Source organism: Ruminiclostridium herbifermentans (assembly GCF_005473905.2).
Taxonomy (GTDB): domain Bacteria; phylum Bacillota; class Clostridia; order Acetivibrionales; family DSM-1351; genus Ruminiclostridium; species Ruminiclostridium herbifermentans.
This window is the reverse complement of record NZ_CP061336.1, coordinates 1,486,887-1,540,000: the sequence shown is the minus strand read 5'-3', so window position 1 is coordinate 1,540,000 and position 53,114 is coordinate 1,486,887. Positions and strand designations below refer to the sequence as shown.

Genomic DNA, 53,114 nt, shown 5'->3' with positions numbered 1-53,114 from the left:
GCTCATATTCGTTTCCTTCAATAATTCAGACATGATTCAGACATGTTTTATACTTCTTAACAGCATAATTACTCTTCATTTTGAAACCATATAACAAATAAATTAAAAAAATAGTACAATAAATTAACAGCCTAACCTCAAAAATGTCCCTCTAAATAAAGGCTAAAATAATGGGCTAATCGTTTATAAATTTATACCTCTCTAAAATGCTTGAATTTATGGGCCTTCTGGCTTTGATTCATAAACTTCACCTTACATTAGGAAAATTGTCATTAGATCGGCTAAGCCATTAATTTAATTGTACTTTTATAATAAAAAACAATTCTTAAATTTAGTAAGACTCCGCTTAAAAAAGCAACAGCAAATAATTATGTAACAATCCATAGCTTTATTATCTTGTTTTATATTCTATTTAGCTTTTAAAGTTGATTACTTTGTCATCTGCTTACTTAAGTCTTATTAAAAATAAGAATGTTTTATTAACTAATCAAGAATTTTAACCATTAGAAATAAAAGCTTCTTCATTAAGGTATAATTCTTTTAGTTTTTTTACATACGACATGTCGCCATGGAAAAGGTTATGGTAATATATATCAATAAGCTTTTCTTTGTTTGCAGTATCAGTATAAATTTTTTCAAGATAATATGCCCAAATGGTAGGTCTATTTAAGTATTTTCGCCTGGTTTTTCGTAGGGCCTCAACACATAGTTCTTCAGCTAATTTATAATTTCCTTCAGCAAGTAATTTATCAACAGCAATCATTCTTATTTCAACAACATGTAAGTTTTCCATCAAATATTTGTCTGCAGCTTCCTTTCCTTCCATTCGTTCAACAATACCATGGATTATAACAAATTTATCTGGATAGTCTTTCCCATCGAACATTTTGCCTAGAATAGAAAAAACATCAAATATTCTGTTTGCCTGTTTTTGCGTATTTATCAGGCATACTGCATGTCTTAATAGTTTGTATCCGTAATCAGGCCAATCATGAAACGCTCTTATTTGAACACTTTTAATAATACTGTCAAAATAATAGGTTTGATTGTATTCGTCAGCATTTCTGCATAAACTTCCTATTCCCTTAATACACTCCTGAATTACCTCAGTAATTGTTCCCGATGTTCCATCAGCATGAAAAAACAATTTAACTGCCTCTATCATAACTGTTATGTAAACATCAAATATTCGTCTTGGATTAATGTTTATTTTTCCAACTTGTATAATTGACATCATCTCGGTACATACAACAATGCATCCTCTATCATTTACAAATCCCTTATAAGAATTTTGTGATATGGAAGCATTAATTTTATTTTTAATATCTAATATATGCTGGTCTTCCATTTTGTCTTTCCCTCCTCGCTGATTATTGCTTTTTGAATTTTACCTATTAAACTAGTACAGATTATTTTATTTGTATTTTTGTCTATGCCTACTTAAATGCTTAGTACATTACTGACACATACTTTTACATGAAAATAATGCATTTTAATAGTTTTAGATATTATGTAATATTGCTTTTACAAGTTATATTCACTATGTTTTACACTCTGAAAATCATATTACAAAGCTATTTTTCTAAGTTTTCCAGTAGTTTATTTGTGTTTTTTGTATAATATTTTACTTTTTGTAAAACTTACATTTATTATACTTTTACTATTTGTGAAAGTCAACATATTTTTTGGCATTTTGTGAAATAATATTTCTGCAAAATTTCATTATGATATAATTAATTTACAAAATGTGAAAGGATTCATATGGATAATAACATCTTAGGACAGCGAATTAAAAAACTTAGAGAAGATAGAAATTTAAATCAATTAGAATTTTCAAAAATTTTAAATATAAGCAACACTACTTTATCGCAATACGAAGCTGGCAACCGAACTCCTAGTGATGAAATTAAGGAAAAGGTAGCTGACTATTTTAATGTGTCTGTAGATTATCTTCTCGGGAGAACTGAAAAATGTAATTTAGAGGATGAAGGTTCCAATGATGAAAAATTCTATAAGTTCGATGTCTCTAATCTTCCAGAGGAAGCTATTAAGCAAATTGAGGACTACATAGAATTTGTAAAACAGAAATATAAATCTTACTAATTTTAATAATTTGTTTAATAAATAATTTGTTTAATAATTTGAGTTTTTAATTTGCAAGATTCATATTCATTATTATAAATGTTATGCAACCTACTATAACAACAAATGCTAAAAAATCACTACCTATTATTTATTAGTTAATAATTTAGTTAATAAGCTTTTTTAATTATCATTTTTTTAATAATCAATGGTTAAAGATAGTATATTTTTCTCATTTGTAAATCTTAGGTTTATTATACTTTTACTTTTCGTAAAAGTCAATATTTATTTTGCCATTTTGTGAAATATGTTTTAGATATTTGTTATGGTATATTTAAGCCGCAAAATGAGAAAGGAACCTTATGGATAAAAACATTTTAGGTAAAAGAATTAAAAAACTAAGAGAAAAAAACAATTTAAATCAACTTGAATTTTCCAAAATTTTAAATATAAGCAATACTACCTTATCCCAATATGAAGCTGGTAATCGTACGCCTAATGATGAGATCAAAGAAAAAGTTGCTGACTATTTCAATGTATCAGTAGATTATCTACTTGGTAGGACTGAAAATAGTAATTCTGAAGCTGGATACTCTAGAATATCTAATAGCCTTTATGTTTCCAATTTACCTAAAGAGGCCATTAAGCAGATTGAGGACTATATTGAATTTGTAAAACAGAAATATAGCTCAGACTAAGCCAGTAGACAAAAGTTCTCTAAAAGAAGGTGTGAATAATCATTCAAAAGAAATAGTCATTGTCATTCCTACAAATATAAGCTTATTTCAATTTATTCGCTTATTTTAAATCAAATCTGTTTTCTTACAGTTTTATACTCATCATTTAGTCTAAAGTATGGACAATCATCAAATGAATTTTGTATAAACTTGACCATCTCATCTTCATCTAAATTAACTTCACATACATAACAGTCGTATTCTTCGTCATAAAAATAATAAATACAACAATCACAATTTAATTTTATTTCCATTTCTTGCTCCTTGTATAACAAATCATTTACTCAACTTTAATTGACAATTTACAGATGTTAAAAACTATCAATACATAAGTTTGATTATTACATTTTTTTAAAAAGTTGAATATTTTGCTGCACATAGTATAGCCCAACCATAAATTTAATATATTAATTATTAATCCTCACATATTTTAATAAAGAATTTTCTGTTTCTTGGTCCGTCAAATTCACAAAAATAAATCCCCTGCCAAGTACCAAGCAGCAATCTTCCACCCTTTATAATGACAGTTGCTGAACTTCCAACACAAGATGCTTTCAGATGAGCGGAAGAATTCCCTTCACAATGCAAAAATTCTTTTCTATCTGGGAAAGCCGCCTTTAAACCAAGGAGTATATCGTGGACTACATCAGGGTCTGCATTCTCATTTATTGTTATCCCTGCCGTAGTGTGGGGACAATAGACTACACATATTCCGTCAGTTACACCACTTTTAGTTACTGCCTCGGCTGCTTGTCTTGTTACATTGTACATACCTTCAGTATTTGTTGATAAACTATATTCAAAAAGCTTCATTTCTACTTATCTTCTCTCTTTTAAAAAATTATATTACTCGCATTACCCAAAAAATAGTAATTTTCCTGCTTAATATAATACATCATTTCTGATAGCAATTCAATAAACATATTTCATATGTAAATCCCAAGTAAAGAATAGAATAAGCTACCTCATATATTTAGAACTAAAATTCTACTAGGAGGTCACATCACATTTTTACTCTCTACTCAGGACTTTGTAAAAACTTATTAGTTTCCCAATATAGCCTTTAAATCCTCATCTGGCGTTGATATTGGTTTGATTCCAAACTTATCAATTAATACTTGCAATATATTTGGTGTAATAAATGCCGGTAGTGTTGGTCCAAGTCTAATATCCTTAATTCCAAGTGATAACAATGTAATAAGAATACATACAGCCTTTTGTTCATACCAGGAAAGAATTAATGAAAGCGGCAAATCATTTACTCCACATTTAAATGCATCTGCAAGCGCCAGTGCAATTCTTATTGCTCCAAAAGAATCATTACACTGACCTACATCAAGAACTCTAGGAAATTCTCCTATTTGACCCAAATTCATTTTGTTAAATCTGTACTTACCACAAGCAAGTGTAAGTATTATTGTATCCTTTGGTGTTTTCTCTGCAAATTCAGTAAAATAATTTCTTCCCGGTCTTGCACCATCACATCCTCCAATCAGGAAGAAATGCTTTATCGCTCCATTTTTTACTGCATCAATTATCTTATCGGCATTGCTTAATACTGCATTATGCCCAAAGCCCACTGTTATTTTCTGTTCAGGTTCATCTTCTGTAAAACCACCTAGCTGAAAAGCCTTGTTTATTATAAGACTAAAGTCTTTTTTACCGTTAACCTCTCTGATATGAGTTATTTCAGGCCATCCAACAATACTTGTTGTAAATATTCTATCCCTATAGGAGTCTCGTGGTTTTTGCAAACAATTTGTTGTCATAAGTATACAACCCGGTATTCCGTCAAACTCTTTTTGTTGATCTTGCCATGCTCCGCCAAAGTTACCTACTAAGTGAGGATACTTTTTTAATTCTGGATAGCCATGAGCAGGAAGCATTTCACCATGGGTATATATATTGATTCCTTTGCCCTCCGTTTGCTCAAGCAGTTCCTTTAAGTCCTTCAGGTCATGCCCAGAAACAATAATAAATGGACCCTTTTTCTTTGTAATACTGACTTGTGTTGGAACAGGATTGCCATAGGAGCCCGTGTTTGCTTTATCAAGTAACTCCATGCATTTTAAATTGACTTGTCCAAATTCCATAATTAAATTGAACAAATCATCAACTGTCAGGCCTTCATTAATAACTGCTGCAAAACCCTTATAGAAAAACTTACTAACTGTCTCATCCTTATAGCCTAAAACATGCGCATGATGGCCATAAGCTCCCATTCCCTTCATTCCATAAATGAGCATCTCTCTTAAGGAACGAATATCTGCATCTAAAGTCTGGTCATACATTATACCAGCTTTTTTTGCATCCTTAAGCATTTCTTCTTTTGTAGCTGGAAGAGTATAACTTACTACTTCTGGAAAATGATTTTTACACTCTAGCAGCTGCTTTTTCAAGCACTCTTTTATTTCTTGTGCTTTTCTCAAATATTCTACAAATCTCTCAGGATCAAAGTTAACATTTGTTAGAGTTGAAAAAGCAGCATCCATAATAAATTTATCTGTTTCATCATCTATTTTGATACCCTTTTCCAATAATTTTTGTCCACAATAGCCTATACCCTTTAGTTGATAAATAAGTAAGTCCTGTAATGCTGCTACTTCACTGTCTTTTCCACAGTTACCTACTTTCGTACAGCCCTTGCCTCCTATTGTTTGTTCACACTGAAAGCAAAACATTTCGTTATGCATTATTTGTTCTCCCTTCTAGAAATTTTCTATTTTTGCTGTAGCTATAAAATTTGTCTCTACAAAGCATAATTTTGTAATAGTATTCCATCACTTTACTTGTTATATACTAAACATAGGCAATTACCGTTCAAAATTCGAAGAGAATATTTTTTATTAAAAAACTATATTTATTTTTTCAGGAAAATTAATCTTTTATCCAATTTGAGCACAATTAGGCTTGAATTTCTTCACTGACATTAGAAAGCTTTAGGATTATCAATAAATTTTTGCACATCAAAAAAAGCTAACCATATTTTGATTAGCTTATTAATAGTTATTACTCAACTTTCGAATAGAAAGTCAAGCTATTGTCAAGTTTATCTATTTCTTGTTGTTCAAAGATAATTAGAATATATCCAATATATCATAATTCAGCTTCCCATTTTTTAGGTAAATACTTCATAGTACCTTTAATCATATCACCTACTAAACATTTTATTTCCTTTTTACTTAGCCTTCCATTAATTAACGTATCATATTTGAAAGCTTCATATACAAGATCTATGTTGCATTCTAATGCTGCTTTTAAGACACGTTCATGATTGTCAGTTTGCGGTTTAATATATGCGAGAATCCCCTCAGGAATCCTTCCTGCTGCAATTGGACGAATTCTGTCACCTTCAAAAATAGCATTTGTTTCTACAATTGCAGATTTAGGTAAATTTCTAATTTGCATAAAAGAATTAGGCATATTAACATTGCTTATGCACCGATTAAGTCCGCATAAAGCCTTAATAAGCAAAATCCCCTCTTCTCCAGATGGTACTAAATTAAAAGACTCTTCTCCAGATACCAAACGTCTACTTCTTTCTAGTCGTCTTTGTAAATCTGCTTTACGCCATGAAACCGGAGTCAGTGAAAATCCCCAATGTTCAACTGTTTCGGGATTTAAGAGATATGTGTCTCCTGGCATAAACTCAGCTAAATGTCTATCTCCAGCAGCAGCAATCAATCCGAATCTATTAAACAAATCAAATTTAACCCTATGAGAGCATGAAAAACGATCAGCTTTACTATAATTTTCGTCTATAAAGCCTTCATCGAAATGCTCAGAGACATATTCTTTAAAAATTGGAAAAAGGTTTTTGCCTTTATAAGAAGCATAATCAAACCAGGTGAAATGGTTAATTCCCAATACATTAACTAATATTTCATTTCTGCTCCAAACCTCAATACCTGTTTTCTTTTCAAAAATACCCTTAAGTAATTGTTGTGCACCAAACACTTCATGACAGCATCCAAAGGCTTTTATTTTTGGGAACACATAGTATAGCGTTTTCACACAAAGTGACAATGGATTTGTGTAATTTATAACCCAAGCATTAGGACAAAAGGTTTTTATTGCATTTGCTAATCCTACAAACAAAGGCAGTGTACGAAGTGCACGCATTATGCCTCCAGGTCCCACAGTATCACCAACTGATTGATAAATCCCATACCTTTCCGGCATATGCACATCTACTTCCATTTCATCAAAAGTTCCAGGTAGCATTGAAATAATAACAAAGTCTGCATTAATAAGTGCATCTTGCAAAGTATAAGCCACTTCATAATTCCATTTACTAATAGCTTCCTTTATTCTAGAAACATTATTTCCAATAATCTCATTACTTTTAACTGCTTCTAAATCTATATCATAAAGCTTAATTGTTCCAGAAATATTTGGCTCTAAAGCAAGGTCAGTCATAAATGTCCATGCCCAGCCCCTTGAGCCTCCCCCTATGTATGCAATATTAATATCTGTAGCCGAATCACCTTGATAATTCATATTTGAAAACCCCTTTTTTTCAGCTTAGTCTTATACTTCTTTGTATAAAAACTTTTAATGCTATTGTTATATTTGATAATTGATTAACTAAAATTATATTGTGTACATTTTCAAATTAGTGTGATTGGATCACAGCACGACCTTGTGCCTGTATGCTATATGGAAATTATACCATTAGTTTATGAATTGTGTAAATTATGTACAAAAATTGTCTTTGAATATAAAAACATCACCTTTAGAGATATCCAAATGGTGATGTAGTTGTACTAATTTATTTTTATGCAGCTGCAGTATTTGTGAAATTTATATACTAAATTAAATACTCTGTATTATCAGCTTTCTTCATTTCAAATTCATCAAAAATCCTATCTCGAATTTTTAAGAAATCAGGGCTAGTTCTATCTCTCTTCCGTGCTATAGGAACATTAATAATGCTCTTAATTTTACCTGGGTTAGGAGTCATAACAACAACTCTATCAGCAAGAAAAACAGCTTCTTCAATATCATGTGTTACAAAAATAATAGTCTTTTTCTGATTTTCCCATATACTAGATATCTCATCTTGCATTTTCAATCTTGTTAGAGCATCTAATGCCCCAAATGGCTCATCCATAAATATTATTTCAGGATCTACTGCAAGAGCGCGCGCAATGGCAACACGCTGCTGCATGCCTCCAGAAAGCTGATTGGGATGACTTTTACTAAATTCACTTAAGCCGACAATATTAATGAATTTATCTGCAATTTCAGCCCGTTCCTTTTTAGAGAGTTTTTTGCCCTCTAGCCCCAACTCAACATTTTTCTTTACTGTTCGCCATGGAAGCAGTCCATAATTCTGAAATATCGTTACATTTTTATTTGATGGCTCTGTTACTTCATTTCCATCTATTGTAATCCTTCCACTGCTTACTCTTTCAAAGCCTGCAATGGAATTGAGCAGCGTAGTCTTTCCACAACCACTAGGACCTAGCAAGCAAATAAATTCTCCTCTTTCAATGTTTAACGAAACATGCTCCATAGCTTGAAATACTTTATTATTTTGTACATATTGTTTTGATACATCTTCAACTTTTATATACAAATCAAGTCCTCCCATCATTAGCCACAAATCCAAATTTGTTTAATATACTCTTTTCTATTAAACCAATTAGACTATCTAATATTAACCCAATTAATCCAATAACAATTATACTTGACAGCAACATATCTGCTCTCAAATTATTTCTAGAGTCAATTATCAAATAACCTAGGCCAGTCTGTGCTCCCACCATTTCTCCTGCCACCAAAAATACCCAAGCAGTTCCCAGTGCTAGATGAAGACTTGTAGCAATATATGGGAATGCTGATGGAAGAACAATTTTGGTGAGAAAGCTTACGCCTTTTATGCCAAAATTCCTTGCAACCTTTATGTATGTCTGGTCTACTTTACTTACTGCTGTTACTGTAGTCAGCAGAATAGGAAAAAATGCTGCAATAAAAATTATAACAATGGCTGGTAAATCACCAATTCCAAACCATAATACAATAAATGGAAGCCATGCAATTGGTGAAATTGGCCTTAGCAGTTGGACAATTGGATTTATATAGTTCCATACACCTCTAAACCAGCCTAATATCAGTCCTAATGTTACCCCAGTAATAACTGCTATACAATAACCGATGGCAAACCTCAACATACTATCTAAAATACTTGTTAACAAAACTCCACTATAAACCATTTCTTTGAAACCCTCTACTACATTGAGAGGGGAAGGAAGCAGTGCTTTATTCCAATTTCCAAAAATTACAGCAAGCAGCCATATTAAAATTAAAGCTGTAAAAGATACGACAATATGAATTACTTTTTTCATTCATTAGCCCCCATTTTCTATTTCAAAATTAATAATTTGATGCTAAATTCTATTGATAAAATCAACATCTGCAATGCTTTTTCTATTAACCAAAGAGTGAATCATCTATAAAATCATCATAAGTAGGAGGTGTCTTTGAAATATCAAACTCAATAAGCCTTTTTGTGAGATCAGTATATGCCCCTTTAGTAATTCTCAAATCATCAAATGAAATCCATTTCATTGACAAATTATATACATTGTCATCGAGCTTTAAATACTGTTTTGCAATCTCCTCAGTTTCTTTCTTATGCTCTTCAATATATTTTCCAGCTTCGTTATATTGTTTAGTAAGCTTTTGCGCAATATCATGCTTGTCATTTATAAAGCTTTCAGTAAGAACTAAAGAGCAGCAGATAGAGTCCTCCCAAAGTTCTTTTGAATCGGCTAAAACCTTACCTGTATTAATTGCAACAGACTTTGCCCCAAATGGTTCTGCCACACAATATCCAGCAATCTGACCTTGAGCAAGAGCAGCTGGCATTTCTGGCGGAGAAAGTTCCACAACTTTTAAATCTTTATATGTAAGACCTGCATCTTTGAGCAATTGACCGAGCAGTATATTGTGAGAAGACTGTCTATGAGGTATTGCAAAGTTCTTTCCTTTTAAGTCCGCAACAGAATTTATATCATTTGCTACTACAATAACATTTCCATCCTTATGACCAAGAGCAACTGCTTTTATTCCTATTCCCTGTTCTTTAGCTTTCATTGCAAGTTCAATCAAAACAGATGCTCCATCTACACGGCCTGTGTTTAGTGCATCCATAAGTTCAGGCCATGAACCGTATTTAACAAGTTCTATTTTAAAATTATCGCCTGTTCGATTTTGTAGCTGATTTTCTACAAAAATAGGCAGCGCATGTGTAATTGGTAAATATGCTATTTTCACCGTTTCTTTAGATGATTTATTATTTGTGTTTTCACTGTTTGTTGTATTTTGTACATCTGCTTTACTTCCACAAGCAGCAGTTAAACCTATAATAAGTCCAATTGATAAAACTAACGCAATAATTTTATATATACCTTTCATATATAACCTCCCACGCCCGCTTGGAGCCAAAAATTTTAGGTAATTTCATGATTAGATATTAGAAGAGAACCACAAATTATATTTTTTTAGCGTTTCCACAAAACAAAACCATGAATATCAGTCCCATCCAAGGGCTTTTCTCTGTTCCTTTAGGTCATTTACAATCTGATTTGCTAATTCTATATGATTTACATTTACAATCATTCTTGAACCTAAAATATCTTTTGTTCCATTCTTCATAAACTCCGTTACATTATCAGAGCCTTGTGTTGGAACATAAACACAGTGATATGAATCTATACCTAATAATCTAAAACTTAAAGCGGCACAGATACCCTTTTCATTTGACCATTCTGGACTTGCAAAGGCATAAGGCATATCCTTAATTGCTACTCCTGAAGCTTCTGCTACTGCTTTAAAGAAAGCAGACGCTCTCGCATTATCCAAGCATTCACCCATGTGCCAAACAGGCGGTAAATCTTTTAAGAAAACTTTTAATTTATGACCAGCTAGCTCTAATGCATTTGTTGAACAATATCCCAGCTTCATTAATGGAAAAGACGCACAGCCATTAGTTAATATTAAAATATTGTTTTTAATCAATATATCAGCCAGTTCAACAACTGCTTTTTCATAAATAATTCTAGGATTATTACAGCCCACAAGATTAATAATTCCTAAAATTTCTCCGCTTTTAATTGCATCCACAATAGGGTTTAAGCCACCATAATACTTATTAATATACTCTAAGGAAAACCCCACCTCTGCTTCAGCTTCATATTTCGGAATATGAACAGGTATTTCTCTTCTATCTGCAAAGCTTTCAATTGCCCTTAGTAGAATTTTTCTTGCCAGAGCATTAGTCTGATCCATATTAGAATGATCATGGTCATATCCAAAGTGCTCCGCACCAGGTAATCTCGCCGAATCGTTAGTGGTTACCACTGTAGTTTTAAAGCATTTTGCGACATCCATAATTGAAGGAAATACATCCTGAACATCTGCCACCCAAAGGTCTAAAGCGCCTGTTCCCAGCACCAATTCTGCTCCAATTGCATTAGATAATGGAATAACCCCTCCATACCTATACATGGCAGAAAGTCCCGAACAGCAGATGCCATAAAATTTAATTCCTAGAGCCCCTTTTTCTTTCGCTAGGCTTATAAATTCATCAGTTTTTCCAAACTTAACAATCTGGCTCACTAAAACCGGAGAATGTCCATGCACTGCAATATTGACATATCCTTTTTCTAAAGCACCTAAGTTAACCTTTGAGGTACTGCGAGTAGGAAGTCCAAAAAGACTATCCATTGCAATTGAAGAACCTAAAACACTTGACCAAGCAAAGGCTACACCACTTCTTAGCATCTGCTTTAACAAGTTTTTCCAATATCCATCATTACCAGTGCTTGTTCTATGTAAGCTTTCAAAAACCTCATGATATGGACTGATTGGTATAATATCCAAATCACTCCACGTTTTTATCCTTTCTTTTGAAGCAAAGGCATGAAGTGTCTTATGTGGTGCAGGTACTGTTCTTGATAAGTCCTCTAAAAGTATATCTGCTACCAATGCCGCTAATTCTGTAATTGTTTTATCCTCAGTCTCAATGCCAAAGGCCTTTGCTGAAGCTAGTATTTTAGCCTCTCCCTCTATAGGTATATCTATTTTCCCTTCAGCAGCATATTTTAATGCTAACATGCACTCTCTTCCCCTTGCTCCATGTGCTGCAACACCAGCAGCAATACTTCTGAGCAAATTTCTGGCTACAATTACATCTGCATCAGCTCCACAAACTCCCCTTGGAGTTTTCTTTGTAATTTTACATGGCCCCATGGTGCAATTTTTACAACAAACACCTGCTAACCCAAAGCTGCACTGAGGCTTTTGTTCATCAAACCGATCAAAAACTGTTTCAATACCCTTTTCATTCATATGTAAAAGCATATCCTTTACAGCTGGGTCAGGTGTCTGCTCAATAACATCTTTTTTTGATGCAAAGCTTTTTCTATATTCTGCAATAGCAGTTGCATAATCATTACAACCAGAACTATTGTGATGGTGATGACTTTCATTATCACCAAATTTTAAATGATGGTATCTCTTTAATTCAAATTGAATCAATATACTCAAATAATCGCCCTCTTTTAGCCTATATTTCCTATATATTTAATATGATTTTATTCATTATAAGAGGTTCACTAATAAATGTCAATATATAATCCGATTTTTTCATAGTGACTTACTATGAATAAGTTTATAAGCTTCAGACATAAATAATTCATATTTACAAACAAACAGGAATCATATAATTAATGAATTGGCTCTTAAATAAAACATCCAAATATTGTTCTTCCCCAGCTATTGTGATTAAAAAGAATAACAGCACTAGATCAACTCTTTGAATAAGATGATTTTGTGCTGCTTAAGAAATACTGAGAGATTCTCTAAAAATATATGAAATACATGCAAAAAGGCTTAACTTCGAATTATATCGAAATCAAGCCCTTTCATAATATTTATGTACACTACTATGTAGCTTTATATCTTTGCATAAGCTTCTTCAACACTAGTAACAAGTTCAAATAATTCAACTTCTTTTTTCCCTACCCTATTTACCTGCGACATAGCTATCGCTGATTCTAACATAACTGAAAACCTTTTTTTAAATGGGGTGTCAGCATAAAACTTCATAATTTGCTCTACATACGGAATTGCATCTTGTGACATTGCCTTTTGTTCACGTGCATCAATAATAAGCACATATTCACTTATATTTAATTTGGAACATGTTGTTATTAACTCATCCTGATAATTTTTAACATCATCTAAACTTAGCATACCAGATATAGTTGCTTTTATTACTTTTTTTGCAGATTCAACCTCAATTTTATACATTCAACAGCCTCCTAGCATTAAAAATTTTAAATATATCTTACAGTTTTATATACTCTATCAAAATTATAGATTGTTTGTCTAACATTGTCAACTATGTGATTAGTTAGTAAGTTAATATAATTCATTTTAATTATCGTGATTTCAATTAACTCTATTTCTACCGCACTTTCAATTTCTTATTTTACTTTATTTATAAATGGCGTATGGCTGTATAATACTGAATATATCAGTAAAAAACTTTATATTTAAATCAACTAATCACCAAATATCTACTTTATTAGGTCGACTATACAAATTACTAGAAAGCTTGTATCAATGGTCCTAGCTCTAATTATGACGATAATACTATTGACTGGCTGAATAAATAGAAGTAAACTAATTACAATTAATGGTATATTTTTATGTATTACTTATTTTTGTATACTATTAATAAAACATAATAAAGGAGGAAAATGTTATGAGTACTGCTGTAAATACTGTAATGTTGAAAGACGTTGTATTTTGTCCGGTTAGTTTTCAAGACTTATCCTTCGAAGTATTAGATCCAAAAGATTACGAAGCTGTTAGAGGTGCAGCTGAATGTCTTGCAGAATCTTTTGCAGGAGTGGAGATAGATGGCGTACATATAAGTGAGCCAATGACTACCGCCTGCAAACTATCAGCAAATGACATGTTTGAGTATGTATATGCTTATTTATCTGAAGTATCTAACCAGAATCTTTGCTACGTAGCAAGGAATATACATACGGGAAAGGTTATGGGAGCTCTTGCATGTGAAAACTTTAATCCAGATGACGAATTGCCAGTATTTGAAGGCAATTTAGCTCCTATGAATATTATTTTAAATTATCTGGCTGAACTAGATGCTAGGTTTGTGGAAACAATTGAAAATAAGACTTTTAATAAAATTCAAAACGAAGAATATGTACATGCATTTATGGGAGCAGCGAGGCTCAAAGATAAAAAAAGGTTTGTAGTTATTAAATTATTTGAACGTTTGATTTTAGATGCTTACTCCAAAGGCTACAAAGGAATTATCGGAGAAGCTACTAACCCTAGATGTATAAAAATGGTGTCTGAATATTGCGGTTTTCATCAGGTTTATGATATTTACGGAGAGCCAATACTTGGTGACTACTCACAGCATCCTGTTTTCAAATCAATTCCAAGAGAAATAGCTACTGAATGTCGTATAATGTACAGGCCACTTAATTTTGAATTAGTTACATAGACAAGTTGTGATAATTAGGCTTACACTATAACACTTTTATATATTTCTTATAAACATTTATATTTTATACGTATAATAAAGAATTTCTATATTTTGTTATTTATCATATAAGTAAAACTGCCCGGTCAAAATGGCCGGGCTTGTTTTTATCTTATAATTTATCTAATCTCATTAAGTTTAGCTTATTTATAAATAGTAAAGACATTGTTTATTGTCCGGTTAGCTTTAAAGACTTAACCTTTGAAGCATTAAATCCTAACTATGAAGAGACAGTTAGAGGTGCAGCAGAATGCCTTGCCCAATCTTTTGCAGGAGTTGAGGTGGATGGCGTTCATATAAGTGAGCCAATGGTCAATGCCCTAAACCTATCTGTAGTTGACATGTATGAATTTGTATATGGTTATTTGAATGTGATAGCTAAACAAAATCTTTGTTATGTTGCAAAAGATTTACTTTCAGGAAAAGTTGTAGGCGCAATTGCTTGTGAGAACTTTAATCCTGATGAAGAATTACCTGTGCTTGAAGGTAATATTGCTCCTATAAATATTGCTTTCGATTTTCTATCTGAATTAGATGCTAGGCTTGTACGTACAATTGAACATAAGACAGGCACTAAAATCCGTGGTGACGAATATGTACATGGTTTTATGTCAGGAGCAACACTTAAAGATAGAAAGAGATTTGTAATAATAAAGCTTGTTGAATGTTTGATTATAGATGCGTACAATAAAGGCTACAAAGGAATTTTCGTAGAAGCAACCAATCCTAAAAGTGTAAAAATGAGTTCCGAATATTGTGGTTTTCATCAGGTTTATGATATTTACGGCGAACCTATATTGGGTAAATATGCGGAGCATCCTGTTTTTAATTCAATTCCGAAAGAAATAGCTACTGAATGTTGCATTTTGTATAGACCGCTGAATTTTGAATTGGATATATAGGCAATAGTTAATTACAATCACCTAAATATCCAGTAATATAAACAATAGTTTTATTTTTGAAACGATATAAATGTCATCACTATACGAATTCCATCACAAAGACTTGAACAATAATTGCTATAGTCAAATGCTGTCATTATTATATTTGGGCTATGAAAATAAAACTTTTATAATAACAACTCTAAATATACTTTCATTTTATGATATATAGCGTCCCCGTAAGTCAAATATTTAGCGTAATTGACCAAATTTAATAAAAATACCCGGTCATTATGGCCGGGTTAGTTTGTTTCGGCATAGAATTTATCTAATCTCTCAAGTTTAGTTTATTTCTCTTTTACTATAGATTTGGTAAACTGGCTATAATCAGCTTAAAATCATAATTGATTTAAGTCAAGCTAAATTTGATGTTTAACCAACTGCTTTATTTACCAGCATAGAATTTTAAATATTTTTCAACATTAGCTTCCCAATAGGCCCCATCATGTTCGCCTGCGCTTAAGTGATACTGTGAATCTACACCCTTTGACTTTAATATCTCATTCAGTTGTTCACAGCCCTCATAAAATTGATAGCTGTCATTATCGCCACAATCTAAAAACACTTTTAAGCTTGTAAGATCTTTACTCTCAGCTACACGAATGGGATCTCTTTCATTTCTAAGTTTTTCAGTAGGATACAAAAAGGCCATTGCACTACCTGGGTATTGGTCTATAAATATTGCTGGACTATGTCCTCCAACCTTACTAAACATATCTGTATAAGTAAATGCCATATGTAAAGCTACCCAGCCGCCCATAGATAATCCTCCTATATATCGACCTTCTTTTGATGCAATTGTACTATAATTTGCATCAATATAAGGAATTAATTCCTTGTAAAGATAGTCTTCGTACATACCTTTATCAAAATGTGAAGGCGCGATACCGTTCTCAATAGAAAACACTTCAGAATTGATTCCATAGCTGTTATCGATTTGTGGAGAAACAATAATTAATGGCTCGATCTCCTTATTTTCAATAAGTTTATCCGCCTTCCTTTCAACCTGAAGGTCAGGAAACCAAGAATCTTCATTTCCCGTGTATCCATGAATTAAATACAGAACAGGATATTTTTTATTTTGGCTATATTCCTTAGGCAAATATACATTTACACGCATTTCTTTTTGTAATGCAACACTTGAAATAGTGATTTTTTTAAATCTCTTCGAAGTATTTTGCTTATCTGCCATTGATTCTACTGAGGTTAATTCTGTTGTTGAAACTGCTACCGTTTCATTTGATGGTACTAAAGAAGTATGAGTGCTTTGTGAACTACATCCAACTACTGTCATAATAACCATTACAGCTATTATAAGGATACTTCTTTTTTTAAGTTTCATATATCACATCTCCCCCAAAATATTTAAGTTTTCTCCTCAACAACTTAACTATCTGATGTTTTATACTTGCTTGTATAAGAAAATAGTTCAATGCGTCATTCATCACTTTTGTACATTATTTTTTTCGTGATGACACAAGTAACATCATTGGTCTGCGGAGTTCATCCAGCATTTCAGGAACAGTATTTAGTAAATCTTCTGCTGGTTTGGGCTCAACAATACCTGTTATTTCAAACCCTGATTTTATGAGACCGTTTAGGTATGTCGTCAATGTTTTATGATACTTTAAAATTTCCTCCCCTAGAAATACAGCATTACGAGCACTTTCGATATAATATCGGTCAACTGGCCAGTGCAGCTTGTTCCCCTGTTTATCATAGTGCCAATCCTGTGGTCCTTGTGCAGTAAAAATCGGGTGTTCCACAGAAAATACAAAATCTCCGCCATTTATTAGGCATTTACTTATTTTGCTTAAAATATCCTCAAATGATTGAATATAATGAAAAGCCAAAGAACTTATTACTACATCAAAAGAATCAGTGGGAAAATCTATTTCCTCAATTGGCATACAAATATACTGAATCTTTTCAGAACTTGTTTTTTTCCTTGCTTCACTTAACATTTTTTGTGATATATCTACTCCGATGGCTGACTTTGCACCATTCTCTGCTGCATACCTACAATGCCACCCAAAACCACAGCCCAAATCTAAAACTCTCTTATTCAGAAAATTTGGCATCATCTTTTTAAGTTCATGCCACTCTCCCGCAGCTTCTAGCCCATTTTTTGAGCGCTCCATATTGCTGTACTTTTCAAAAAAAATACTATCATCATATTTATTTTGTTTCACTTTGAGCCTCCGTAAATAACCAATTCAATTTAAATTTTTCAAAAAGTAAAAAGCCAAAAAATATATCTATATCATTTTCTTACTACACTTTTTTGAATATTTATCATAGGCATTATCTTAATATTTGAATATTGGTATTTCTAAAGTTTATACAGGTAATGAATAAAAATTCACTCAATTGAAGCATATATCACTTAATTACCCTCTCCAAAGACAATTTATACCTTACTCGCAAATAGCCATGTCCATATAACATCAATTCCAAATAATTACACCTCATATGATAACATATTATCATATGAGGTGTCTATTAAACATATTTGTTAAGCTAGTTACATAAATGCATTGATTCTATCTATGACATCATTTCGAAACCGTTCGATATAGCTTTGGATATATTGACTTATATCAAGTGAATCATCTTTAATTAATGGAGTTAAGTCCATTGCATAGCTTAGTGCATTTGAGCAATCAGTTTTATGTGATTCTGAATATGTTGCATTTGCAAGTCTTCTTCCCTCTGTTGCCAAATCGTATCTCTTACCACCGCATATTTGAGAATCATGAACACCAAGTACTGCAGCTGCTATATTTGCGTGAGCTGACACATCAAATAATACCTTATCTTCACTATTGAGCCAATCAAGGCCTCTCCAAACCTCACAGCCATAAACCTTTTGAGGTCTAAATTCTTCTGGAAGCAGCCTGATTGCATTTATAACTCTAATAGCAACTGCTACATGTGTGTCATGCTTATCAGCAAGGTTATGAGTATAAACAACCTTTGGTTTAGCTTCTTTTATTAGTTCTTTAATTTCTTCTACTACCTCTTTATTGTTTCTATCCTTAGCCTCACTGCTGGTATATCCTAGAAGTGCCAAAGCCCCATATTCTCCAACATAGGCTGCTTTCTTCTGCTCAAGTTTTCTAGTCTTTTTCATTTCTTCATCTGTATATTTCTCATAGCGTCCATTCCTTGGGCTTCCAGCACCATCGGTAACAACTACCCCGCAAAACCACTCATCATCTCTTCCAAAGCATTGTGCAATACCATGATAAGCCATTATTTCAATATCATCCTGATGTGCAGAAATAGCCATACAAGTTGTCCTTTTCAATGCAACAGCAACAGGTTTTCCATCAGGTATAAATAATTCGGCATCAGCTTTTTTAAATTTCATATGTAGATTCCTCTGCTTTTTGTAAATATATTTTAGGCGAACTCTTTTCAGAATTGCTTTTGTAAATAATTTTTGGATTTCCTAGCCAAGCAGTCTATCCCTGATATATTATATCAATATCTCCATCAACAAAACCTATTCCAATTACCTTAACCCTCTTTAACACATCAGCATAATTGCCATGCTCTAAATACCATTTAACAAGCTTTGTTATAAACTCAAGTCCTTCTTTCCATTCACTACCAGCCTGTTTTCGTGAAACCAGAAATACATCCTCTCCTGTTGTAAACACTTCATCACATGCCCAATCATCATCCTCTTCAGGAAGGGTTTTTGAACCAATCAATTGAACATGATAATCATCTTCACTTTCATATAAGTTAAAATTGAATGCCTTAATCTCTTCTCGTAGTTCCGATGCAAAATACCGACTTAGCCATCTCGAAAACTCTGTTTCTAAATGTGTATTCATCCTTTTCCTCTCTTTCAACCTTGCCTATTATATTAATTTACATTTTAGCTAATATGATTTTAACTCCACCTGCATTATACTGGAATTTCTCATTAACTAGTTTAACATACTCAGCTTTTGTCATGCCACTAATTCCTTAAAACAGTATGGTATTTTGTTTTCGAATCAATATAACAATTGTTATTATTTATATTTTCTCGAAACTATTATTCAAAGCAAATGTATAATTATGTGTTTCAAGCAGTAATCTACTACTTATCATTTAGTAACAATAAATTTTTCATATTAAAGGGTTTTATTTCTCTTCCAGTCATTTTATACTTATATGCAAGATACCATTCAAATTTCTGTTCATGTGTAGAAATAAAAATCTGCCTATCATCAAATTCATGGCGTAAGATATCGACCAATCCGACCATATTTACGTCATCAATTGTCTGAATTGGGTCATCAATCAACAGGATAGGTAAATCCTGTTTTGAATAGACTTGATTCATACAGAGCAAAAATGATAAAGAAACAGCTGCAAGCTGTCCAGAACTCATATTATATAAGATATCCTGTTTATCATCTACAGAGTTAATAAATTGTATGTTCTCCATATCATCATCAGTTTTAATATATATACTCTTTCCATTAAATTTTTGTTGTAATATTTTTGCAGTATATACATATAACAGAGGTTCTATATCTTGAATTATTTTTCGCTTATATTCCTTAATCCCCTTTTTAATTGCATCTTGATAATTACTTAATTCTGTATAAATTCTATTCAATTCTTCTAGTCTATTCAATGTTTTCTCAAGTTCATTTTTCTTCTCATTTAATAATTTGATACTGGAATTAAAGAATGATGATTTTACATAATTAATTTTTGTACGAAGCATTTCACTTGTAAGCTTTATAAAACTTTCTTCATTTTTGTCATAATATTTTTCATATTCATGAATAAAATCTTTTACATTTAATTGTATTTCGATTTCCTGAGGAACAGTTCTTAACTTTTTAGTAATAATTTGAATTAAATCATTATATCCTTTATCAATTTCTATTATATCTTCCGTATATTTTTCTGGTAAATTAATAGATAATTTTAGTAATAAATCTTTTATATTATACATATGAGATTTATTCTTCTTCACTTCTTGTAACTTGTTAAATATGCCTTCTGAGATAGTATCTTTTAGTTTATTTTCAATATCCTTTAGTAACGCATCAAAATACTCTTTATATAAACTATCAATAATGACATTAATTTCTTTGGAAGAGTTATCACATAATGCTTGTAATATATCTGTTTCTGCTTTAATTTTTTGATCCAGCACATATTTTTCAGAATATGATGCACCACATAGTGGACAAGTTTTATCATCAATAATAGATTGTTGAACTGCGTCATTAACAAGGTTCATTAATGTTGTTCTTGTTTTTGTAATACTTGTGACGACTTTTGATACGATACTTTGCGTTTTTTCTAATTGAGACACTTGCTCTAACTTTACTTTTATTTTATTAATGGCGCCTTCATCTAACAATTTTTTCGAAGAGATGAAGTTCCAGTTAATTTTCTGTAATTCTCTTTTATTTATATTTTCTTTTAATATATTATATTTTTGCTGTTCAAAATATGTTGTCTCAAGTTTTTCTTCATCTTTCACTAATGGGTAATACCTATATGTATACTCAAGCGGATTGTCTGTATAAATAATATTTTCATTTCCTCTAAAAGGTTCTATTATATCTTTAAACGGTTTATTATATAAAAAATTAAGACATGCTTCTTGATTTTCCGAAAAATAAATCAACTTTTCTATTTCTGCTATTGCTTCATCATATTTTTCTCCATCTAATGTCATGCTCTCCATATCCCAATATACTGTTTTTTCTGGAAAAAGACGCTGGTAGCTAATTTTAGGTTCATTATTTGTAGTAGCTTCTTTTATATGTTTATTTAATGATTCAATTTCACTATTTAGTTTAGTTTTTTGATTTTCAAGTTTTGTTATATATCCCAAATTTTTTGTCCTATTCTCATTTTTGAGAGATTTCATTAATTTGTCAACTCTATCTTCTTCATCTTTTTGTTCAGATGGAATATCAAATAAAAATTTCAATGCTGCTACTTTGTCTGTATTTGCCTTTTTTAAAAATCCTAAATGTTCATCTTGTGAAAGGAAACAACATTTGTCAAAAAAATCTCCCATATCATTTAGATGATATTCTTGAAGCGTTCTGTTCACTTCTTCAGTTTCTTTAATTTCCTGTCCATCAACAATTAACTTCATTTCAAATTTTTTAAAAATATTATACGGGTTATTTTCTTTAGATACTTTATTTAATTTTTCTTTTTCTGGATTGTAAATCCGCTGAATTTCTATCTCACCTTTATTTCCTTCTAAGCACAATTTAATATATGCTTCCTTTGTTTCATCTGCAATTAGTATTTTCTTATTGTATGCGTCATTTTTTTTTACACCCAGTTCATCACTATATTGATAAATTCGTTTTATTTCTCCTGTTAATGCGAATTCTATAGCATCAAATATAGTAGTCTTACCATATCCATTTGGACCATTCAATAAAATAAGATCTACTTCCGATATATTACTAATCTCATTAAAATTTTTATCAAAGAGTTTAAAATTGCAAATTTCTAGACTTTTAATCTTCATCGTTTATCACCTCACAAGATATATTTTTTTCGACATTAGTTTTCTTTTTTATTAACTCATCTAACCATGCATATAACATATTTTCATCATCAATTTTCCCTTCCAACTGATTCATTTCATTAATTATTCGCTCTTTATCAATTTTCTTTTCATTATATTCCTCATCAATAAAGCTGCTCACTGTTCTATACCCTTTTTTATTCCTTAGTAGATATTTTTGAAAATTTAGGAATGGAAGTTTGATAAATAAATTCATAAGAAAATCATATTGATAGTTTTCGATATTATTTTTTTTATAGTCTTGGAAATTGCTTTCAGTTATTTTCTCCTGACAGAGTGAATCAAATTCCCCAATATTTTCACTTGCAAACTTATCCATAGCATCTGTATATAATAAAACATTCTTTTTGAAGTAATTTAAATCTTCTTCAACGAGACAAATCTTTTTACTTAATTCACTAATTGTACCTGTTGCTTCTGTTTCATAATATTTTTCATCTTCAACACACAAGCAATATATGCATGTTACGTTTTTATCCATATCCACTTTGTATATATCTTTACTTTCTTTTATTGTTTGATATAGTTCTCCTGCTTTATCTTTCAATTCTAATAATTCATTTTCATTATTCAAGAAAAAGAATAAATAAAACGTATTATACTTTTCTTTTACAAACAAAGTATTATAATCCTGATAATTAAACTTAACTTTCTTTTCCCTATCAAACATTGATTCTATGAATTCTCGCATTTTATTACCTCCTAATTAATAATTTGAAAGTATTCCAATTATCTCCTCTGACTTGATAAACTCTGGTTTTTTTGGCTTACAAATACTGTTTTGATTAGTCTCTTCGTTTATCTCAGTTACACTTCTTATATATATCTCTTGTATTTCACTATATTTATTTTCCCAAATAGATTTACTTGCTTTCAAATTAGCAGTAATTATCTGGTCTGCTTCAAAAATAGGTTTAATTAATTCCGCATTATTTTCTATTCCTTGCACTATATCATCAACTACTACATTACTAATACTGTTTGAAATAGCAGTTAAAAATGCATTATTGTTTTTATTGTCTATTACAAATCTTGTCTTATCATCTTCTTTCATAAAATTCTGCTCTGGAACTTTTTTTATAATCTCGAAAACTGATTTAATTAACCCATTTTTATCTAGTAAACTGTTTAGGCAACGTCGGTCAAAAATTGTTTTATTGCAATCAGGATTAAAACTATAACATAATTTTTTGAAATCCTCATTGTTTAAATCTACTCTTGTGTATTCATTTTGTTGTAATTTACACTCTTTAGCTTGGTCTTCTGAATCCAAACAAGCTTCTTTGCATACTAATTCACAATATTGGGATAAATATTCATCATACAATCTTCTTAATGCGAGAATATTGGCTTCCTTTTCATAATTTTCAAGACTATCATTTAAAATATTAATTATGTCACAAAATGCAATCGATTTTTCAAACGTAACTCCCTTTTGCTTTCTTTGATGTCTTTTAATCACATGTCCCCTCATATAATGAAGTAATTTATCAGTTATATACTCATATTGCTCAAGTGTAATATTCTTATCATCCTGCTTGTATCTTTTTACTTGTTCTACTATTTTTTTAAAGATATCTGTTCCACGACAAAATGTATTTCCATCCTCATATTGATACACTTGTACCTCCTTATCAATATAAGATGCACCTAATTTTTTATCTAAAAAAGAAATTAGCTCTCCCATCACTTGCTTTAATTCTTCAATATTGTTACTCTCCTTATTACAAGTATCTTTAATATTTCTTTTCAGTTCATTATATTCCTTACGATTAATTTTTATTGGCTCATTATGTACTTCTTTCTTTATCTCTTGCAAAATTGATTTCTTATCATCAACTTTATCAAGTTTTACAATAAGATCTTTCATCTTAAAAAAATAATTTCGTATGCTCTCTTCCCATTCTTTCAAATGTTGGTTTATATCAGTCTCACTTTTTTCACTTATTTTATTACTGACATGCAAATATGCTTCTGGATTTCCTAAATGTTCTTTAGTATGAAACCCTTTTTCTAACATCAGCTGTGTCAATGGACGTCGATAATCTCCAATGCTACTAGCATCTTGATTTTTAACCTGATGAATTGAAATGTATCTTTTTCCTTCTTCATCCATGTTTACAATTGCAATATCCTCACAGTTTTCTACTTCGATTTGATATTTAGAACCTATCTCATCAATTCCTAATTTATATACATCCCTTAATTCACAAATTTTCTTCACTGCCAAGTATATTGCGATCTCACCCTGATATATAAAACCACTCCATGTTGCTGTAGCATCATGAATAAATATATTCTCCATTTTCTCCATTGCAATCAATCCTCCTCAATCAAATTTCACCCTTTAAATTCAAAATTACTGCGAGTGGGAAATTAGCTCTAGTTTTGACCTTTCACTTTTGATAGTCATATCCAGCAAAATCCTTTATGTATAAATCCTTGACTAAGCTGTGTATTACCAACTTCTTTAGTATAATTGTAAGAAATATCACTTTTTATCAAAACTTTTCACACTCTCTGCATTTACATTATAATCCATTTTTTCACATAATAACATATTCTAAAGCATATTGTAATATAAAACAATATAAAAACAACTTAGCCTAAGGTTAATGTCTATAACCTTAATAATTTCTGCAGTTGTTTAAATCATAAGCTTACATGCGAATATTTCATTTATTGAGCATATTACAAAATAATAAATATATTAATTGAAAAATAGTAATGCAAAATGGATAAACTGTATTTAAAATTTCCATTCTGTTTTTAAAAAAACAAATTCTTACCAATATTCAATCTGTCTTTTAATTTTACATCATCAAGTAAAAGTAACAAAATAGAAAATGGCTTTGATAAGTAAAAAGATGTAAAATTTATAGCCTACTAGTAAGTATTATCTCATTTTCATTTAATGCAATTTTATTTAAAATTATAGAAATTATATAATATCTATTTAAAATTACTTTTTAACAAATAAAAAAATCATAGAATAACAAAAAACTCTTCTGTGTGTGCCTTAATAAAAAAAAACTTATATTAACATAAAACAGAATTTATGTTAATTGTATTGTTTTATGTTAATTTTTGGTATATAATTACATATATTACTTATGCATAAGTTTAATCAAAAATCAAAAAGTCTAAGAGGCAGTAATGTACAAAAGACCAATTTCTAAACCTTCAAAAAAATATATAATCATTACTTTAGCTTTATCGCTTGTTATACCTCAATATTAAATTTATGCTAAAAATGATGATGTATCTAATAGCACTAAAACAATTCAGATACAAACATGTGTAAAAGGTAGTGTCACAGATCCTTCTACTGGAGAAAAACTCAGCAATGCAATTGTAAAATATTTTAATAGAGAGGATAATACCACAAATTCTATTGCAACTGATAAGAATGGAGAGTTCTTAATTAATGATCTTAAAATATGTGATTATGACTGGTATATTCAGTATAAAGGATATAAAACTGCTTCGTATATAGCCTACCCTGTGTTTGCAGGTGAAACTAATTTATCTTTTGAAATATCAAAAAGTACGGAAATCATAGATACATTTAAGCGTCAAACCCAAATAGAAGGTGCCCCCGGACCCGCACTATCATTCAGTGAGTCAAAAAAATCGGGTTTAACAAATGACATGGTATTAAAACAGATTTTTAATACTGCAGGACCTACTCCATATGTTCCAACAAATATAAAAGTTCTTAGGAAAGCCACAAATACAATCGAAACTGTCCCCCTAGAAACTTATATATCTAGAGTTATACCTGGTGAAATTGGAGATAAGATGGGTGGTAAAACTGTTGAACAAATTAAAGAGATCTACAGAACTCAAGCAATAGCAGCAAGAGGTTATGCTACATATTCCACATATTTTGATAGAAAACATGGTAGCTCTTACGATGTTTGTGACTCTACATGTTGTCAGGTTTATAACCCTAATCTTACAAATAGCTATGCTACGACAGCAACAAATGATACTGCTAAAAAAATACCTGCACTAGTAAGTGGTTCTCCATATAATTGGAATATAAAATATGTTCATGCATTCTTTTTTAACTCCTGTTCAGGAAACACAAAAAGTTGTAAAGATGTCTGGGGGACGGACGTTTCCTATCTTGTAAGTGTTAGCTGTCCATATGATCCAACAAAATATGCTATTCCAGCAACTGATGGGCATGGAGTAGGCTTGTGTCAGGATGGAACAGCCGGTTATGTTACAAATGGCTATTTATATACTGATATCCTTCCACATTATTATACAGGAGCATCAGTAGTTACAGGTACATATAACTAAATGTAATAAGTTTACCCAAGAGGCATTTTAAACCTCCTGGGTAAACAATAAGAAAGGAATATTATGACTAAGAGAAAAATTATTTTATCAAGTAGTATAATTGCTTTGGTTTGCTTATTAGCATTTTCTGTGTATAAATATAACAGTGCTCAAAATATCAACCAAAATAAGTTAATTAATGAAGTATCAAATATAGAAAACAAGTCTAATATTAAAGAAAATCAATTCGATCTGACTTTTAATATAATAGATAGTGAAACAAAAGAAAAAATTAAAAATTATCTTGTGGTAATACCTGATTTGAACAATAAGTATGAACTAACAGAAACTGATAATATAATTAATATACCGCAAAGTCCTTTTTCCCCAAATACAGGGAGGTATCAAAAAGGATATACTTTTATTATTTATTCAGAAGGATACTTACCAATAATTGAAAATGATACCTGTATTTATACTGAAGGAACAATATTAAATGCAGAGTTATCAAAATCTCAAAATACAAACAATGAAAACTACATAGAAATCCTTAATCCTGTAAATAAAAAAAGTATAGATGATTTATTAAACTATTATTTTAGTGAAAGTAAAGGTAGTAACAAATACTTTATTACGGAAGACACTTTGATAAATAACGTTGTAGAACATAAAAATATATCTGATATAAAACAAGGTAAATGGATTATTAAAGTAATTGATAGTGACTCAAAAAAGGAAATTGACGACTCTTTTATCATAATAACCGATTTGTCTGAAAAGTATAATGTCTCCAAAAATGGTACCGTAATTTCTTTACCTCAAAAGCCTGTATCCTCCGATGAAGGAAAATATGAAGCGGGTTATACAATAATAACTGGTGCAATCGGGTATTTGCCACGTATTGACCATAATATTTTAATGTATGATAATGTCCAGAGAAACATAATAATTGAACTTGTAAAACCTAATGTTAATAATGCATATTTCTCAGAACAGCAACATAAATCAGATAAGAATGAAATAACTAATTTATTAAAGTATTATTTAGGTAATAGTACTTATAAGGTATCAATAAAGTAAATACAGTATCGTCTTTCTATCTCAAATTTTTCAATCTGTCTATAATTATCAAGTTCTTTAGGATTCTTCAAAGTACGAGCTAATTGCAGAAGCTGATCATTTTTTTCAATCGTAATAAGAAAATCCGTAGTCATTATTATGTTTTCACCAGTAACAGGATCTTTGGGATGTTCAATTCCGAGTTCATCTGAAATAACCATTGTCTGCTTAAGAGTAAAGAGAGGGTATTGTTCACGAATACCCTTAACGCAATCAGCAAATTCAAGAATGTATAGATACTTTTTCTCCTTGTCCTAAAAAACATCATGCTACCTGTCTATTTTTATTCCATATAGCCTCGTAGCTCTTCCTTTTGACGGAATATTATAGATTTGTCAGACAAGGTATATATTATTTCCCTATATCTTGTGCATAGCCTTCTTCTATCCATATTACATAAAAATCATGTCTGCTCTCACATTTTCTTTTAGCCATAGAAAAATCATCCTCTATACGCTATGTATACCATAAAAAGGATGATTATATACAAACTATATTTAAATACTCCAATCTGTTTTATAAAATTACACCATAAAAAAAATGCATACCAATTAATTTTAATTTGAATTTGGTACACATCTTTTTTATTCAGTACACAACTTTATTATCTAGTATACGACTTTATTAAACTGGGACATCTAATTGTATACTATTAGAAACGCAATATTTATTTGATTAACGAAGCCCAAAAATTGTTGTGGTTTCTCGAATAGTTTGGAACTAGACTCGCTAAAGTTTGGTACGGAAAGTGATTATATCCTTGTATAATGCACTAGAGTTATATTACAGGACACTACTAATAAATTTTTGTAATGAACCCTAGTACCAAACTTTATGAGAAACTACACATTCAAAGAGCTGCTGGCCCTGCCTCATAATAACATGAAAAAAATTAATGCATCATATTTATTTGAATCTTCGTGTATATGAAAGTGCGCCAGAGCACTTTCATTAAAATATATCAAGGTAGTTCTACTTTTCGTAATAAAGAATAAAGTTGTACACTGGGATAAGAATCAAACCATTGATATTCCATCTGTGTAAAATGTAATAAAATAATAAAGTTGTACACCAGCTAATTTTACAGAATAAATATTTGATAATATTAGCTAATTGCGATTTAAAAATTAGTATGTATTATTGCAAGTAACATAACTTAAAATCCTGAAATAACAACATTCTTTTAAATTTTATAGTATGCAACTTTATTATCCAGTGTACAACTTTATTATCCAGTGCACAACTTTATTGTTATGACGCATGTATGAGGAATCATAAAAAAGTTGTAGAATTTACGAGTATAGAATCCGCATATTATCATTAACAAATAAGTTAATCATAAAAATAAAGTTATAAAGTTATTTTCACTTTTTAGTAGTACTTATTTAAATATTAATAAAAAAGTTGTAAAATCACACAAAATACAATAATCCTCCCTATGAGATACACTTAGTATCATACTTAGTCCTTACAGAATCTCTTTCACAAATTGTCATCCCAAAAAATATCTCGACCTTCAATACCAGTATATTTGTTTTGTTGTATCTCATTTGAGATTTGGGGAATATCTAAATCGCCTATGGGCCTAGTATTTATTAATACTTTTTCTATATGCATGCTTTTACCAATTAAAATCGAATAGTCTTTCTTCATCTGTTGTAAAACTCTTTCAAAGCGTTTTATATTATTAGTTGCTTCTCTATATAGATCTACTAACCACGCTCCTTCATAGTATTCAAACTCAACAATGCGAATCGGATTATTAATTGCTGCATATCTACCAGGGTGTTCTTCAATCTTTTTTTTGACTATTTCCATTTGAGCTACAAGTAAAGATTCCGGTATATGTGATCCCCAATTCCTATCATTATTTATTTGATTAATTATTGTAAGCATTCCATTATCAAGCTCTTTTAATCCAAGTTTTAGATTAACCTTTTTATTTGCTAGAAATCTATTTCACAAACCTCGGTAATTTAATTTCATATAACGAACCTTTTCCTGGTCTATTTGAAAAGTCACCATTTATATAAGATTGACCAATTCTAAGATAGGGAAGTGTACCAAATGGAGTTATCTGCTCCTTAAAGCTGCCATCACTTCTTTTGAATAAACATTTCAACATCCACAAACCCTCTGAATTCTGAAATGGAATCCCATGCCAATACAACTCAACTTCTTCATCTTCTTCGAATGACCATGATCTGACCTTTAGTCTGCTCATTATGTTATTTCTTCTCCTAACTTGATAGCTCCTGTAACCTATAGCACATTATTTTTTATAATTTTTAGCATTATTTTTTTCGTAATTCGATACTTATCATTTTGCACCTAATTTTTATACTAGCCTACATTTTATTTATATCATTTTCATAATATAAAACGGGCTAAAACACATCAAATTTATAGCATAATAAAAACACATTACCTTTTGATAAAATTTGAATTATAAAAACAAAGCTTACTTAAAAAACTCTCTTTAAATCATTTAAAAATTCTTGATTTATATTTATAGTAAAAACTTGAGTAGTCATTTGCAGATCAAAGTTATTGTTGCAAAAATTATATCCTAAAATTTCATGGTCTATATTAAAAAAAGCTATAGGGTTATTTATCTCATAGCACTCTGTAACGCACTCTTTTTTATCAATAAGTTTCAATATGTACATATAGTAAATATCTTGATTCTCTAGGGCAGTCAAAAGCTCATTTATAGTAATATATATATATACTGTATTTACCGATAGTTTTAACTTCAATACAATTTTTAATATTTTCTGTTTTAACTTCAAAGTCAAAACCAGCTGAGTCAACCATTTTCCTTACATTCTTTTTACCATATTTATTTAATAAATAATTTTTTACAATTAGCTCTCCATACTCACCGTTTTCCTCTTTAAACTTCCACCAAGGGAACATTTCTTTCTCTGTATCATCATTTCCTGTTTTAACACTATTTCTTAATATTTCCTTGCTATCAATATTCAGTTCATTCCCATATAACTTTTTTGCATTTTCAATATTTACAATGTAAGGTAATGCTCCGATAGTATAATAACCGAATTTTTTTGCAAGGTCAGAGTACTCATTTTGTGTTAATCTAGGTTTATTAACATCTCTAAATAATGGTAATGACTTATAAATCATTCCTGAATGCATGATATTTTTTGATGTCATTCCTTTTATTTTTAGTCTTATGAGAGAGTCAGTAATACGAGATCTTATAAACATATAAGAAGTTCTCTCGTTTTCAGTAGATACTCTATCTGTCTTCCTTATTAAATATTCCTTATTTTCTTTTAAATAGCCCCAGATACCTTTTGATGAACCCAAACTTTTTTCTAGTGGTTTATACTCTTCTTCAATTAGTGCTTCATTAATTATTTCTATGCATCGATCAGAAACTTGAACCAATCTATTATTTTCTATGTTAATGGTGTTACCAGATATACTTTCTTTGGTAAGATGCACCATTTCAGCTATTTGTATCCCTTCAAATAGTAATCTGAAAATTATTGCATCTTGTTTATTTTCTAATTTATTTTCAATCTCAATAAGTTTATTATGACTAATAAGAATTTGGCTTTCAGCCACAAATTGATCTGACCAATTTCGTTCAGTATTAAAAATCTCTTTTAATTTGTTTAATGGATTTTCTTCTTTATTTTTTCCTTGCTTTGCATGAATGTAATTAATGTAATTTTTCAGACAATTTCTAACGGTAGCTGCTGCACCAGGAGTTGAAGGCTCATAGGCTTTCATAAATCCCCCAATTTCTTCTATTGAAAAATCACTAAGGTCTTTTCCATAATTGTATTCAAACCTCGAAACAGCTTTAAATATTGCTCTAAAGTCTGTAGAATTTTCATTCATAAAAGATATTTTATCAACGCTATTATAAAAATCATATCCAGAATAATCATAATTCATTTAAATATTCTCCTTAGATAGAAATCAGTAAAATAAATCTATTAGACTATAATATAGCCTCAAACTAGCTTCTATATGATTCCACCATAGTTTACTAAAACATTCCATAATATAACAAAAGTACTGATATTTCCAAATAGTTTTTGCTACAATATAAAGAATTACAATGAACATAAAAGAGCTTGCAAATTATATAGCAAAAGCTCTGATTACTATGTTGTAATTTATTTTTTCCTTATTTGAATTATTCGGAATAAAATTTATTTTATATCGTCTTCTTATATTTGAAGTAAATTATTTCAATAACCTTTTTTCTTACCCAAGCACTCTTCAGCCTGCTTTTCATACTCTTTACGTATACCAGCTATCCTCATAACCTTCCACAATTTCGGTTCTTCTCCTGACTCGGATAATTTTTGTATAGCCCAGAGTATTCTTCGCTTTCTGTAAGCATCATCAGTTTCAGAAACAGCCTCAATGTATGCCTTAGTCTGAGGTAGCTTATCCAAGTGCTTCTCAAGCAATCCAAGAAGCCCACTAACTCTGCCAATTCTGCTCAGAGATATTCTTTCTGGTTTGCCCTTGGTATTTAATATTTCCTTTTCAGCATCCTTAACCTTTTGTAAAACCTCAAAATCCCTTGCAATCCAATCAACCCTAGTAGAATTTATTTGTATCTTTTGATGCTCAGGCGAATTCTTATCTAACCAATCTTTATCGTGCCTGTAAAGCCATGCATAATGTGCTTTTGCTATGCTTCTTAGTTCTGTTTTTGATTTATCAGGATAAGTCTTTTTTGCTAATAACCATGCATTCCTGTGATTATAAAGTAAGCTATCGTTTTGTTGAAGTACATTATCAATAGATGCTTGACTACCTTTTTCAGAATGTATATTCTCATCATTAAACCCTGTTTTCAAACCAAGCTTGGCTGAATATAGCTTTATTGTCTTTGGATCAGCCTTCATCTCCCGGGCAACCCTTCTTAAGCCCCAATTTTTATTAATAGCTTCTTCAAGCTTCTTTTCCCATACTAAACCAAACATTTTTATCCTGCCAACCTTAAATAAATCGTCCGGTGAAGTATCTGGTCCTCGCCGGGAATAAATAAAACCACAGCTGCATTCAAATGTTCCTACCGGGTGCTTGGTATCATAGCAATGAGTAATCTTAGCCTTTTTTATTACAAACTTCTTGTAATGGTCAGCTACTGGATTTAAGCAAGGCCATGGACCTGTTCCAAATGGCTTATAATTGTCCCCAATATTAATAAATTTCTCAGCAGAGCCATAAAGAAATCTGATTAACAGCAGATGCATCACAATATGAAAAACTTTTCTATGCTTTCTTACAATACTTGAAAGCCAGTTATTTTGGTTATTATAGTCTACAGGACATTGTACCGAATTAAGAAAATCAAATCCGTAAAACTCAATGAAATCTGCCACTAAATTTTCTTGATAAACTCGGCCATTTACCGTTGCATATCCTCTGTCTTTAAGCTTTTCAATGTAGTAATTCCTAGTTCCATAGGTTTTTTCCATAAAATCTTTTACATTTTCATAATTTTTAATTATCCAATCTATATCCTCAGAGAGAGTAATAAGACTATTTATATCTTTTTCTGTGTAGTTAATTTTTGTGTGCTTCTCTAAGCAATTTTTTTCATTAGCTGCAATAAATTCATGTCTATTCTGTATTTTCAGATTAACTGTGCTATCCAGTATCATTTCATTGTGAACAGGGCAAAACAACACTCCAGGCATCTGATGTAGCCTGTGCCAGTAGTTTTCACCGTATTTCTGTTCATCATCCTTATTACATTCAGGGCAAAACCTTAAATATTCTGGAACATTAATAGACCCTGCCATAATTCCAGCCATAGTATGGATTTTGCCTCCGCCGTTTCCTTTCATGTCAGCTTCAATTAACTTTGTTCTGGCTTCAGGCATAAATGCAGTATAGTACGGAAAAAGTGTATTATTCATGATTAGCCCATCAGCAGTTAACCTTTTGTGCTTAGGAATCCGACATACCAGTGAATCAATATCACTTGGCATATCACCCACTGCAGTAATAGTGTTTGTTCCGAACAATTCATGTAAAGTCATTTTAGGACTTATATTACCGTTTCTGACATGGTACCTTGCTAATATACTATACAGCAGTTCGTCAGGATACGAAGTAGGGAAGTAGTTCAATCATAATCATCCTGTTAAATTAAATTCCTCAACTGGACATTTTATAATCCCCTCGGTCTTTAAGGCCTCATATGCAGATTTGCTTTCATCTCTGCCTTTTTCTATAATTACCCTCAAATCGTCTTTATCTTTTTTAGTACTCTTAGCTGTCCTCTTTTTAGGGACATCACTTTTTATTGAACGCTGCTCCAGTAAAAGAAGCATTGCCTCCTTGAAAACATTATCAACATTTACTGTACCCTGAAAGGACTTTAAGATGTTCCTTGTCATATTTTTAGCCTTAACATGATCAATATTTAAATCTACAAGCCTTAATACAACCTCCTGAAATACCTTATCCTTATCATTTTCAGACTGCAATATTTTATTCTGCTTCTGCTTAATAAGCTTATTAAGGTTTAGTTCCTTCAATCGCTCATCGCAGAATTGTTCTATATCTAAAGGTCGAATATCCTAATATTTGCTAATTTCTTGCTTTTTACCAGACTTTAATGCATCAAGCATTGGTCTGACCAACTTAAGATTGTCCTTAGCTACTCTTTTGATTAAGTCAGAGTTAATTGTTTCTTCGCCGGTAGCTATTGCTCTCATTTGCACCATTGCGTATAGTTTTACAGCTATATCGACAATCCCCTGACTTTCCTCATACATAACATCCTTAATCTCTTTTGTCAGTTCACACTTATTCTGAATCCACTGGTAGCTCCACATGCCTTCAACAAGCAAATCCCAGTCATCATCCTGTTCCATGTTCTCCCAGATCAAATCACCCTGATGTCCACTTCCACGTCTAGCCTGTCTGAATTCGCCCTGCAAAATTGACATTGCCTTAGTTGTTCCAATAAGGATTACTGGTATCCCAATAGTATTTACTAAATTAACAAAAAAATTAAGCATTTTTTCTTGACCACCGCTTTTAGCAACACTGAGATGCTGTATTTCATCAATAACGAGAAGTCCCAAGCTATGTCTTCTAGCAATTTGTGCCATTCTAGGAATCATTGTTGCAGTTGTAGTATTTCTTCCGGCTGCAAATTTACTGTATGTTTTGTCTGCCAATAACCTATCAAATTCCATGAAAAAGTTGGCACACAGTCCTTTTACTCCACCGTCATGAGGACAATCAAGCTTCAGCCATACAAGCTGATTATGGTCAAAATCAAAATTATTGTACTCTTCATGAAAAATAATTTGAGGATATCTATTCAGAATACTTTCCACTGCGGTAGATTTACCCATACCTGAAAATCCTATTATTGTGAAGCCTGATGCTGATGGCTTTGAAAGCTCTGAGTTTTTAAATTCATAATTTCCATCCTTAATCATCTGATATATTCTTTGCAAATCTCCCGCATAATTTGGATTAAGTGGATTTCTTGTTATGTAGCCTTGTCTTATTACCCTTGAAATTCTCTGTTCAATATCAAAGTGAGTACTCCAAGGCTGAAAGTAGCTGAAAAGGCGTTGGACACAGTGAAATCTTATATGCGGCTCATAATTTCGTTCTTCATTGGTATGCTCAGGATAAAAGTGTAGCAGCTCTTCAACCTGTTCAAAGCTCCAAATTGGTGGTAACGCCTCAATTAGTGGGTTACCAGAGTATTCCTTCAGTTGCTGCTTTGAATATCTTGCTTCAACAATCACGCCTGTGTTTGGATTTTTACTCATCTTTTTTATCCATTCTTTCCTTTTGCTTTTTCTTTAAATATTCAATATGGCTTGGATATTTGTATTTATCGGTTTCATTTTCTCTTATAGGTATAACATTGTTAGGAATATTAGCTTTTTCTGATTCCTTTTCTGCATCCAAAATAAATGCATTCTCTGCCTTTTCAATATACTTCTCCGATTTTCTTTTTTCCCTAATATTCTTAGTTCTTTCCGTATTACTTACAGTTCTATCTTTTTGTTCAGCAGTCATTTTATCCGCTGCCTGTACTATGCTTTCAATTTTAGTAAAAAAGTCAACATTAGACTGTAGAAGCTTTTCCTGATTCCTGTCTAGCTTAAGCTTTTGATAAGCATATAAATTTTCTATTTCATCTAGTGTTTTATTGTTATACAGTCTTTTATCAAGCATTTCACACTTAATAAAGCTCTTATTATTTTCTGTTTTGATATAGACAAAATTCATATTTCTGGGATCATACGCTATATTTTCTTTCCAGCTTCGCTTATTGCGAGCTATTTCAAACCATCTATCAGCAATTAGCTTTGGGCTGCTATACAGCAGATTCTTGAATTTTAACCCCTTTTCTGTAACTGTAGCCAAATCTGCTGGCATAAGGTTAAGCTTCACAATATCTTCAGGATAAGACCTTTATTTACCTGATCTATTGCTTATCCCCCAATTCCAAAGTTCTTTAGGAATAGGATCTATGTCGTCCTCAACCATAATTTCACTCATACTGAATTTTTTCATCCAATGTTGATTATTATGATACAGTACACAATTAATTATTATTTGGGTAAACTGGTATATATCAAGCTTTGCATCAAGCCTGTAATCTGTTCCACCACGTTCCCGAAACGAGATATCAATATGTCCAGGTACAAGCGGCTTTACCTTGCCGTCAAGCAAATTAAAATATTGCTCAATAATACCCTTCCAATCAGCTCTATAAGAAGGAGTATTTTCTATCCTGATGCCTAAACCATTTACTAATGTATCAGCATATTTACTCTCCATTTCTCCTCTGTCACCGAGTATTGCAATCGGAATATGATGGCATGGCCAATCCTCCTGTGAAATATTAATATCATATTCCTTGCAGTAATTAACCTTATCTGTAAAGGCATTTGAGAGTGCCATCATCGCTCCAAGCCATGAAGGTCCTTCAAGTCCTACATATACTCCTGCTACCATTCTTGAAAAGCAATCTATAACAGCATAAATTACAGGTCTACCGATAATCCATGTTCTGTTAAACCTTGAAACCAAATAAACATCAGCAATTGTAGCATCAATCTGATATTTTGATCCTGGTCCAATAATTTCTGCATCCGATTTTCCAGTAACAGCTCTATGATTTAAAGCATACTTCTTACTGCCTTTTTTCTTTGTAAGAGATTTCTTAATATCCCTCTCAACCTCATACCAATACCTAAATTGTGTAATCGTAGGTATCTGTCCAATTGGTATAATAGTTGGCTTTCGTATACCATCCTCAAATCTGTAATCTTCTTTATAGAATTCCTTTACCATAAGGTCATAAGCAGTCGTTAAAAAGTTTTCCTTGGGAGTATCATAATATTTATTTACTGCAATTCTGAATATCCTTTTTGTTGACTCATTGACATTTATCCCTGGTCCATTAACAGCAATATTTTTTCTTGGCCGTCCTATTTTTTTATCTCCAAGAAGCTTTCTTTTTCCTCTGCCTCCTGAATTATAGTAATCGGGGAGGAGTGCATTTTTATTTTTGCCTCTCTGCCAAAACCTTCTGAGATATTTATATACTGTGGTATAAGTAACACCATGCATCTCGACTGCTTTTGAAATCCATGGGCCTCTTTTTTCACGCTCATAAATATCAGGTTCATTCTCAAAACTTACAATATCAGCTATAATAGACCATGCCTTATCTCTTTTAATTCTATCAGCATCTTTTATGCTGTCTTCACCAATAACCCTTATTAAGGAGTCATCCTCCTGTTTTACAGCATCGCCAACTTCAATTGCACTTAATACATCACTTATTTTCTTTGAAGCAGGTAAGCCTTGCTTTGAAAAAGCATCAATAGTATAAAGAATAAATCCATCGGGTTCTATCCAAAGTATCCTGTCTGTATGTTCATTCTCCTGACCCGGATTCCATGTAATAAGCTCGTTAACATATAGTAATCCCTTCATATCGCAGCCATCCCATCGTTTTTCTTTTTAATCTTTTTTATACTTCCTGTCACATTTTCTATGCAGCGCTTCGATTGCATATCCATTATAACTTCCTTCCTTGCAATCAGATGCTTCAGTATATCAAGTGTAGTACCTGGAATTAGGTTCATTTCCTTATCAAAAGCACTGGCTACATGTACAATTCTGCCTTCATACTCTTGTAGTCTTTCCTTAAGTATTTCTCCATAATACTGCAATTCCTGAATACTCAACTCATTATATGAATCAAGATGATATGAATAATATGCCCATTCAATATTGGAAACAAAAGTTCTCGGAATATCCTTATCCGTCACAATACCCCAATCAATGCCCATTTCAGCCCAATACCGTCGTTCAATTTCAAAATGCTCGATTACATTTTTCTTTTCTAGCTTATCTGCAGGCTTGATTGTCCTTACAATATCAGTCTCCTTGCCGTTAACGCTCATTGTAATCATAAAATCCGATGACATTACATAAGGTACATCATTCTTAGTATTTATAGGATGCTTTATACCAAGCTGCTCTGCAATTCTTAAAGTATCCTCTAATTTCATCGGATATTGCTCACGTATATCTGTTACATTATCAGCCCACTCAAGCAAATAGAAGTATCGTAACTCATTATTGGACAAAAAATGGCAGACCCGATTAGATTTCCAACCAGGCTGCCTTGAGCTAAACCCATCAGAAGGGAAGTCATGTATAGTAATCCAAGGCTTGTAGTCCTTACCTACACCTTGACCTCGTCCCTCACTAATATATTTTTTAAGTTTATTTTCATCCCAATTAAGGTTATACTTACTCATAAAAACTGCATTCCTTTTTAATGTAAGTATACCATTATACGGTATAAAACTATACATCTTTTTTATAACCCTTTTTCATAAATTTTAATACTTTTCTATTGAATTATTGATGCCATACTAATTGTAAGGTAAAAAAACACACTGCAACATTTGTAAAATTTTATATATTTTTTAAAATTTTTATATTTTTTGTAATATATATTGAAAATTAAAATTGTATAGTTTACACTTATTTATGACTTTATTTACTGTTTAATCCATCCAGTTAGCAACAAAACGATTTAAAGTACCATTAAAAATCAATTTATTGGGAGGCTATCAAATGTATGAGGTAATACCTAAAGACGATTCACAAAAGGACTTATTTGCATCAGTTGTTTCAATTTACAAAACAATTCACCATAAAGGTTGTTTACGAAATCATTTTTCCGAAGAAAACTTTAAAACAAAGTTCGGCAGTTCCAAAAAAATCTTGCAAACAGCAGTCAATCTTTTCTGTGACGGTTATGTTGATTCTGTCTTTTATTTTATTATTGAGTTGGAATTCAACAGAGCTATTAATCAGAATCCCTCTATCTCTGACGAAGAACTATGTGAGCTAACAATGTCAAAAGTACTGGTACAATATATACGAAAAAAAGACCCTGATGCCATATATACTTTGATGGGATATACCTGTACTGCCAATGCTAGATGGGATATTATGCCAGACCTGGATTGGGCTGATAAGCCAGTATAAAACCTATAAACTAAAAAGAAAAAGGAAATTTATGAAAAACAGAATTACCAGATTGTTTAGCATCTTTATTGTTGTTTCATTGTTAATATCATCTAATATTCCTGCATTTGCTAATGATAACACTACAATTAGTACAGGCAATGATGTAGAGATAATTAATGTTGATATTACTCAGTATCCACAATTTGACATTAATAATTTCGAGGAATATAAGCCAATACTTGAGAAATACGGTATAGCTGAGGATAATGTAATTGCAATATTACCAATTTCCAAACGTAATTTACAAGAAAACGATAAGAATAAAAGTGCTCCAGAAAAAAATAGTACTACAAGCACTCTGAGTGAACTAGAAAATGATAGCACTACAACCACTCAAAGTAATGCTATTACAGCAAGTGTACCTGCAGGCGTACTAGTTTTAACAGGTACATTCGTATCTTCTTCTGTGTGGAAACTAACATTATTAAATGTGGGTATACTAAATGTTTCAGATATAGAGGCAGATGTTATACTTATTAATAATTCTAGTGGACCAATAGTAAATTCTAAAAGATTCCTTGGTGGGTTACTGAAATTTAAGTCAGTTAGTGAAATTTATTCCGCAGGTGGTAGCGTAATTGATGTGGCTATAGCAACTGTTACTGGAATAACAGAAGACGGAGAATATTTTAATATGGGTGGAACTCAATATAGGAACCAATAAACCGTAGTAAAGTACTTAACTGCTTATATTTCCAAATTGATAAGGTTGCTAGTTGATCATACATAGATAGTTTATTAACAGAAAGTAAATTCATATATAACTCGTATTTAAATGACATATTATATACGAGACTTTTAAACAGGAGTGTCTCAAAACTACTTAAAAAATAGTCGAGAGATGCTCTTTTCTTTTTATTAACTTTTATTTCTTAATTAAATTTTGATTGCTCCATAATATCTTAACGGTTTTGTAGATTCTGAGCATACTAATTATAGATTGTTTATTGAAATTCTAAGACTGTTTTCCCTCTGATTTAGAAACGATTGAAACCATATTCGCTTTTTAAAAGCCAAATGCTCCTTTTATCTGTACAGAACGGTTCATTCTTATCTTGACCATTTATTGTTACTTTCCAAATATTAAAATATATATTAAGGCAGTAACAATATTTGTAAAACCCCACTCCGCTAAATACTCAGCAAAAGTGGGGTTTACCGTGTCATCTTACTTTACAATATCAATAAATCCGTTATGTCTCCAATTTTAGAAAATTCTATATCTTTTTTATAAATTTCACTACTTTTTTATAAATTCTACAACTTTTTTATGATTCCTCAATGTATCAATCTCCCTAGGCTCCCCCTACTCCACCGTTACACTCTTCGCCAAATTCCTTGGTTTATCCACATCGCAGCCTTTTTCTAGTGCCATGTAGTAGGCGAAAAGCTGCAATGGTGTTACTGCTGAGATTGGGGCTATCAGTGAGTCCACATCTGGTATTGTTAGTACTAGGTCGGCTGTTTTTTCAAGTTCTTCCTTGTGCCTTTGCTGAGTTATGGCTAGAACTACTGCGCCTCTTGCTTTAACCTCTCTTATATTGCTGACCATTTTGTCAAACAGAGAGTCTTGAGTCATTGGACATACTACTAATGTGCCCTTTTCAATAAGTGCTATAGTTCCGTGTTTAAGTTCTCCGCCTGCATATGCCTCCGAGTGAATGTAGGAAATTTCCTTTAGTTTAAGTGAGCCTTCCATTGAAAGGGCGTAATCAAGGCTTCTTCCAATAAAGAAGATACTTTTTGCATTATAATGTCTATGAGCAAATTTCTGAATGTTTTCCTTGTCTTTTAGTATTTCTTCTATTCCTGCTGGAATTTCCTTCAGTGAAGCCAAAATATTATCTGCCTCTTCCTTACTAATAGTACCTTTTTTTAGCGCAAAATCAAGTGCTACCAAGTATAGAGCAGTCAATTGGGTGTTATATGCCTTTGTGGAGGCAACAGCGATTTCAGGACCTGCCCAAGTATAAAGCACATCATCAGAGCTACGCGCAATTGAACTTCCAACAACATTAACTATTGAAAGTATTCTTGAGCCTTTATTTTTTGCCTCTCTCAGCGCAAATAATGTGTCCAGTGTTTCACCTGATTGACTTATAATTATTGTTAAATCCTTGTCAGTAATTAGTGGATCACGATATCTGAATTCTGATGCAACATCAACCTCAACTGGAATCTTGCAAAGCTTTTCAATTATATATTTCCCTACAACACCTGCATGATAAGCTGTACCGCAAGCCACAATATATATTTTTTGCAAATTATCAATTTCTTCTTTTGTTATATTAATATTATCAAGCTTCAGTTCTCCATTTATTATTCTAGGACTAAAGGTGTCCCTTATAACCTTTGGCTCTTCATACATTTCCTTCATCATGAAATGCTCATAGCCGCCCTTTTCAGCTGCTTCCACATCCCAATTTACTTTGAACACCTCTTTTTTAACTGGAGCACCAAGGCTATTAAATACCTTTACGCTGTCTTTAGTCATTACGGCTACTTCTTTATCCTCTAGAATGTAGATGTTTCTAGTATATTCAAGGATTGCAGGAATATCAGATGCAATAAAATTCTCACCGTCGCCTAAGCCTATAACCAACGGACTGTCCTTTCTTGCACATACAAACATATCCTCGTTATCCTTAGACAAAACGCCTAGCGCATAGGAGCCTTCTATTTCATCAATTACCTTCATTACAGCATCTAAAAGGTCACCCTTGTAGTAATGCTCAACCAAATGTGCAACCACTTCTGTATCTGTATCTGACTTAAAATTATACCCGCGTTCCACAAGAAATTCCTTTAATTGAATGTAATTTTCAATTATTCCATTATGAACAACAGCTATCTCCCCTGATTGGCTTATATGAGGATGAGAGTTAATATCATTAGGTTCACCATGTGTAGCCCATCTAGTATGCCCGATTCCCATTCCACCATCTAAATTTTCTGTTTTTAATCTTTCCTCTAACGATGTTAATCTGCCCTTACATTTTTCAACTCTTAGCTTGCCATTTTCATTTATTGCTACTCCTGCTGAATCATAGCCTCTATATTCCAGCTTTGATAGTCCGCTTAAAAGTACAGGTATTGCTTTTCTATTTCCTATATATCCAACTATTCCGCACATATTTATTCTCCTTAATAATTAATAAATTTTGATAATAATAATTCAAAATGCTTATATAAATGACTTTCTTTTTGTCTTCACATGTACATTTTAAATAATGCTATATGTTTTTCTGCTTTATAAAGTTTAAACATCAATTTATCAAAAAATTAACTTCATAAAGCTAATATTACTTTTTTGCTAGTTAATCCATGTCTTAAATTCTTATGAAATAGATTTGCCGTATTCTTTTGCTGCCAATTCGTATTTGCAAACAAGCCACTAACGGTATGCACTTATCTAGAGCATTTCAATAAAGTCAACTACTAAACCCAATAAGCTAATAAAATAATTGCCAGCATTTTTATTGTGATTATAGACTTTAATGCAACTATCTCAAAATTAATTTATGCTTTTGCTTTTAACTCAGTCATTATTATAATAATATTTTCTATTTAACATTCAACTTTCCCATCGCAAAAATCCTACGGTGTTTAAGCTTATCAATGGATTATTGATGAAATAAATGATTTTAAATCATTGCTTATCCGAAATATATTGCATAAACAACAGTTCACAGCTTGAAAATGCAAAGCATTCATCCGTGCGTCCATCGTTCTCTTTGTATTTTGGGCAAAGCAACGGCAATGGGCGTTTGGTGGTCACAGGTAAAATGACCAAAGCGGCTGAAGCGTTGGAAATACCCACTCAAGCAATGTATGATTAATGTGTTTCTTCACTGATTGCAAATTTAGCATGTGCCGTATATAGCGTGGAAGGTGTGTATTAAACAATCGTCACAAACATAACCCTAACATCCATATTTACCATCAAGCTAAATGGCATTCCTCAATTAAAATGCAAATTAATCACTGCTTGTGGATGGTTTATTTTAAACAATCATCACAATCATAACCCTAACACCAATATGCCATCAATCAAAATGACATCCCTCATCTTACATGCAAATTAATCAATGCTTGTGGAAGGTTTATTTTAAGCAATCATCATAAACATAACCCTAATATCCATATGTGCCATCAAGATAAATGACATCCCTCATCTTACATGCAAATTAATCAATGCTTGTGGAAGGTTTATTTTAAACAATCATCACACACATAACCCTAACATCCACATTGCCATAAAACAAAATGGCATCCCTCATTTAACATGCAAATTAATCAATGCTTGTAGAAGGTTTGTTTTAAACAATCGTCACAGGCATAGCCCTAATAATCACATATGCCCTCAACATAATGACATTCCACATTTGCATACAAATTAGTACAAGCTAAGCTGTTATTTCTTTCGTTGAAATAAAACAATGCAACAGCCTTAAGAATTTGTACACTAAATCCTTGGTTTCTAGTGAAATCTCCACATCAAAGCAAAGCTAAAAATAAGAATAACAAAGCACTAGTAGCAAAAGTACAAGCTGTTTTTTTAATGCTTTTATCTGAGATTGTTGAATTAAATTAGATAAAAAAAGATATGCTACAGGATTAGTTACGTGAAACTAGTTTGTTTTGCAGTTGCCTGCAAGTTTTGTTTCGTTTCTGACGATTGTAACAACCGGAAGGTATCCGCCGAATATTTCGATACAACACAAGGTAAGTGTTGCTTCCTTCTCCTCGTCAACAGATAAAATATCTGTCCAGGCGCTTTATTATTTACTTATTAATCCTGTTTGTTCCACCCCCTCACATTAATTCTTTGACTAATAATTTTTCCATCCACTTTATAATACGTAAATAAGATGGATTTGTCAACAAAATAAAATACAGATTGCTTCAAAACAGGAAATAATATAAGCAACCATTAATCTGCTTAAATAGCACTCCCGTGAAATATATCTATTGCTCGCTCACAAAATTTACACTCAAATAATTACGGTGAAAAACAAGCACTTTCGCCCACCGTATGACCTCGAGTCAATACTCACAGCTGCTGACTTCCACTGTGTCGGCTACAATACATGTTCTTCACCTACTATTTCTAGCATAAAATTCTCACCAAGCATAGTAACAAATTGAAGCTTAATTTGAAACTTAAACAAAATTGTATTTAAATTGCAGAACTATAAATCATTTTATGCTATTCTCTTAAGCTAGCCTACCTTCAATAACTCTAACCAGCTCTTTTGCACGCCTTGTTATTACTTCCTTGTCCTTGCCTTCTATCATAACTCTAACTAAAGGCTCAGTTCCTGAAGGTCTTATGAGTACTCTTCCCTCACCATTAAACTCATCTTCAAGTTCTTTGCACATTTTCTTTATTACTTCATCATCAAGATAATTATTTTTCTTTTCGTTAGAAACTTTTGCATTTATCAGTACTTGCGGCAATACCTGAACAACACTTGCAAGTTCAGATAGCTTCTTTCCTGAATCCTTTAACACCTTTAACAGCTGAATGCCTGTTACAAGTCCATCACCAGTAGTATTGTGCTCAAGGAAAATTACGTGACCAGACTGCTCCCCGCCAAGCATATAGCCTTTATTAAGCATTTCCTCAAGAACATACCTATCTCCAACCTTTGTCTTTTCAATAATAAGGCCATTATTCTTAGCCATTATATCAAGCCCCATATTACTCATTACTGTTGCAACAATTGTATTATGAGGCAGCATACCCTTAGACTTCAAATGCAATCCTATAATTGCCAATATCTGATCCCCGTCAACAATATTTCCATTTTCATCAACAGCAAGAACTCGATCTGCATCTCCATCAAAAGCAAGACCAACATCAGAATTTGTTTCCTTTACAAAGGCTTGAAGCTGCTGCATATGTGTTGAACCACACTTACTATTTATGTTAATTCCATTAGGTTCATTATTGATTACACTTACCTCTGCCTTTAAATCATAAAGTGCCATTGGTGCAGTCTGAAATGAAGCCCCATTTGCACAGTCTATTGCAACCTTTATTCCTTCTAAATCGCCGGAAATAGTGCTTTTTACAAAAGAAACATAATCTTCAACAGCAGATTCTTTATATTCCTTAAAGCCTACATTATGACCAGTTGGTTTTGGCAGTTCTTCTCCGCCATTTGCAATAATTTCCTCAATCTTATCTTCTATTGCGTCAGGCAATTTATATCCATTTGCATTAAAAAACTTTATGCCATTAAATTCAAAGGAATTGTGAGAAGCAGATATAACTACACCAGCATCTGCATCATATTGTCTTGTAAGATAAGCTATTGCAGGTGTCGGAATAATACCCAAACTAATTGCTCTTGCACCCACAGAGCAAATACCTGATATAAGTGCCGCCTCAAGCATATCTCCTGATATTCTTGTATCCATACCTACCAGTATTTTAGGTGTATGTTTTGTTTCTCCTGTAAGAACATAAGCGCCTGCCTGCCCCAGCTTATATGCCAGCTGCGGGGTAAGTTCTAGGTTTGCCACTCCTCTAACACCATCAGTTCCAAATAATCTCCCCATTATAACCCTCCTAGGTCTATATTTTAATTTAGTATTTAGCATTTCCATTTGTGGAGGTACACAATCTATCATTACTGTTGTAACCATATTCTATCATGCTACCTCCAACGTTTACTTAATAATATATTTATGTATGATATATGAAATAATTAAAATTATATGCAAAAACCACATTAAATCAATATTTTCACTTTATCATCCGCATACATCGTCAAAACAGCGGAAAAAACACTTGTGGTTTTTAATGCGAAGAGCACGATGTATGCACGAAATGTAAACTTCGCATTTTTTCAAGCTGGTACAGCAAACGTCTTTATTATCTGCTGAGCTATTTTTATGCCGTCAACTGCTGCACTTACTATGCCTCCCGCATATCCGGCTCCCTCTCCAGCTGGATAAAGCCCCTCTACACTTACACATTCAAAAAACTCATTTCGCGGAATTCTAACGGGTGAAGAGGTTCTAGTTTCCACACCAGTTAAAAGCGCATCTCCCATCCCAAAGCCCTTCAGCTTTTTGTCAAAATAGCCTATGGATTCCTTCATACTGCTTGTAACATAATTAGGCAGACAATTATTAATATCAGCACATTGGGATTTCCCTGTATAACTAGGCTTTACACTTCCAATTTTCCCAACCCTATTATATATAAAATCCTCAAGCCTTTGAATAGGGGCGCTTCCATTACTTCCGCCAATCTTATAGGCTAATGCCTCCCATTTTCTTTGGAACTCAACTCCAGCTAAAGGATGCGAGGATTCAAAATCAGATGGCCCTACTGAAACCACAAGAGCACTATTAGCATTTTCCCTGTCTCTTTTATATTCACTCATACCATTTGTAACTATTGAATTTAGTTCAGATGCCGATGCTACAACTAAACCACCGGGACACATACAAAAAGAATAAGTTGTTCGCTCTTTTTGCTTATGAAAAAGCTGATAATCTGCTGCCCCAAGGGAAGGATGCCCGCTTGCTGCTCCGTATTGAACAGTATTTATAAGACTTTGCGGATGTTCAATTCTTACACCGATTGAAAAAGGCTTTTGTTCAAAGGGCACACCTCTAGTATAAAGCATATTAAAAGTATCCCTAGCACTATGACCAATTGCCATAACAACTACATTTGTATCAATATTTGAATGGGTGTTTGTTAAAACTCCGCATACCTTCCCATCGCGAATATTAATGTCAATTGCTTTGGTATTAAATAAAATAGTTCCCCCAAGCCTTTCAATTTCCTTTCGCATATTGACAACAACATTTTTTAATATATCTGTTCCAATATGAGGCTTTGCCTTATATAAAATTTCATCAGGAGCACCAAATCTGTGATATTCCTGCAAAACCTTATCGCACCTAGAATCGTTTATTCTTGTAGTAAGCTTACCATCAGAAAAGGTTCCGGCACCACCCTCACCAAACTGAACATTGGTGTCAGTATCCAGTTCTCCGCATTTCCAATAGTGTTCAACCTTTTTTGTGCGTTCTTCTACATTTCCGCCTCTCTCGATTACAATAGGCTTATAACCATTCTGAGCCAAAATTAGTCCGCAAAAAATCCCTGACGGACCAGTTCCAATTATCAATGGTCTGCCGTTAATTTGTCTGTTCCCTGGTATTAAAACTTCCTCTTGAACTTGCTCTAAAATCTTAACATCAGGACTATTAGGTATACTAATGCCCTCTAACACTTCACAGGAAACCGAATAAACAAGACGAATGCCAGGCTTTTTTCTGGCATCCACTGATTGCTTTACTATTTTTATATTTTTTACGCTTTGCAGCTTAAGCTTAAGCTTTTTTGCAGTTAAAATTTCTAACTCTTTTCGTCCATCATCTAGACCTAAAATTAAATTTGATACTAAAAGTTTCATTTACTCCGCCTTTGTTATATTAACAGGAACCAAAACATTTTCTACCTGAGTAATACCACTAGGTAATATTACAGATAGTAAAGCATTGTGCATTCCCTCATCTAATTTTTCCACGTCAATACTTGGTATTAAATCTGTAGCCCTGATTTTATTTAAATCATCGGCTTTACCCTTTAACTTAATTGTAACTGGCTCAATTATTTTATAAATATAGTTTTCTTCTGCCGTCTTCCCAATTATTGTAATATTTCCAGGTACAATTACAAAAGAGCGCTCAACTAAAGGTATTATTTCAACCTCAACACTTACCTCACGTGAGGAGTTGACCACCTTAACTCCTTCAGGCAACTGCAAAAGAACCTGCTTAGTAAAAGTTTGAGTTGCATTTTCTAAATTGACTGGAACTGTAGTAACCTCATTAATTTGAGATAATGTATCAGCTTTTCCATCAATTTCAGTTAACAATACACTAGCAGGCTTTACTTTACTTATGCCCTCTACATAATCCTTATCAGGCTTGCCTTCTGTTATTGGAATTACTGGAACTCTCTTTCCAACTTCAATATTCACAATCACATTAAGACCTTTGCTTAATTCAGGCATTTCTTCGCCGCTTTTGTTATATACTTTGCACTTTTTCTGAATTTGCAAATTTCTATTTAAGCCAGAAACGTCAATATATGTCTTCACTGCACCCACATTAGCAATAACTGAATCTAAAGCTTCAATCTTAACTGTTTCTGGATTAGCTGTCTTAGTTATAATTTCATACCCGCTTGCCAAATCTCCGCTTGTTTCAACTTGAACAACAAAGGGATTTTCCTCTATCTTTCCCAAGTCCAGTTCCACAAACTTTGGCTTAATATCAATACTATTGCTGCTAATATTTTCTCTTCCTAAATAGAGTGGAGGATTTAACTCTATAACCTTATCTTCAATGGTTTTTACCTTTGATAAATCTAGAGTGACTTCAAAATCAGAATCCTTGATAGCATCTAACACATCCACCCTTTCACGGACTGTAACGGTGGTATACTTTGTAAAAGAATTACTGTTTAAAACCAATCCATTTGCTTTTAAGCTTTCCTCGTTGATAATGTTTATAGGAACAGTAAAATAGCCTGTCTTAACAGGATTAATAGTAAACCAAAGCAAAATAGCAAAGACTATTGAAAGTATTTTGTATGTCAAATCCTTTTTCAAATATTCTTTCACTTTGATTTCCCCTTCCATAGAGATAACTTTTTGTTTACTGTCTTCTTCTCAAGTAAGTTTTTATTTAACGCTTTTCTTAAGGTATCAGGTGTAAGATTTCTTGATAAACCACCATTTAGTGCATAGGATATTTTACCTGTTTCCTCAGACACTACCACAGAAATACAGTCCGACACTTCTGTGATTCCCAAAGCGGCTCTATGTCTAGTTCCAAGTTCTTTGCTCAAGTTAGGATTGTCAGTAAGAGGTAAAAAGCAAGCAGCTGATTTCAGTTTGTTATCTCGTATTATTAATGCTCCATCGTGAAGCGGTGTGTTTGGCGTAAAAATATTTATTATTAATTCTGAACTAATATTTGAATCTAACGTTGTGCCTGTATTTATAATCTCACCCAGCTTTGTCTCACGTTCCACAACAATAAGAGCACCTGTTTGTGTCTTTGAAAGTTCTGTTGCAGCCTTAACAATTTCCTCAATAGTATATGTGGTATGTATAACGTCATCACTTTCGTCAAAATTAAAAAAGTCTCTAATATTGCTACTTCTTCCTAGCTGCTCTAGACCTCTTCTAAGTTCAGGCTGAAATAATACAACTACTGCAAAGCCTGCAAGTTCAATAGTTTTATTTAATATAAAAGCCAAGGTTCTAAGCTGCAGCCATTCACTGAGCATTGCAATAATAAATATTACAACTATACCTTTAACTAATTGCCAAGCTCGAGTCTCTTTTCCAAGCTTTATCAGCTTAAAAATTATATAAGAAACAATGCTTATATCAATAATTGATTTTAGCATTTCGAGAGGAGCATTAATAGGTATATATACCGATATAAAATTTGTTATGTTTTCGAAATTCTCAACTAAAGAATTTAACAAATCATTCACACCCTTGCTCAAAGTCAAATATTATTGGCTAAGAATTGGCTTTGCAAAATTTCTTTTCTTATTTTTTATAATGTTTAGCATCTTCTAATGTTAGTAACTGTTTTCCCATTCAATGAATGAAACACCCGATAAAACACTTTGGTTATGGAGCCATATAAAATTGAAAGCAAAATCCATATTTCAGTCACATAACAAACAATTACCCACAATATCACTAAAACGCTATTTTTCGTTTTAAACCCCAAGATTTCAACTATAATAGACTTTGTATAGTCAACATAATAATACAAGCTAATTTTAATATAAAAACAAAATATATTAAATGGGTAAAAATAACTAATTTTATTTTATTCAGAAAATACTATTTATACTTTGTATCCTAATTCTATATAATGCGTATATCTAAAAAGTTGAAACTATGGAACATTCGGCTTTATAGCAAATTCTATTTATTATATAAAAATATACACATTTTATGAATAAAATTTCATTAACACTATGTTAATTTTTGTTAATAAAATAATGCCTTATAGTATACGTTTAAAATTTAATTTAGTATGATTTTAGCATTAAAACTGTTCAAATAATTTTGTCTCTAAATTAACTGAATAAATTAAACTTTAATTAATATCCAAATAAAGAAAATCCCACCGACCCAATTGTTGTAAGCAAAAATATAACAACCAATACAATCGCTACATATTTAACCCATTTTTTATGCATTTCCATTACCCCTTTTAATTAAATAAATAAGTTCAATTTTAATTCCTTGAGCCAGGAATTCACATCACCATCACTTGGCATTCTCCAGTCTCCTCTAGGTGAAAGACTGATTGAACCAACCTTTGGCCCATCTGGCAAACAAGAGCGCTTAAACTGCTGACTAAAAAATCTTTTTAAGAAGGTTCTGAGCCATTTATCAATAACCTCATCTGTATATTTTCCTTCAAAAGCATACTTTGCCATAACAAATATTTTTGAAGGCTGAGCTCCGTACCTTACAAAATGATATAAAAAGAAATCATGCAGTTCATAGGGTCCAACAATATCCTCAGTTTTCTGCTGTATCTGACCAGCATCATCTGTAGGCAGTAATTCAGGACTAATTGGAGTATCTATAATGCTTTTAAGCACTTCACTAGTTTCATCCTTAAACACATAATCTGCAGCCCACTGAACCAAATATTTAACAAGTGTTTTAGGCACTCCCGAATTAACTGCATACATAGACATATGATCACCATTATAAGTACACCATCCAAGCGCAAGTTCAGAAAGGTCTCCAGTACCAATAACCAGACCACCTATTTTATTTGCAATATCCATAAGTATCTGAGTTCTTTCCCTTGCTTGTACATTCTCATAAGTCACATCATAGACAGCAGGATCATGTCCAATATCATTAAAATGCTTCATACATGCTTCTTTAATATCTATTTGGAATGTAGTTACATTCATTAACCTCATCAATTCAAGAGAATTGTTAAGTGTATTATCAGAAGTACCGAAACCAGGCATTGTTATAGCATGTATATTCTTTCTATCAATTCCCAATCTATCATATGCCTTTACAATAACTAATAAAGCCAGTGTAGAATCCAATCCACCTGAGATTCCAATGACACACTTGTCTATTCCTGTATGTTTAAGCCTCTTCACCAATCCTGATGTCTGGATGTTAAATATCTCATTACAGCGTTTATTTCTAATGCTGAGTTCTGAAGGTACAAAAGGAAGTGGATCAAAAGTTCTCTTAACTTCAGAATTATTTGGCTCTCTCACACTGAATAAAACTTTTCGGAACTGAATACTTTCAGTCCTATGTGTAAACGAAGAATTCTTTAATCTTTCACTGACCATTCTATCTATATCAACATCACTAATAATCAATTGTTGGTCAAAAGAAAATCTCTCTGATTGGGCAAGCACCACCCCATACTCACTAATCAAGGCATGACCTCCAAAAACAAGGTCAGTAGTGGATTCATTTACTCCAGATGAAGTATAAACATATGCAGCAGCACACTTTGCCGACTGCATTTTTATGATACTTTCCCTGTATTCATGCTTACCTACAATTTCGTTACTTGCAGACAGATTGAATAATAATGTCGCACCATTAATAGCTTGATAACTGCTTGGAGGTATTGCTGTCCAAAGATCCTCGCATATTTCTATTCCAAAGCATAAGCCATTCATATTCTCTGCTTCAAATAGCAAATCTGTTCCGAAGGGTACAGCTTGTCCAAGTAAATTAATATTTTCATTGTGAGAATCCATTCCAGAGCAAAACCATCTTACCTCATAGAATTCACTATAATTGGGTATAAAGCTTTTGGGAACTATGCCTAAAATTTTTCCAGATTGTATAACAACTGCACAATTATATAATCTACTATTTACAAGTAGTGGCATACCAACTAATAAAATACAATCTAAACCTTTTGTTTTTTCAAGTATTGTTTTTAAGCTATTTATTGCATCATTTTGGAGCGTCTTCTGTAAAAAAAGGTCTCCACAAGTATATGACGTTATAGCCAACTCAGGGAACACAACAAATTGTGCACCCTTTGTCTGAGCCTGTTTAGCACTTTCAATTATTTCTGCTGTATTATATTCGCAGTTTGCAACCTTTAATTTTGGTATCGCTGCTGCAACTCTTACAAATCCAAAATTCATTTAATCACCTAATATATCTATTTGAGTAAAGTTTATATCTTTATTATACCTCTTAATTTGCCTCAATTTAGTGTAACATATTTATGTTTTTGTTGTATATAGAAAATTATCTCTAAACTTCATTTTTAATATTATAGCGTCCCCTTGAATTGCTATATTTATCAATATAATACTTTTTATTACTAGCTATTTGCTTTAAGAAGCAAACCAGTTTATCAATTTCAGCATGATCATTATATATTCCAAAGCTTACTCTTACAATCCCGGGAAATAATGAAGCAGAATCATTCATTAAATCCTCCATGTCCTTTGCAGATAAGCCAAGTAAGTTTTCACAATAAGGATGTGAACAGAAATAACCGTTTCTCACAGCAATACCAGCTTCATAGGAAAGTATAGCTGACATTAATGAATGATGCACTCCCTCTATATTAAATGGAATTACACCTATTGTTTCCTGTTTATCCGGGCTGCTATAAAACTTAATATCTGGTATGCTTTTCATTTTGCTGAAAGCATAGTCATGAAGGTTCTTTTCTACATTGTAAGCATTACTCATACCTATCTTTGACAATGTTTTTATTGCCGAAACCATTGCCACTATTCCAATAAGATTTGGTGAGCCTGCTTCATTTTTTTGAGGAGGCTCTTCCCACCAAATACGCTCATGAGTAATAAGTTTTATAATACTTCCTCCCACACAGCATGGAATACAATCTTCAAATGTAGTCTTAGGTCCTATTAGTACTCCACATCCATAAGGTGCATACATTTTGTGAGCAGAAAATGATAAATAATCAATATGCTCATCACTTTCAAAATCCTTCATATCAACAGCAACATGAGGTACTAACTGCGCTCCGTCAACATGAATTTTGGCCCCGTTTCTATGTGCCATTGCTGCCATTAAATGTATATCATTTATGTATCCAGTAACATTTGATGCACCTGCCACTGT

General features: G+C 32.2%; 42 protein-coding genes and 1 pseudogene (1 of these 43 only partly in view). 9 read left to right on the top strand and 34 right to left on the bottom strand.

Annotated elements, in window-relative coordinates; genetic code table 11:
- Positions 1-496 precede the first annotated feature (496 nt).
- Positions 497-1,348, bottom strand: coding sequence for a hypothetical protein (locus tag EHE19_RS06625; protein ID WP_137698457.1), 852 nt, complete (start codon positions 1,346-1,348; stop codon positions 497-499).
- 413 nt (positions 1,349-1,761) lie between these two features.
- Here EHE19_RS06625 and EHE19_RS06620 point away from each other — a divergent pair, with 413 nt between their 5' ends.
- Complete coding sequence (locus EHE19_RS06620; protein WP_244648349.1) at positions 1,762-2,103, top strand: helix-turn-helix domain-containing protein; 342 nt, start codon at positions 1,762-1,764, stop codon at positions 2,101-2,103.
- 341 nt (positions 2,104-2,444) lie between these two features.
- Positions 2,445-2,780, top strand: coding sequence for a helix-turn-helix domain-containing protein (locus EHE19_RS06615; RefSeq protein WP_137698458.1), 336 nt, complete (start codon positions 2,445-2,447; stop codon positions 2,778-2,780).
- A gap of 110 nt (positions 2,781-2,890) precedes the next feature.
- Here EHE19_RS06615 and EHE19_RS06610 read toward each other — a convergent pair whose 3' ends face one another.
- The 9 genes from EHE19_RS06610 to EHE19_RS06570 form a co-directional block, all read right to left on the bottom strand.
- Positions 2,891-3,073 (bottom strand): DUF6472 family protein, encoded by a 183-nt coding sequence (locus EHE19_RS06610; protein ID WP_137698459.1) that lies wholly within the window; start codon positions 3,071-3,073, stop codon positions 2,891-2,893.
- Between the two features lie 160 nt (positions 3,074-3,233).
- The gene (locus EHE19_RS06605) at positions 3,234-3,632 is read right to left on the bottom strand and encodes a secondary thiamine-phosphate synthase enzyme YjbQ (protein WP_137698460.1); all 399 of its coding nucleotides are present in this window, start codon (positions 3,630-3,632) and stop codon (positions 3,234-3,236) included.
- Positions 3,633-3,862: 230 nt separating this feature from the next.
- Positions 3,863-5,512 carry a hydroxylamine reductase gene (hcp, locus tag EHE19_RS06600; RefSeq protein ID WP_137698461.1) on the bottom strand — a complete coding sequence of 550 codons (1,650 nt, stop codon included), beginning with the start codon at positions 5,510-5,512 and terminating at the stop codon, positions 3,863-3,865.
- Positions 5,513-5,915: 403 nt separating this feature from the next.
- Entirely contained in the window at positions 5,916-7,319 is a 1,404-nt protein-coding gene (locus tag EHE19_RS06595) for a family 4 glycosyl hydrolase (RefSeq protein WP_137698462.1), read from the bottom strand.
- A 310-nt stretch (positions 7,320-7,629) separates the two neighbouring features.
- Positions 7,630-8,415, bottom strand: a complete 786-nt coding sequence (locus tag EHE19_RS06590; protein WP_483314002.1) for an ABC transporter ATP-binding protein — start codon at positions 8,413-8,415, stop codon at positions 7,630-7,632.
- Positions 8,402-9,169 carry an ABC transporter permease gene (locus EHE19_RS06585; RefSeq protein WP_137698464.1) on the bottom strand — a complete coding sequence of 256 codons (768 nt, stop codon included), beginning with the start codon at positions 9,167-9,169 and terminating at the stop codon, positions 8,402-8,404. Before EHE19_RS06585 ends, EHE19_RS06590 begins: the two co-directional genes overlap by 14 nt.
- Before the next feature lie 85 nt (positions 9,170-9,254).
- The gene (locus EHE19_RS06580; RefSeq protein ID WP_137698465.1) at positions 9,255-10,241 is read right to left on the bottom strand and encodes an ABC transporter substrate-binding protein; all 987 of its coding nucleotides are present in this window, start codon (positions 10,239-10,241) and stop codon (positions 9,255-9,257) included.
- 117 nt (positions 10,242-10,358) lie between these two features.
- Complete coding sequence (cooS, locus tag EHE19_RS06575) at positions 10,359-12,374, bottom strand: anaerobic carbon-monoxide dehydrogenase catalytic subunit (protein WP_137698466.1); 2,016 nt, start codon at positions 12,372-12,374, stop codon at positions 10,359-10,361.
- 408 nt (positions 12,375-12,782) lie between these two features.
- Positions 12,783-13,139, bottom strand: a complete 357-nt coding sequence (locus EHE19_RS06570; protein ID WP_137698467.1) for a hypothetical protein — start codon at positions 13,137-13,139, stop codon at positions 12,783-12,785.
- Positions 13,140-13,596: 457 nt separating this feature from the next.
- Between EHE19_RS06570 and EHE19_RS06565 the strand changes: the two genes are divergently transcribed.
- Together EHE19_RS06565 and EHE19_RS06560 are read left to right on the top strand one after the other, a co-directional pair.
- Complete coding sequence (locus EHE19_RS06565) at positions 13,597-14,370, top strand: hypothetical protein (protein ID WP_137698468.1); 774 nt, start codon at positions 13,597-13,599, stop codon at positions 14,368-14,370.
- Between the two features lie 140 nt (positions 14,371-14,510).
- Positions 14,511-15,311 (top strand): hypothetical protein, encoded by an 801-nt coding sequence (locus EHE19_RS06560; RefSeq protein WP_137698469.1) that lies wholly within the window; start codon positions 14,511-14,513, stop codon positions 15,309-15,311.
- A gap of 424 nt (positions 15,312-15,735) precedes the next feature.
- Here EHE19_RS06560 and EHE19_RS06555 read toward each other — a convergent pair whose 3' ends face one another.
- The 7 genes from EHE19_RS06555 to EHE19_RS06525 all read right to left on the bottom strand — a co-directional run bounded on the left by EHE19_RS06555 (position 15,736) and on the right by EHE19_RS06525 (position 24,241).
- Positions 15,736-16,692 carry an alpha/beta hydrolase gene (locus tag EHE19_RS06555; RefSeq protein ID WP_137698470.1) on the bottom strand — a complete coding sequence of 319 codons (957 nt, stop codon included), beginning with the start codon at positions 16,690-16,692 and terminating at the stop codon, positions 15,736-15,738.
- Positions 16,693-16,807: 115 nt separating this feature from the next.
- Positions 16,808-17,542, bottom strand: coding sequence for a class I SAM-dependent methyltransferase (locus EHE19_RS06550; RefSeq protein ID WP_137698471.1), 735 nt, complete (start codon positions 17,540-17,542; stop codon positions 16,808-16,810).
- A gap of 332 nt (positions 17,543-17,874) precedes the next feature.
- On the bottom strand, positions 17,875-18,723 hold the full coding sequence (locus EHE19_RS06545) for a PIG-L deacetylase family protein (RefSeq protein ID WP_137698472.1): 849 nt from the start codon (positions 18,721-18,723) through the stop codon (positions 17,875-17,877).
- 94 nt (positions 18,724-18,817) lie between these two features.
- Positions 18,818-19,195, bottom strand: a complete 378-nt coding sequence (locus EHE19_RS06540) for a hypothetical protein (protein ID WP_137698473.1) — start codon at positions 19,193-19,195, stop codon at positions 18,818-18,820.
- Positions 19,196-19,446: 251 nt separating this feature from the next.
- On the bottom strand, positions 19,447-21,867 hold the full coding sequence (locus EHE19_RS06535; protein ID WP_137698474.1) for an AAA family ATPase: 2,421 nt from the start codon (positions 21,865-21,867) through the stop codon (positions 19,447-19,449).
- Positions 21,857-22,618 carry an ABC-three component system middle component 1 gene (locus EHE19_RS06530; RefSeq protein WP_137698475.1) on the bottom strand — a complete coding sequence of 254 codons (762 nt, stop codon included), beginning with the start codon at positions 22,616-22,618 and terminating at the stop codon, positions 21,857-21,859. The genes EHE19_RS06535 and EHE19_RS06530 overlap by 11 nt, the downstream gene beginning before the upstream one ends.
- 15 nt (positions 22,619-22,633) lie before the next feature.
- Positions 22,634-24,241 (bottom strand): ABC-three component system protein, encoded by a 1,608-nt coding sequence (locus tag EHE19_RS06525; protein ID WP_137698476.1) that lies wholly within the window; start codon positions 24,239-24,241, stop codon positions 22,634-22,636.
- A gap of 926 nt (positions 24,242-25,167) precedes the next feature.
- On the opposite strand from EHE19_RS06525, the pseudogene EHE19_RS20125 reads away from it, so the two are divergent.
- The 3 genes and pseudogenes from EHE19_RS20125 to EHE19_RS06510 form a co-directional block, all read left to right on the top strand.
- Positions 25,168-25,434: pseudogene (locus EHE19_RS20125) on the top strand (carboxypeptidase-like regulatory domain-containing protein); the annotation flags it as partial.
- A 144-nt stretch (positions 25,435-25,578) separates the two neighbouring features.
- On the top strand, positions 25,579-26,238 hold the full coding sequence (locus EHE19_RS06515) for a SpoIID/LytB domain-containing protein (protein WP_137698477.1): 660 nt from the start codon (positions 25,579-25,581) through the stop codon (positions 26,236-26,238).
- A gap of 63 nt (positions 26,239-26,301) precedes the next feature.
- Positions 26,302-27,297, top strand: coding sequence for a hypothetical protein (locus tag EHE19_RS06510; RefSeq protein WP_137698478.1), 996 nt, complete (start codon positions 26,302-26,304; stop codon positions 27,295-27,297).
- Here EHE19_RS06510 and EHE19_RS06505 read toward each other — a convergent pair.
- The 10 genes from EHE19_RS06505 to EHE19_RS06470 all read right to left on the bottom strand — a co-directional run bounded on the left by EHE19_RS06505 (position 27,276) and on the right by EHE19_RS06470 (position 38,153).
- Positions 27,276-27,566, bottom strand: coding sequence for a TnsA endonuclease N-terminal domain-containing protein (locus EHE19_RS06505; protein WP_137698479.1), 291 nt, complete (start codon positions 27,564-27,566; stop codon positions 27,276-27,278). The genes EHE19_RS06510 and EHE19_RS06505 overlap by 22 nt on opposite strands.
- Positions 27,567-28,818: 1,252 nt before the next feature.
- The gene (locus EHE19_RS06500) at positions 28,819-29,232 is read right to left on the bottom strand and encodes a hypothetical protein (RefSeq protein WP_137698480.1); all 414 of its coding nucleotides are present in this window, start codon (positions 29,230-29,232) and stop codon (positions 28,819-28,821) included.
- A 58-nt stretch (positions 29,233-29,290) separates the two neighbouring features.
- Positions 29,291-29,560: a hypothetical protein gene (locus tag EHE19_RS06495; protein WP_137698481.1), complete on the bottom strand. Its 270-nt coding sequence runs from the start codon at positions 29,558-29,560 to the stop codon at positions 29,291-29,293.
- Positions 29,561-30,042: 482 nt separating this feature from the next.
- Positions 30,043-31,266 carry a phage lytic cycle repressor MrpR family protein gene (locus tag EHE19_RS06490; RefSeq protein ID WP_137698482.1) on the bottom strand — a complete coding sequence of 408 codons (1,224 nt, stop codon included), beginning with the start codon at positions 31,264-31,266 and terminating at the stop codon, positions 30,043-30,045.
- Positions 31,267-31,565: 299 nt separating this feature from the next.
- A complete protein-coding gene (locus tag EHE19_RS06485) occupies positions 31,566-33,467 on the bottom strand; it encodes a TnsD family Tn7-like transposition protein (protein ID WP_137698483.1) in 1,902 nt (633 codons plus the stop codon).
- Positions 33,468-33,473: 6 nt separating this feature from the next.
- On the bottom strand, positions 33,474-33,878 hold the full coding sequence (locus tag EHE19_RS19700) for a hypothetical protein (RefSeq protein WP_244648347.1): 405 nt from the start codon (positions 33,876-33,878) through the stop codon (positions 33,474-33,476).
- A 42-nt stretch (positions 33,879-33,920) separates the two neighbouring features.
- Positions 33,921-35,135: an ATP-binding protein gene (locus tag EHE19_RS06480; RefSeq protein ID WP_244648346.1), complete on the bottom strand. Its 1,215-nt coding sequence runs from the start codon at positions 35,133-35,135 to the stop codon at positions 33,921-33,923.
- A complete protein-coding gene (locus EHE19_RS19555) occupies positions 35,128-35,751 on the bottom strand; it encodes a Mu transposase C-terminal domain-containing protein (RefSeq protein ID WP_205314732.1) in 624 nt (207 codons plus the stop codon). The genes EHE19_RS06480 and EHE19_RS19555 overlap by 8 nt, the downstream gene beginning before the upstream one ends.
- Positions 35,752-35,787: 36 nt before the next feature.
- Positions 35,788-37,320, bottom strand: coding sequence for a DDE-type integrase/transposase/recombinase (locus tag EHE19_RS06475; protein ID WP_205314731.1), 1,533 nt, complete (start codon positions 37,318-37,320; stop codon positions 35,788-35,790).
- Positions 37,317-38,153 carry a TnsA endonuclease C-terminal domain-containing protein gene (locus tag EHE19_RS06470; RefSeq protein ID WP_205314730.1) on the bottom strand — a complete coding sequence of 279 codons (837 nt, stop codon included), beginning with the start codon at positions 38,151-38,153 and terminating at the stop codon, positions 37,317-37,319. Before EHE19_RS06470 ends, EHE19_RS06475 begins: the two co-directional genes overlap by 4 nt.
- A gap of 322 nt (positions 38,154-38,475) precedes the next feature.
- Here EHE19_RS06470 and EHE19_RS06465 point away from each other — a divergent pair, with 322 nt between their 5' ends.
- Both EHE19_RS06465 and EHE19_RS06460 read left to right on the top strand, forming a co-directional pair.
- Entirely contained in the window at positions 38,476-38,892 is a 417-nt protein-coding gene (locus tag EHE19_RS06465) for a hypothetical protein (protein ID WP_137698484.1), read from the top strand.
- 31 nt (positions 38,893-38,923) lie between these two features.
- On the top strand, positions 38,924-39,598 hold the full coding sequence (locus EHE19_RS06460; RefSeq protein WP_137698485.1) for a hypothetical protein: 675 nt from the start codon (positions 38,924-38,926) through the stop codon (positions 39,596-39,598).
- Positions 39,599-40,240: 642 nt separating this feature from the next.
- Here EHE19_RS06460 and glmS read toward each other — a convergent pair.
- The 7 genes from glmS to EHE19_RS06425 form a co-directional block, all read right to left on the bottom strand.
- On the bottom strand, positions 40,241-42,067 hold the full coding sequence (gene glmS, locus EHE19_RS06455; RefSeq protein WP_137698486.1) for a glutamine--fructose-6-phosphate transaminase (isomerizing): 1,827 nt from the start codon (positions 42,065-42,067) through the stop codon (positions 40,241-40,243).
- 2,084 nt (positions 42,068-44,151) lie between these two features.
- On the bottom strand, positions 44,152-45,501 hold the full coding sequence (glmM, locus tag EHE19_RS06450; protein WP_137698487.1) for a phosphoglucosamine mutase: 1,350 nt from the start codon (positions 45,499-45,501) through the stop codon (positions 44,152-44,154).
- A 290-nt stretch (positions 45,502-45,791) separates the two neighbouring features.
- Positions 45,792-47,378, bottom strand: a complete 1,587-nt coding sequence (locus tag EHE19_RS06445; protein WP_137698488.1) for an NAD(P)/FAD-dependent oxidoreductase — start codon at positions 47,376-47,378, stop codon at positions 45,792-45,794.
- The gene (locus tag EHE19_RS06440; protein ID WP_137698489.1) at positions 47,379-48,593 is read right to left on the bottom strand and encodes a CdaR family protein; all 1,215 of its coding nucleotides are present in this window, start codon (positions 48,591-48,593) and stop codon (positions 47,379-47,381) included.
- Positions 48,590-49,387, bottom strand: coding sequence for a diadenylate cyclase CdaA (gene cdaA / locus EHE19_RS06435; RefSeq protein ID WP_483314001.1), 798 nt, complete (start codon positions 49,385-49,387; stop codon positions 48,590-48,592). The genes EHE19_RS06440 and cdaA overlap by 4 nt, the downstream gene beginning before the upstream one ends.
- 831 nt (positions 49,388-50,218) lie before the next feature.
- Positions 50,219-52,156 (bottom strand): NAD(+) synthase, encoded by a 1,938-nt coding sequence (locus tag EHE19_RS06430; RefSeq protein ID WP_137698492.1) that lies wholly within the window; start codon positions 52,154-52,156, stop codon positions 50,219-50,221.
- Positions 52,157-52,268: 112 nt separating this feature from the next.
- Positions 52,269-53,114, bottom strand: the 3' portion of a protein-coding gene (locus EHE19_RS06425; RefSeq protein ID WP_244648386.1) for an aminotransferase class V-fold PLP-dependent enzyme. It continues 480 nt past the right edge of the window; the window shows 846 of its 1,326 coding nt (coding positions 481-1,326); its start codon lies beyond the right edge, outside the window; its stop codon occupies positions 52,269-52,271.

Bases quoted from the DNA above. Each gene is read 5' to 3' on its own strand.
- EHE19_RS06515 (WP_137698477.1), top strand. From the start codon at position 25,579: ATGGTATTAAAACAGATTTTTAATACTGCAGGACCTACTCCATATGTT.
- hcp (WP_137698461.1), bottom strand. From the start codon at position 5,512: ATGCATAACGAAATGTTTTGCTTTCAGTGTGAACAAACAATAGGAGGC.
- glmS (WP_137698486.1), bottom strand. From the start codon at position 42,067: ATGTGCGGAATAGTTGGATATATAGGAAATAGAAAAGCAATACCTGTA.
- EHE19_RS06495 (WP_137698481.1), bottom strand. From the start codon at position 29,560: ATGAGCAGACTAAAGGTCAGATCATGGTCATTCGAAGAAGATGAAGAA.
- EHE19_RS06590 (WP_483314002.1), bottom strand. From the start codon at position 8,415: ATGGGAGGACTTGATTTGTATATAAAAGTTGAAGATGTATCAAAACAA.
- EHE19_RS06480 (WP_244648346.1), bottom strand. From the start codon at position 35,135: ATGAGTAAAAATCCAAACACAGGCGTGATTGTTGAAGCAAGATATTCA.
- EHE19_RS06540 (WP_137698473.1), bottom strand. From the start codon at position 19,195: ATGAATACACATTTAGAAACAGAGTTTTCGAGATGGCTAAGTCGGTAT.
- EHE19_RS06620 (WP_244648349.1), top strand. From the start codon at position 1,762: ATGGATAATAACATCTTAGGACAGCGAATTAAAAAACTTAGAGAAGAT.
- cdaA (WP_483314001.1), bottom strand. From the start codon at position 49,387: ATGCTAAAATCAATTATTGATATAAGCATTGTTTCTTATATAATTTTT.
- EHE19_RS06585 (WP_137698464.1), bottom strand. From the start codon at position 9,169: ATGAAAAAAGTAATTCATATTGTCGTATCTTTTACAGCTTTAATTTTA.
- EHE19_RS06615 (WP_137698458.1), top strand. From the start codon at position 2,445: ATGGATAAAAACATTTTAGGTAAAAGAATTAAAAAACTAAGAGAAAAA.
- EHE19_RS06445 (WP_137698488.1), bottom strand. From the start codon at position 47,378: ATGAAACTTTTAGTATCAAATTTAATTTTAGGTCTAGATGATGGACGA.
- EHE19_RS06535 (WP_137698474.1), bottom strand. From the start codon at position 21,867: ATGAAGATTAAAAGTCTAGAAATTTGCAATTTTAAACTCTTTGATAAA.
- EHE19_RS06460 (WP_137698485.1), top strand. From the start codon at position 38,924: ATGAAAAACAGAATTACCAGATTGTTTAGCATCTTTATTGTTGTTTCA.
- EHE19_RS06580 (WP_137698465.1), bottom strand. From the start codon at position 10,241: ATGAAAGGTATATATAAAATTATTGCGTTAGTTTTATCAATTGGACTT.
- EHE19_RS06430 (WP_137698492.1), bottom strand. From the start codon at position 52,156: ATGAATTTTGGATTTGTAAGAGTTGCAGCAGCGATACCAAAATTAAAG.
- EHE19_RS06545 (WP_137698472.1), bottom strand. From the start codon at position 18,723: ATGAAATTTAAAAAAGCTGATGCCGAATTATTTATACCTGATGGAAAA.
- EHE19_RS06525 (WP_137698476.1), bottom strand. From the start codon at position 24,241: ATGGAGAAAATGGAGAATATATTTATTCATGATGCTACAGCAACATGG.
- EHE19_RS06500 (WP_137698480.1), bottom strand. From the start codon at position 29,232: ATGCTTACAATAATTAATCAAATAAATAATGATAGGAATTGGGGATCA.
- EHE19_RS19555 (WP_205314732.1), bottom strand. From the start codon at position 35,751: ATGCCAGCAGATTTGGCTACAGTTACAGAAAAGGGGTTAAAATTCAAG.
- EHE19_RS06595 (WP_137698462.1), bottom strand. From the start codon at position 7,319: ATGAATTATCAAGGTGATTCGGCTACAGATATTAATATTGCATACATA.
- EHE19_RS06625 (WP_137698457.1), bottom strand. From the start codon at position 1,348: ATGGAAGACCAGCATATATTAGATATTAAAAATAAAATTAATGCTTCC.
- EHE19_RS06490 (WP_137698482.1), bottom strand. From the start codon at position 31,266: ATGAATTATGATTATTCTGGATATGATTTTTATAATAGCGTTGATAAA.
- EHE19_RS06570 (WP_137698467.1), bottom strand. From the start codon at position 13,139: ATGTATAAAATTGAGGTTGAATCTGCAAAAAAAGTAATAAAAGCAACT.
- EHE19_RS06475 (WP_205314731.1), bottom strand. From the start codon at position 37,320: ATGAAGGGATTACTATATGTTAACGAGCTTATTACATGGAATCCGGGT.
- EHE19_RS06465 (WP_137698484.1), top strand. From the start codon at position 38,476: ATGTATGAGGTAATACCTAAAGACGATTCACAAAAGGACTTATTTGCA.
- EHE19_RS06605 (WP_137698460.1), bottom strand. From the start codon at position 3,632: ATGAAGCTTTTTGAATATAGTTTATCAACAAATACTGAAGGTATGTAC.
- EHE19_RS06555 (WP_137698470.1), bottom strand. From the start codon at position 16,692: ATGAAACTTAAAAAAAGAAGTATCCTTATAATAGCTGTAATGGTTATT.
- EHE19_RS06530 (WP_137698475.1), bottom strand. From the start codon at position 22,618: ATGCGAGAATTCATAGAATCAATGTTTGATAGGGAAAAGAAAGTTAAG.
- EHE19_RS06610 (WP_137698459.1), bottom strand. From the start codon at position 3,073: ATGGAAATAAAATTAAATTGTGATTGTTGTATTTATTATTTTTATGAC.
- EHE19_RS06470 (WP_205314730.1), bottom strand. From the start codon at position 38,153: ATGAGTAAGTATAACCTTAATTGGGATGAAAATAAACTTAAAAAATAT.
- glmM (WP_137698487.1), bottom strand. From the start codon at position 45,501: ATGGGGAGATTATTTGGAACTGATGGTGTTAGAGGAGTGGCAAACCTA.
- EHE19_RS06565 (WP_137698468.1), top strand. From the start codon at position 13,597: ATGAGTACTGCTGTAAATACTGTAATGTTGAAAGACGTTGTATTTTGT.
- EHE19_RS06510 (WP_137698478.1), top strand. From the start codon at position 26,302: ATGACTAAGAGAAAAATTATTTTATCAAGTAGTATAATTGCTTTGGTT.